The 57671-nt window shown below is 43.0% G+C and carries 45 protein-coding genes (2 of these 45 running past the window's edge); 26 read left to right on the forward strand and 19 right to left on the reverse strand.

From position 1 onward, the window contains the following. Both VIM89_RS18870 and VIM89_RS18875 read left to right on the forward strand, forming a co-directional pair. Positions 1 to 45, forward strand: the final stretch of a protein-coding gene (locus VIM89_RS18870) for a CPBP family intramembrane glutamic endopeptidase (RefSeq protein WP_488157736.1). Its footprint begins 648 nt before the window's first position; the window shows 45 of its 693 coding nt (coding positions 649–693); the start codon falls outside the window, past its left edge; it ends in the stop codon at positions 43 to 45. 126 nt (positions 46 to 171) lie between these two features. Then, on the forward strand, positions 172 to 750 hold the full coding sequence (locus VIM89_RS18875; RefSeq protein WP_488157737.1) for a CPBP family intramembrane glutamic endopeptidase: 579 nt from the start codon (positions 172 to 174) through the stop codon (positions 748 to 750). A gap of 11 nt (positions 751 to 761) precedes the next feature. On the opposite strand, the gene VIM89_RS18880 is transcribed toward VIM89_RS18875, so the two are convergent. Further along, positions 762 to 1247: a peptide deformylase gene (locus tag VIM89_RS18880; protein WP_488157738.1), complete on the reverse strand. Its 486-nt coding sequence runs from the start codon at positions 1245 to 1247 to the stop codon at positions 762 to 764. Positions 1248 to 1306: 59 nt separating this feature from the next. Here VIM89_RS18880 and VIM89_RS18885 point away from each other — a divergent pair, with 59 nt between their 5' ends. Beyond that, a complete protein-coding gene (locus VIM89_RS18885; protein ID WP_488157739.1) occupies positions 1307 to 1528 on the forward strand; it encodes a YodC family protein in 222 nt (73 codons plus the stop codon). A gap of 124 nt (positions 1529 to 1652) precedes the next feature. Here the strand turns inward: VIM89_RS18885 and VIM89_RS18890 are convergent, their stop codons facing one another. Further along, a complete protein-coding gene (locus VIM89_RS18890; protein WP_488157740.1) occupies positions 1653 to 3515 on the reverse strand; it encodes an ATP-binding protein in 1863 nt (620 codons plus the stop codon). Positions 3516 to 3872: 357 nt separating this feature from the next. Between VIM89_RS18890 and VIM89_RS18895 the strand changes: the two genes are divergently transcribed. Continuing rightward, positions 3873 to 4598, forward strand: coding sequence for a hypothetical protein (locus VIM89_RS18895; RefSeq protein ID WP_488157741.1), 726 nt, complete (start codon positions 3873 to 3875; stop codon positions 4596 to 4598). Positions 4599 to 4700: 102 nt separating this feature from the next. Then, positions 4701 to 5477 (forward strand): hypothetical protein, encoded by a 777-nt coding sequence (locus VIM89_RS18900; RefSeq protein ID WP_488157742.1) that lies wholly within the window; start codon positions 4701 to 4703, stop codon positions 5475 to 5477. A 132-nt stretch (positions 5478 to 5609) separates the two neighbouring features. Here VIM89_RS18900 and VIM89_RS18905 read toward each other — a convergent pair whose 3' ends face one another. Beyond that, complete coding sequence (locus VIM89_RS18905) at positions 5610 to 6953, reverse strand: sensor histidine kinase (RefSeq protein ID WP_488157743.1); 1344 nt, start codon at positions 6951 to 6953, stop codon at positions 5610 to 5612. A gap of 302 nt (positions 6954 to 7255) precedes the next feature. On the opposite strand from VIM89_RS18905, the gene murG reads away from it, so the two are divergent. The 8 genes from murG to VIM89_RS18945 all read left to right on the forward strand — a co-directional run bounded on the left by murG (position 7256) and on the right by VIM89_RS18945 (position 17207). Further along, positions 7256 to 8362, forward strand: coding sequence for an undecaprenyldiphospho-muramoylpentapeptide beta-N-acetylglucosaminyltransferase (gene murG / locus VIM89_RS18910; RefSeq protein ID WP_488157744.1), 1107 nt, complete (start codon positions 7256 to 7258; stop codon positions 8360 to 8362). A gap of 57 nt (positions 8363 to 8419) precedes the next feature. Further along, positions 8420 to 9778 carry a UDP-N-acetylmuramate--L-alanine ligase gene (gene murC / locus VIM89_RS18915; RefSeq protein WP_488157745.1) on the forward strand — a complete coding sequence of 453 codons (1359 nt, stop codon included), beginning with the start codon at positions 8420 to 8422 and terminating at the stop codon, positions 9776 to 9778. After that, the gene (locus VIM89_RS18920) at positions 9771 to 10628 is read left to right on the forward strand and encodes a cell division protein FtsQ/DivIB (RefSeq protein WP_488157746.1); all 858 of its coding nucleotides are present in this window, start codon (positions 9771 to 9773) and stop codon (positions 10626 to 10628) included. Before murC ends, VIM89_RS18920 begins: the two co-directional genes overlap by 8 nt. 6 nt (positions 10629 to 10634) lie before the next feature. After that, positions 10635 to 11975, forward strand: coding sequence for a cell division protein FtsA (ftsA, locus tag VIM89_RS18925; RefSeq protein ID WP_488157747.1), 1341 nt, complete (start codon positions 10635 to 10637; stop codon positions 11973 to 11975). Positions 11976 to 12104: 129 nt separating this feature from the next. Further along, the gene (gene ftsZ / locus VIM89_RS18930; protein WP_488157748.1) at positions 12105 to 13703 is read left to right on the forward strand and encodes a cell division protein FtsZ; all 1599 of its coding nucleotides are present in this window, start codon (positions 12105 to 12107) and stop codon (positions 13701 to 13703) included. 231 nt (positions 13704 to 13934) lie between these two features. Next, on the forward strand, positions 13935 to 15179 hold the full coding sequence (locus tag VIM89_RS18935; protein WP_488157749.1) for an aminotransferase class I/II-fold pyridoxal phosphate-dependent enzyme: 1245 nt from the start codon (positions 13935 to 13937) through the stop codon (positions 15177 to 15179). A 103-nt stretch (positions 15180 to 15282) separates the two neighbouring features. Further along, positions 15283 to 16713 carry a glycoside hydrolase family 125 protein gene (locus tag VIM89_RS18940; protein WP_488157750.1) on the forward strand — a complete coding sequence of 477 codons (1431 nt, stop codon included), beginning with the start codon at positions 15283 to 15285 and terminating at the stop codon, positions 16711 to 16713. A gap of 317 nt (positions 16714 to 17030) precedes the next feature. Then, entirely contained in the window at positions 17031 to 17207 is a 177-nt protein-coding gene (locus tag VIM89_RS18945; RefSeq protein ID WP_488157751.1) for a histone H1, read from the forward strand. 435 nt (positions 17208 to 17642) lie between these two features. Here the strand turns inward: VIM89_RS18945 and VIM89_RS18950 are convergent, their stop codons facing one another. Next, on the reverse strand, positions 17643 to 20066 hold the full coding sequence (locus tag VIM89_RS18950) for an outer membrane beta-barrel protein (protein WP_488157752.1): 2424 nt from the start codon (positions 20064 to 20066) through the stop codon (positions 17643 to 17645). A 298-nt stretch (positions 20067 to 20364) separates the two neighbouring features. On the opposite strand from VIM89_RS18950, the gene VIM89_RS18955 reads away from it, so the two are divergent. Continuing rightward, positions 20365 to 21318, forward strand: a complete 954-nt coding sequence (locus tag VIM89_RS18955; protein ID WP_488157753.1) for an alpha/beta hydrolase — start codon at positions 20365 to 20367, stop codon at positions 21316 to 21318. Between the two features lie 85 nt (positions 21319 to 21403). On the opposite strand, the gene VIM89_RS18960 is transcribed toward VIM89_RS18955, so the two are convergent. Next, positions 21404 to 21877 carry a DinB family protein gene (locus VIM89_RS18960; protein WP_488157754.1) on the reverse strand — a complete coding sequence of 158 codons (474 nt, stop codon included), beginning with the start codon at positions 21875 to 21877 and terminating at the stop codon, positions 21404 to 21406. A 64-nt stretch (positions 21878 to 21941) separates the two neighbouring features. On the opposite strand from VIM89_RS18960, the gene VIM89_RS18965 reads away from it, so the two are divergent. From VIM89_RS18965 to VIM89_RS18980, 4 genes are all read left to right on the forward strand, one after another. Next, entirely contained in the window at positions 21942 to 22646 is a 705-nt protein-coding gene (locus VIM89_RS18965) for an MBL fold metallo-hydrolase (RefSeq protein WP_488157755.1), read from the forward strand. A 53-nt stretch (positions 22647 to 22699) separates the two neighbouring features. Continuing rightward, the gene (locus VIM89_RS18970) at positions 22700 to 24496 is read left to right on the forward strand and encodes a DUF885 domain-containing protein (protein WP_488157756.1); all 1797 of its coding nucleotides are present in this window, start codon (positions 22700 to 22702) and stop codon (positions 24494 to 24496) included. 583 nt (positions 24497 to 25079) lie between these two features. Beyond that, on the forward strand, positions 25080 to 27092 hold the full coding sequence (ligA, locus tag VIM89_RS18975; RefSeq protein ID WP_488157757.1) for an NAD-dependent DNA ligase LigA: 2013 nt from the start codon (positions 25080 to 25082) through the stop codon (positions 27090 to 27092). A 234-nt stretch (positions 27093 to 27326) separates the two neighbouring features. After that, complete coding sequence (locus VIM89_RS18980) at positions 27327 to 29777, forward strand: DUF5686 and carboxypeptidase regulatory-like domain-containing protein (protein WP_488157758.1); 2451 nt, start codon at positions 27327 to 27329, stop codon at positions 29775 to 29777. A 161-nt stretch (positions 29778 to 29938) separates the two neighbouring features. Here the strand turns inward: VIM89_RS18980 and VIM89_RS18985 are convergent, their stop codons facing one another. Then, on the reverse strand, positions 29939 to 30790 hold the full coding sequence (locus tag VIM89_RS18985; RefSeq protein ID WP_488157759.1) for a sugar phosphate isomerase/epimerase family protein: 852 nt from the start codon (positions 30788 to 30790) through the stop codon (positions 29939 to 29941). A gap of 203 nt (positions 30791 to 30993) precedes the next feature. Continuing rightward, on the reverse strand, positions 30994 to 32595 hold the full coding sequence (locus VIM89_RS18990) for a Gfo/Idh/MocA family protein (protein ID WP_488157760.1): 1602 nt from the start codon (positions 32593 to 32595) through the stop codon (positions 30994 to 30996). 420 nt (positions 32596 to 33015) lie between these two features. Between VIM89_RS18990 and dapA the strand changes: the two genes are divergently transcribed. Further along, positions 33016 to 33912: a 4-hydroxy-tetrahydrodipicolinate synthase gene (gene dapA / locus VIM89_RS18995; RefSeq protein WP_488157784.1), complete on the forward strand. Its 897-nt coding sequence runs from the start codon at positions 33016 to 33018 to the stop codon at positions 33910 to 33912. A 211-nt stretch (positions 33913 to 34123) separates the two neighbouring features. Here dapA and VIM89_RS19000 read toward each other — a convergent pair whose 3' ends face one another. Together VIM89_RS19000 and VIM89_RS19005 are read right to left on the reverse strand one after the other, a co-directional pair. Then, a complete protein-coding gene (locus tag VIM89_RS19000; protein ID WP_488157761.1) occupies positions 34124 to 34567 on the reverse strand; it encodes a DUF1634 domain-containing protein in 444 nt (147 codons plus the stop codon). Next, positions 34545 to 35381: a sulfite exporter TauE/SafE family protein gene (locus VIM89_RS19005; protein ID WP_488157762.1), complete on the reverse strand. Its 837-nt coding sequence runs from the start codon at positions 35379 to 35381 to the stop codon at positions 34545 to 34547. The genes VIM89_RS19000 and VIM89_RS19005 overlap by 23 nt, the downstream gene beginning before the upstream one ends. Before the next feature lie 127 nt (positions 35382 to 35508). Between VIM89_RS19005 and VIM89_RS19010 the strand changes: the two genes are divergently transcribed. Both VIM89_RS19010 and VIM89_RS19015 read left to right on the forward strand, forming a co-directional pair. Beyond that, the gene (locus VIM89_RS19010; RefSeq protein ID WP_488157763.1) at positions 35509 to 36567 is read left to right on the forward strand and encodes a class I fructose-bisphosphate aldolase; all 1059 of its coding nucleotides are present in this window, start codon (positions 35509 to 35511) and stop codon (positions 36565 to 36567) included. A gap of 46 nt (positions 36568 to 36613) precedes the next feature. Then, positions 36614 to 38452, forward strand: coding sequence for a UbiD family decarboxylase (locus VIM89_RS19015; protein WP_488157764.1), 1839 nt, complete (start codon positions 36614 to 36616; stop codon positions 38450 to 38452). Between the two features lie 617 nt (positions 38453 to 39069). On the opposite strand, the gene dacB is transcribed toward VIM89_RS19015, so the two are convergent. Both dacB and VIM89_RS19025 read right to left on the reverse strand, forming a co-directional pair. After that, positions 39070 to 40482: a D-alanyl-D-alanine carboxypeptidase/D-alanyl-D-alanine endopeptidase gene (dacB, locus tag VIM89_RS19020; protein WP_488157765.1), complete on the reverse strand. Its 1413-nt coding sequence runs from the start codon at positions 40480 to 40482 to the stop codon at positions 39070 to 39072. Then, a complete protein-coding gene (locus VIM89_RS19025; RefSeq protein ID WP_488157766.1) occupies positions 40454 to 41887 on the reverse strand; it encodes an APC family permease in 1434 nt (477 codons plus the stop codon). The genes dacB and VIM89_RS19025 overlap by 29 nt, the downstream gene beginning before the upstream one ends. Before the next feature lie 154 nt (positions 41888 to 42041). Between VIM89_RS19025 and VIM89_RS19030 the strand changes: the two genes are divergently transcribed. Continuing rightward, on the forward strand, positions 42042 to 44291 hold the full coding sequence (locus VIM89_RS19030; RefSeq protein ID WP_488157767.1) for a sodium-translocating pyrophosphatase: 2250 nt from the start codon (positions 42042 to 42044) through the stop codon (positions 44289 to 44291). Positions 44292 to 44491: 200 nt separating this feature from the next. Here VIM89_RS19030 and VIM89_RS19035 read toward each other — a convergent pair whose 3' ends face one another. Together VIM89_RS19035 and VIM89_RS19040 are read right to left on the reverse strand one after the other, a co-directional pair. Continuing rightward, a complete protein-coding gene (locus VIM89_RS19035; protein ID WP_488157768.1) occupies positions 44492 to 44830 on the reverse strand; it encodes a GIY-YIG nuclease family protein in 339 nt (112 codons plus the stop codon). A 133-nt stretch (positions 44831 to 44963) separates the two neighbouring features. After that, on the reverse strand, positions 44964 to 45164 hold the full coding sequence (locus tag VIM89_RS19040) for a hypothetical protein (protein WP_488157769.1): 201 nt from the start codon (positions 45162 to 45164) through the stop codon (positions 44964 to 44966). A 215-nt stretch (positions 45165 to 45379) separates the two neighbouring features. Between VIM89_RS19040 and VIM89_RS19045 the strand changes: the two genes are divergently transcribed. Beyond that, positions 45380 to 46903 carry an amino acid permease gene (locus tag VIM89_RS19045; RefSeq protein ID WP_488157770.1) on the forward strand — a complete coding sequence of 508 codons (1524 nt, stop codon included), beginning with the start codon at positions 45380 to 45382 and terminating at the stop codon, positions 46901 to 46903. A 99-nt stretch (positions 46904 to 47002) separates the two neighbouring features. Here VIM89_RS19045 and VIM89_RS19050 read toward each other — a convergent pair whose 3' ends face one another. Together VIM89_RS19050 and VIM89_RS19055 are read right to left on the reverse strand one after the other, a co-directional pair. Next, positions 47003 to 48751 (reverse strand): PAS domain S-box protein, encoded by a 1749-nt coding sequence (locus VIM89_RS19050; protein WP_488157771.1) that lies wholly within the window; start codon positions 48749 to 48751, stop codon positions 47003 to 47005. Further along, a complete protein-coding gene (locus tag VIM89_RS19055; RefSeq protein WP_488157772.1) occupies positions 48751 to 50313 on the reverse strand; it encodes an ATP-binding protein in 1563 nt (520 codons plus the stop codon). Before VIM89_RS19055 ends, VIM89_RS19050 begins: the two co-directional genes overlap by 1 nt. Before the next feature lie 219 nt (positions 50314 to 50532). Between VIM89_RS19055 and VIM89_RS19060 the strand changes: the two genes are divergently transcribed. Next, a complete protein-coding gene (locus VIM89_RS19060; RefSeq protein ID WP_488157773.1) occupies positions 50533 to 51102 on the forward strand; it encodes a MarC family protein in 570 nt (189 codons plus the stop codon). A 133-nt stretch (positions 51103 to 51235) separates the two neighbouring features. Here the strand turns inward: VIM89_RS19060 and VIM89_RS19065 are convergent, their stop codons facing one another. The 4 genes from VIM89_RS19065 to guaA form a co-directional block, all read right to left on the reverse strand. Next, complete coding sequence (locus tag VIM89_RS19065; protein WP_488157774.1) at positions 51236 to 52480, reverse strand: DUF4249 domain-containing protein; 1245 nt, start codon at positions 52478 to 52480, stop codon at positions 51236 to 51238. 108 nt (positions 52481 to 52588) lie between these two features. Then, positions 52589 to 53752 carry an RsmB/NOP family class I SAM-dependent RNA methyltransferase gene (locus tag VIM89_RS19070; protein WP_488157775.1) on the reverse strand — a complete coding sequence of 388 codons (1164 nt, stop codon included), beginning with the start codon at positions 53750 to 53752 and terminating at the stop codon, positions 52589 to 52591. Next, positions 53749 to 55002 (reverse strand): ABC transporter substrate-binding protein, encoded by a 1254-nt coding sequence (locus VIM89_RS19075; RefSeq protein ID WP_488157776.1) that lies wholly within the window; start codon positions 55000 to 55002, stop codon positions 53749 to 53751. The genes VIM89_RS19070 and VIM89_RS19075 overlap by 4 nt, the downstream gene beginning before the upstream one ends. After that, entirely contained in the window at positions 54959 to 56488 is a 1530-nt protein-coding gene (gene guaA, locus VIM89_RS19080) for a glutamine-hydrolyzing GMP synthase (RefSeq protein ID WP_488157777.1), read from the reverse strand. Before guaA ends, VIM89_RS19075 begins: the two co-directional genes overlap by 44 nt. Before the next feature lie 136 nt (positions 56489 to 56624). Here guaA and VIM89_RS19085 point away from each other — a divergent pair, with 136 nt between their 5' ends. Both VIM89_RS19085 and VIM89_RS19090 read left to right on the forward strand, forming a co-directional pair. Beyond that, positions 56625 to 57392 (forward strand): hypothetical protein, encoded by a 768-nt coding sequence (locus VIM89_RS19085; protein ID WP_488157778.1) that lies wholly within the window; start codon positions 56625 to 56627, stop codon positions 57390 to 57392. Further along, positions 57393 to 57671, forward strand: the 5' portion of a protein-coding gene (locus VIM89_RS19090; RefSeq protein WP_488157779.1) for a hypothetical protein. The gene runs 192 nt beyond the window's last position; 279 of the gene's 471 nt are visible here — the first part of the coding sequence; it begins with the start codon at positions 57393 to 57395; its stop codon lies off the right edge, out of view. It begins immediately after the preceding gene.

Below are 57671 nucleotides of genomic sequence, written 5' to 3' on the forward strand. Positions count from 1 at the left end.
GATTATATCAACATGAATATTGCTACACATTTGAAATTGAAATAACCTAACCTTTATTTTATAATGCTCAGCCCAGACCTTAGTAACATTCATAAACCTCAAATTGTCATTCTTATCATCGGAATACTATTAGCTGTTTTAATGTCATTTGGCATTAATCTTATTATTGGGATGTTTAATATCAGCTATCATGACAAGATTGTTTACGCTCAATTTGCAAAGTGGATTGTTGTTGCTTTTTTATTTTTTTATGCGAACCGGATTGAAAAACAACCTCTGCTTGTATGGACAGGAAACGACTCAAGCGTAGGCTTTACATTACTTTCCGTACTGGTACTTTATGTGGCGTACATATTAGAAGCCATTGTTTCCTCTGTACCATATTGGTTCGGCTATCGCGATAGCTATCAGTTAATGCGTATAGAAATGCAGGTGCTCAGGGGGCATCCATTATTAATATTTTTTATTTCCATTACTGCAGGAGTCACCGAAGAGTTGATAATCAGGGCTTATGTTTTAACCAGATTGTCGACTTTTTTTAAAGAGCCTTATATCTCCATAGTTATATCATCTGTAATTTTTTCCGCATTGCATTATAAGTATCATAGTCTGAGTGAATTTATATTTACTTTTCTATTCGGAGTTGTAGGCAGCGTTTACTATATCAGGTACCGTAATATACATGCATTGATACTCGTACATTTCTTGGTAGACTTCATCGTGTTTACGACTGCGCAGCATTATTATTAAATTTGATTAATTCACTTTCGCCACTTAAACGACTTGTCATCTATAGCGCGCATAGTACACAAGATTCCTTCCAAATGATCGTATTCATGCTGAAGTAACTCTGAAAGATCATCTTTCAAATGCCATTGTTGCGACTGCCAGTTTTCGTCAAGGTAATCAATGGTGATCTCCCGGTGTCGCATTACTTTGACCAGCAGATTCGGAAAACTCATGCAATCATCCCATAACTCGAATTTTTCATCACTTAAATTGCTCAGGGCAGGATTGATAAACGCCACAGGCCGGTCAATATTCATATAGATCAGCCGTTTCATAATCCCCAACTGCGGTGCAGCAATTGCACGACCGAAATGGTAGCGCTCACGTATCTGCTGCATTACGTTATGCAGATCGGCCACCCAATCTTTTACTTTGGGAAGCTCTTCTGGCAGAACAGGTTCACATACCTGGTAAAGGCGCGGGTCGCCGAGCGGCAGGAGATCGTCAAGAGTTTTCATGATACATCAAAAATACCTGCTTTTATGAAATTTGTGGCAGGCTTAATATCTTTACCGTTATGGAAAAGAAATTCATTTTAGGCGATATTGTGGTAATGATTGCCGACGGTCCAAAGATGGCTGTTGAGGGTTATGTAGTAGAGGATGACAGTAAAGGCGGCTTTATTGAAAGCGATGAATATGTGAACGTGGTTTATTATACTCCTGATGGCTTTAAACGTGACACTTTCCACCAGGACCTGCTGATACATATTGATGAACTGGATGATGTTGAACCGTAAGGGATGTGAAGATGTGCAGATGTGCAGATGTGCAAATGTGTGGATGTGCAAATGATTAACTTATAAATAATCGTCAATACGTCATCCTGGTATTGCAAACTGCAAACTCAAAACTGCAAACTGATTACACCGGCAACGTAAACCAAAAAGTGCTGCCTTTTCCTATTTCGGTATCCACACCAATTTCACCATTGTGTTTTTTGATGATCTCTGAGCAGATATAAAGGCCGATTCCCAATCCCGAATTGCTATTGTTTCCGTTATTTTGTACCTGGAAATAACGGTCGAACAAAAAGGGGATCTTTGACGGCGGTATGCCCGGACCATGGTCAATAACAGAGACCTTGGCCTCTATATGCCTGTTTTCGATAAGGATATTAATTTCCTTGCTTTCTTCGGCATATTTTATGGCATTGCTTACCAGGTTGGTCAGCACCTGTTCTATTCGTTCAGCATCAGCAGTTACTTTCAATTCGTTTTCGCCAATTACATTTATGGTGTAGCCTTTGGGTATATTCATCTCGCTGCTGCAGTCGCGAATGAGCTTAACAAGGTCAAATGCCGACCGGCGCAGCGTGAACTGTCCCTGGCTGAATTTGCTTACGTTTAGCAAACCTTCAATAAGTGAGGTTACTTTATTCACACTTCTATTGGCACGACCGATCATATCATCCAGTTTATCACTGCTCAAATTGCTCTTTTGCATTTCGATAAGCTGTAATGATGCCTTCAGGGTAGTAACCGGCGTTTTTAGTTCGTGACTGGCTATGCTGATAAAGTCGTCTTTTTGTTGCTGCAATACTTTAAGCTCCTGTATATCGGTAGCGGTACCGGCCCATAAACGAATGCTGCCATCATCGTTCCGGATAGGTTGCATGCGCACCAGGTGCCAGCGGTATTCTCCGGTCCTGCTTTTTTCGCGTATTTCAAATTCACCGCCAATCCCTTTTCCTAAAATTAAGCTTAACTGATCCAGGTTGTATTGCAGATCATCAGGATGTACCACAGTTTTCCATCCCCATGCTTTCGATTCCTCAAAATTGAGACCGGTGTACTCAAACCAACGCTTATTATAGAAATTTATACTGCCATCTGGTGTGCTGGTCCATGCAATCTGCGGAATGGTATCCATTATATTCTGTAGCCGTTTCTCGCTCTCCTGTAGTTCATTGGTTCGCATACTCACACGTTCCTCCAATTCATTGTTCAGCGTTTGAAGGCTTTGTTTGGATTCGTTCAGACTTTCATTGCTTACAATATATTCTTCGTTCAGGTTCGTTAGCTCTTCTATTGCCGTAGCGAGTTCCCTGTTTACTTCGGCTGTTTCCTTTTCCTTAGATACCAGTAGCTTTTGCATCATCTCTTTTTCATCGATGCCTTTGCTGATGTTTAAGAAGAATAGCAGCGAAACGGTTACCGCCGCGATTGAAGTAATAATGATCATTACGGGGGCAAGATTGGTATACTTGTTCAATTCCTTAAGCTGTATATGCAATAGCTCTGTTTCCTGAATTTCCATTTTGCTGACGGCTTTACGCAGACTGTCCATCATCGATTTACCCAGTCGCAGGTCGTCAACATAAATAGTATCACGTACCTGCTCTTTTTGGATCATGCTGGCCAGCAGGTTATTTTCGTTATTCAACAGTCGCCTGGCCATTGTTAAATAATGCTGCTGATAAAGATTGCTGCTGGTTAATTGCTCAACCTGGTTTAAAAGGTTTGAGGCGCTTTGGTAGGCACCTTTGTAGGGTAATAAAAAGTCGTCCTGATCTGTAAGTATGTATCCGCGCTGGCTGGTTTCGGCATCCTTCATGACCGACATTACTTTTTCGAGCTTTAGAATAACGGAATTACTATGATCAACCAGGTTGTTGCTTTCGAGTAAATTGGTAATAAATGTATAGGAAACGGCAGATATAACGACCAGGATGAAAATAGAAATCCCAAACCAGTATTGTAAACTTCTATTTAGTCCATTTTTCATTAAGTGATGTAGTAAAGTAGTTATGCAAAAATAACCCGCTTAAGCAAAGAAACAAGACTGCTTTTAATTAAAGATTAAATGCCTTAACAAGATAAGCAATTTTTTGAGGAAATCAAAGCTTAATTATTGGCGATAGCAGGCGGGCAGACTAAAGCTCAATGTTTGCAATTATAAAATACTCAGATAGTTATAGTCGATTTTAAATATTAATATTTAAATTACATGACGGAACCATATGTGCAGCGGGCAGTGTGCTGTTTCCAGTACCACAAAACAATTATTACAATTCATAACTGGCAAATGCACCCAAAAAACAAAAGAAGTGCTAACTGCCAACTCAAAACTGCTAACTGAAACATGGAAGTTCACCACCACCCCGAAGTAGAAAAGAAGGGATTTAAAGAATATTTGCTTGAGGGCCTTATGATATTCCTGGCCGTTATGATGGGCTTTATTGCCGAAAACATCAGGGAAAACATATCCGAACATAAACGTGCCGCTGAGTTTGCCCGGTCGTACTATGGTGATATAAAAAAAGATACTGCGCTGTTACACCAGGCACTGCGTTTTTCGGCGCATAAAATAGCCGCAATTGATAGCATTGAAACCGATATGCGTCAACCGCCTGCCGCCTGGAACGATACAGTGATTTTTGCTAAGGGGATTGTTGCCAGCGCGGTTTTGCCTTTTGAACCTTCAACTGAGAATTATGAGCAGATGAAATCGTCGGGTATCATTCGTAGTTTTAAACAGAAGATGGTAGGCTTGATGAATGAATATGATCTGCAGGCAAAGCACGTTGAACGCCGTGAGGACATTACTCAAAAGTTTATCACCGAACAGATGGTTCCCCTGATTATAACCACGGGCGATTTGGGAGTTTCTTACGATATTATGACCAGGGCCAGGATCACACATAACGCGCATTTAGACTGGGACCCGGTTGTGGCAAGAAAATATCTTAATATGGTGATATTTATTAAAATTTTGACCTTACGGTCGATGCAGGAATACAGAAAACAATTGGCCGTAGCAGATAAGGTTTTGAAAGAGCTGGAGAAAGAGTATGAGTTGGAGGAGTAGTCAAAAGGCAGTTTGCAGTGGCCAGTTAGCAGACTTAAAAACAAGCAAGCTTATAAAAATAAATTTACTGCAAACCGCAAACTTAAAACTGCAAACTGAAACATGGAAGTGCACCACCACCCCGAGGTAGAAAAGAAAAGCTTTAAGGAATACCTGTTAGAAGGCCTGATGATATTTGTAGCCGTAACGATGGGCTTTTTTGCCGAGAGTTTACGTGAGCACATTAACGAGCGCGACCGGGCAAAGGAGTTTGCTGTAACACTTTATGCCGATTTGAAAGCCGACACCGCGGAGCTGCATGAATACCTGGCATATACAAAAAATGCTCAAGCCAATATAGATACGTTGATGCAACTATTGACTGATGTTGAACCCGGGCAGGTACCTACAGGTAAGTTGTATTGGTTTGGCTTATGGGGTGGTGCCTACAAGGTATTTATACCGCACGATGCGACGCTGCAGGAAATGAAAAATTCGGCTTCGTTACGTTATTTTGCCGATTTACCCTTTAACCGTGAACTGACACAGTATGAACAGTTGGGTCAAAACCTGAAAACTTTTGAAAACCTGACAGATGGTGTTTATACAGAAGTAAGAAAAATCAGGGCGCAGCTCTTTAGTTTTAAATATAATGCCATTATCAATGACGTTTCGCACATAAAAGACCTAAAATTGCGCAGGGAAAAAATTGACACCTTTATCAAAACCAATCCACCATTGCTGAATACTGATAAAGTGCTTTTTAATCAATATGTAGAATTGGTACGCTCCAGGTTTTTAGACCGTAAGATTGTTTTTGCATCTGAAATTTTAAACCATGCTGATACATTGATCGAAGAGCTGAAAAAGAAATATAAGTTGAAGGATGGGGAGGAGTGAAGCAGTAGGCAGTAGGCAGTAGGCAGTAGGCAGTAGGCAGTAGGCAGTAGGCAGTAGATAAAATTTAGCTAACAAAATACAAACAAAATCGAGTAGTTGCAAACTGCTAACTAAGAACTGCAAACTGAAAAATCACCCCATTGGCATAAAAATATAAAATGTAGAGCCCTTGCCGGGAGCGCTTTCAAAATCGATGTGGCCGCCTTGTTGTTCGGTAAATTCTTTACACAGAATCAATCCTAAACCAACGCCCTTCTCGTTGGCAGTACCGAAGGTAGACCTAGCCTTTAAGGTAAACATGTCCGCTTGCTGTTCGTAAGGTATGCCGCGACCGCTATCGGTAATGCTGATACGGCATTCGTTGTTGATGCGCTGAGTGTGCACTTCAATCCGGCCGCCTGCAGGTGTAAACTTTATAGCATTACTCACAATATTGCGAACCACCAGTTGCAGCATGTCGCTATCCGCTACTACACTAATGGTTGGATCGACCTCGTAAGTAAGATCGATATCCTTCTTTGTGGCCATTATGCGCTCCATTTCGAGCGTGTTTTTCAGTGTCTCGTTCAGGTTCATATCGCTCAACTTCACTACGACGCCATCCATTTGCGATTTGGACCATATGAGTAATTTCGAGAGCATATTCAGTGTGCTTTGTGTTACCCGCAGCAGGTCGCTCTCCACTACTTCACGCTCTTCTTTATCCAGGCCATATTCTCCCACCAGCTCAAGATAGTTCTGGATGTTGCTAAGTGGACCGCGCAAATCGTGCGCAATGATTGACATCAGCTTGTTCTTCTCAGAGTTGATATGTTCCAATTGCTCGTTTTGTGCCAGTATGTATTGATGCTGTTGCTCAATGTCCTTTCGTTTCTCTTCAACCTGCAATCGCTCAAAATCGTAGCTATGGCGTACATTTCTGATAGTGAAATACATGATGCACACCCCAACCAGGTAAGCTGCCGTAACGTCAATAAAACGATCTGAGCGGCTCAGATAAGTGTAGGGTACCAGTTTGGGATAATAATATTCGATGCCGTGCATTGCAAGCAATAAGACCATATTTACCGCAAACCAATATTTATGTTGCTTTTGAGGCGTAACGAATATGATGAGATATAACGCAAGGGCGAAAACCACATCATTTGGCCCGCTGATGCCCGAATTGTAAAAATAATTGATGAAGAATAACGCATTGCAAATGACAGCGGTAATGAAGATACTGCCCCGTACTTTGCCAATAAACCGCGACCGGTAAAAGAAAAACGCAAATACAAGCCCGGCTACTACGCACAGGCCAGCTGCTACCCATTCACTGATGATCAGGTTGACAGGCGTGGTAATAATCATGGCGATGACCATAATGATGCAAAGCGCGTGAAATATCCTGTATTCGAGAGGGAAGACGGAAGGATCGCCGGTGAGGTTTGCCCAGCGCGAACTTATTTTATCACGAAAAGGTAATTCGGTATTCACTTTAGATCCCTCAAATCTACTAAAAAAACGAGACAGCCCAGTGTAAATTTCTTTAATGTTAAAATAATGTCGTATTAGTCAGCGGGCTGATCGAAATGATTTTTGGGACTTTATACGGATAGATAAGCTATTGGTTGAGTGAAGTTTTTTGATAGTCGGAAGTCGGAAGTCGGAAGTCGGAAGTCGGAAGTCGGAAGTCGGAAGTCGGAAGTCGGAAGTCGGAAGTCGGAAGTAAATTGAATCGGCAAATATACGCCATTCACCAATGAACTAATGAACCAGTGAACAAATGAGCTAAAAGGATGAAAAAACACAGGCATAAGCGAATCATCATTAGCGGAGGCGGCACCGGGGGGCATATCTTTCCGGCGATTGCTATTGCCAATGCTTTGAGAAAGCTTGATCCTGAAGTAAAAATACTTTTTGTAGGTGCCAAGGGGCGCATGGAGATGGAAAGGGTGCCTGCGGCTGGTTATGAAATTGTTGGGCTGAATATACAAGGCATCCAGCGTAAATCGATACTGAAAAACCTGATGCTGCCTTTTAAACTGATTGGTAGTATCCTGAAATCACTGCGTATCATTCGTGATTTCAGGCCTAATGCAGCGGTGGGTGTTGGAGGATACGCGTCGGGTCCCTTACTCTATGCAGCATCGCTAAAGAAAGTGCCTTACCTTATACAGGAGCAAAACTCTTATGCAGGCGTCACCAATAAACGTTTAGGCAAAAAGGCTAAGAAGATTTGTGTGGCTTATGACGGAATGGATAAGTTTTTTCCGGAGGACAAGATCGTCATCACGGGCAATCCTATACGCAGGGAGTCGGTTGATATTGCGGGGAAACGTGAGCAGGGATTAGAATGGGCTAAGCTGTCTGGCGATAAGAAGACCATTTTTATAACAGGTGGAAGCTTGGGTGCACGCACATTAAACAAAAGCGTGCTGGCCAATATCGATAAGATCATTGAAGCTGATGTGCAACTGATATGGCAAACAGGTAAATACTACTATCCGGATATCATGGAGTCATTTAGAGGCAAGGTTCATCCGAATATCCGCATAATGGAGTTTGTGGACCGTATGGATTTGGCCTATGCTGCTGCCGATATAATAATATCCAGGGCAGGTGGTACTATATCGGAACTTTGTGTGGTTGGTAAGCCTGCTATCCTGGTGCCTTCGCCGAATGTAGCAGAAGACCATCAGACTACCAACGCAATGTCGCTGGTGGCAAAAGACGCTGCAATTTTTGTGGCCGATAAGGATGCCCAGGCTCAACTGATGGATGTGGCCCTGGAGCTTTTAAATGATAAGAAGAAACAAAAAGAATTAAGCGATAACATCAGCAAACTGGCCCTGCCGGATGCTGATGAAACGATCGCGAAAGAGGTTATACAAATAACAGGTTAATTTAAATTTCAGCCTGCCCTCCGTGCGGTTGCGGAGGGAGGCTTTTTTGAGAACAAGATGGAACTGCAAAACATAAAGCGGGTATACTTAATAGGCATAGGCGGCATCGGCATGAGCGGATTGGCCCGTTACTTTGCCCATTTGGGCTGTATTGTTTGCGGTTACGACAAAACCTCAACCGACCTAACCGACCAGCTGCATAACGAAGGCATCCAGGTAATATTTGAGGACAGAGCCGACTGGATACCTTATGCTTTCCAAACACCCAACGAATGCACGCTGATCATTTATACTCCCGCAGTACCAAGAGACTCAGAAATATTGAACTTTTTCAAGAACAATGGTTTTGAGTTATTCAAGCGTTCCCAAGTACTAGGATTGATCAGCCGAAGCATGTTTACTATTGCGGTTGCCGGCACGCATGGCAAAACCACCACCTCGTGTATGATTGCACATATTTTGAAAGATTCAGGCAAGGATTGTTCTGCGTTTTTGGGTGGTATTGCATCTAACTACAACAGCAACGTGTTGTATGGTAAGAATGACATTGTAGTAGTTGAGGCTGACGAGTTTGATCGTTCGTTTTTGACCCTACATCCTGATATAGCGGTTATTACCTCGATGGATGCCGATCACCTGGATATCTACGGCAGCCATGATCAGTTAACAGAATCATTTCGGCAGTTTGCATCGCAGCTGAAAGAAAACGGTACGCTCATCTACCATGAAGATTTGCCTTTAACAACCGAAGGAATCACTTATAGCGGTAAAGGTCCGGCAGATGTAAAAGCATTTGATATCAGGGTTAAGGATGGCGATTTCTATTTCGACTTTAAGAACAGCAGCACGCAGATAGATAATATCAAACTGGGTATAGCCGGTATTCATAACATCGAGAACGCGACTGCAGCAATCGAAGTTGCTCTAAAGGTAGATATAGAACCAGCGCTAATTAAACGTGCACTGGAATCATTCAGGGGAGTAAAGCGTCGCTTTGAGTACATAGTAAAAACAGACAAACACATTTACATAGATGACTATGCGCACCACCCGGAAGAGTTGCGTGCGGCTATTTCATCCATCAAAACATTATATCCAAATAAAAAACTCACAACAATTTTTCAACCGCATTTATATACCCGCACCCGTGATTTTGCCGATGGCTTTGCCGAAGTGCTGGATATGAGTGATGAGTTGATTATGCTGGATATATATCCCGCGAGGGAATTGCCGATTGAGGGAGTCACATCTGATATGATTCTCAGCAAGATGCAAATGTTAAATAAACGGAAATGTGGAAAACAAGAGGCGGTCGATCTTGTGAGGATTGAAAAACCTGAGCTACTTTTAACGGTAGGGGCAGGCGATATAGACCAATTGGTTCAACCTTTAAAAAAGGCTTTGGAAAATGTTTAAGAGACTCATCTGGAAACGCATTTTAATCGGATCGGCCTGGGCGGTTTGCCTGGGTGGGCTGGTGGTGCTCATGAGTTTTATCGGCTTCAAAGAGTCAGGTGTGTTCTGCAAAGCGGTGAAGATTTATATTCCGGGTAACCAGTATTTCATCGACAAAGAAGAAGTAGATCATATCCTGAAAGTACACAAACACGAGTTGGTTGGCCGCAATATGGAAAGCATCAACCTGCACGATCTGGAGAATAAGTTAAAAGCTAATCCATTCATCGAATCGGCAAAAGTGTATGCCGATATGGACGGCGTGATCAAAGTGGAGATCAGTCAGCGCCAGCCGGTGATGCGGGTAATGAACCAGGCGGGACAGGATTTTTATATCGATCAGAACGGGTTGAAGATACCGATGTCATCAAACTTCACGGCAAAGGTGCTGGTGGCAAACGGATATATTGATGAAGCTTATGGCGGCAAACTGGATACGCTGCATACAGATATCGCCAAACAGCTTTATAAAACGGTTCAGTTCATCAACAAGGATTCGCTTTGGACAGCACAGATTGCACAACTGTATGTCAACACGAATCACGAGATCGAATTGATACCACGGGTAGGCACTAACCGCATTTTGCTGGGTAATGCCGATTCGCTGGAGAACAAGTTCCATAATCTGCTGGTGTTTTATAAGCAGGCACTGCCGCAGGTGGGGTGGGACAGGTATAAGATCATTAACATCAAATTTGCCAACCAGGTAGTGGGGGTAAAAAGCGATAATTTCAAAAAGGATTCGCTAAAGGCAGTAACCGCCAAAGCAGATTCAATAAAAATGGGTAAAGATACATTCACAAACAATTAATTAAGTATGGACAAGAGTTCGACACACGAAAAAAGTTCGCCAATCGTAGTAGGATTGGACATCGGGACTACCAAAATATGTGCTATCGTCGGTCGCCGGAGTAAAAACGGTAAGATCGAAGTATTGGGTATTGGCAAAGCTGAATCGGCCGGTGTTACCCGTGGCATGGTATCGAACATAGATAAAACAGTTAACGGCATCACTATCGCGGTTGATGTGGCCGGAACGCAATCAAACGTTGAGATTCGTGTGGTGAACGTTGGTATTGCCGGTCAGCATATCAAAAGCCTGCAGCACCGTGGATTGATAACCCGTAAGGACCTGCAAAGCGAGATCAGCCGTAAGGACATCGATAAGCTGGTAGAAGATATGTATAACCTGGTGATGCCTCCGGGCGAGGAGATCATCCACGTATTGCCGCAGGAATTTACCGTGGACAACGAGCCGGGAATTAAAGACCCGATCGGTATGGCAGGCGTACGTTTGGAAGCTAACTTCCACATCATCTCAGGCCAGGTTACGGCTATCAAAAACATTGTGAAGTGTGTCAATAAAGCGAGCCTGGAAAGCCAGGAACTGATCCTGGAGCCTTTGGCTTCATCTGAGTCGGTATTAAGTGACGAAGAAAAAGAGGCAGGTGTGGTATTGGTGGATATAGGCGGCGGTACTACTGACGTAGCCATCTTCCACGAAGGTATCATCCGTCACACTGCGGTTATTCCATTTGGCGGTAACAGCGTAACTGAGGATATCCGCGAAGGCTGCTCGGTAATGCGCAACATCGCTGAGCAACTGAAAGTGCGTTTCGGATCGGCATTAGCTGAAGAGAATAAAGAGAACGAGATTGTATGCGTTCCGGGATTACGCGGTCGTGAACCAAAAGAAATATCAGTAAAGAACCTGGCTTATGTAATTCAGGCCCGTATGGAAGAGATCGTGGAGCATGTGTATTACGAGATCAAGTCATCAGGTTACGAGAAAAAACTGATCGCGGGTATTGTGATCACCGGCGGTGGCGCGCAGTTAAAGCATTTGCCGCAGCTGGTAGAATACGTTACCGGTTTAGATTGCCGCGTGGGTTATCCTAACGAGCACTTGGCCAAGAACGAAACGCTGCCAAAAAATGTGTATGAAGAATTACAGAGCCCGACTTTCGCAACTGGCATTGGTTTGCTGATAAAAGGTATCCAGAAGATGGAATACAATGATATCCCGCAAAAAGTGGAAGCCAAAACAGACAAAACCAAATATACCGATGACAGAAAGTTTGGCTTATTGGGCAAGCTATTGGAGACAGGGAAGAAATTTATAAAAGATGATATTAAAGACGAAGATTTCCTTAAGTAATATTTTATTAACAATGGCTGACTTTTCCACATTATCGACAATTGTGGAAAAACATTGTTGAAAATGGTGTAATATTACAATGAGTTAATAAACTAATTCGTCATTCACATTTAACTGAAAATAAGGATTATGCAGTTTGAGATGTTAAAAGAAAAGTCGTCCATCATCAAAGTTATTGGTGTTGGCGGCGGCGGCGGCAATGCGGTAAACCACATGTACAAGCAAGGGATTACCGGTGTTGATTTCATAATTTGCAATACCGATGCACAGGCTTTGGAATTAAGCCCTGTCCCCAATAAAGTTCAATTAGGTGCCAGTTTAACCGAAGGTATGGGCGCAGGCTCAATCCCCGAAGTTGGTAAAAACTCGGCTATCGAAAATATCGACGATATAAAACAGATGCTGGGTACCAATACCAAGATGCTGTTTATTACCGCTGGTATGGGTGGTGGTACCGGTACAGGCGCAAGCCCTATCATTGCAAAAGCTGCCCGTGAGCTTGACATCCTGACTGTAGGTATTATTACCACGCCATTCTCTTTTGAAGGCAAGCGCCGTAAGATGCAGGCCGAAGAAGGTTTGGAAGAACTGAAGAAATATGTCGACTCATTCCTGGTGATCTCTAACGACAGGCTGCGCCAGATATTTGGCAACCTGACTTTAGGTTCAGCATTTGCGCAGGCAGATAACATCCTGACCACTGCTGCCAAGGGTATCGCCGAGATCATTACTTTACCAGGCTATATCAACGTTGACTTTAAAGATGTGCGCACGGTGATGAAGGACAGCGGTGTATCTATCATGGGTAGCTCAACTGCTGAAGGTGAGAACCGTGCATTGAAAGCTGTTGAAGGCGCTTTATTATCACCGTTGTTAAAAGATAACGAGATTGAAGGTGCAAGATATATCCTGTTGAACATTAGCTCAGGTGATAAAGAAGTTACTATGGATGAAGTATCAGTTATTACTGACTTTATCCAGGAAGAGGCTGGTTTAGCCGCCGACCTGATCTGGGGCAATTGTCGTGATGAGGCTTTGGGAGAGAAGCTTTCGGTAACGATCATTGCGACCGGTTTCCAAACCAGGGATGAGCGTGAAAAAGAGCAAAGCAGCAAAAAGGTAGTATCGATGCTGATGCCTGAACCAGAGTTGGTAAAACCTGTGGTAAACGAGTTTATCAACCAGGTAAAACCTCCTGTTGAGCCAGTTGAATCTGAGCCTTACATCAAAGCTGTAAAAGAAGAAAAACAAGCCGGCTTATTCGATCTGTTTGCAAAAGCAGAAGAACAGCCTGCCGTTATAAAATATGATCTGACTCCGGAAGAACCTGCTGCGGCAGAGCCTGAAGTGCGCGAGGAGTTTACCTTTAAGATCGCAGATTCGGTAATGAACTTTGAGCCGGTTAAACCGGAACCAATTCCTGAGCCGGAACCAGAACCAGAGCCTGTTGTTGGCGCTGACGATCATAAAACGGACGAAAGCATTGAAGAACAATTGCGTAAATCACGCGAGCGTATCATGCGCCTGAAAGACCTGAGCATGAAACTGCGTGCAGGTAACATCCAAGAATTGGAAAATGTACCAGCCTACAAACGCAAGGAGATCGCTTTACAGCAAACGCCTCCTTCGGATGAAAGCCAGGTATCAAGGTTCTCATTATTGTCGGATGAGGATGGGAAGACGGAGATAAGGAATAACAATTCGTTTCTGCATGATAATGTAGACTAACCATGTCAACCTTCCACCATAATATATAATATTAAAAGGGGCACATTTATTTGTGCCTCTTTTATTTTAGGTGGATTTGTAAATGAATTGGTACAAACTGCGGATAACTTAATCGGCAGTTTGAGCGTTATAAGCTATAGTAAAGTTATAACCTATTATAAAAAGTTATAAGCTTTGGTTAAAGGGCGTTTAAAGCCTATATTTGTGTTTTATTAATAAAAAAGCAGCACTTTGGATTTATTTGATAAGATTTCGAAAACCATGGGTGGGCCGATAGGGCAGCATCAGGAATGGTCGCACGGGTATTTCTCATTTCCTCGTTTGGAAGGCGAGATTGCCCCTCACATGCTATTCAACGGGAAAGAGCATTTGGTTTGGAGTTTGAATAATTACTTAGGTTTAGCTAATCATCCTGAAGTTCGCGAAGCGGATGCACAGGCCGCTGCAGATTTCGGTATGGCATACCCAATGGGTGCGCGTATGATGTCGGGTAACTCAAGGCACCATGAAGAGTTGGAAAATGACCTGGCTCATTTTGTAGGTAAAGAAGCTGCGTTTTTATTGAACTACGGTTACCAGGGTATGGTATCGATCATCGATGCTTTGGTTGACCGTAATGATGTGATCGTGTATGACGCTGAGTCTCATGCTTGTATCATCGACGGTGTTCGCCTGCATATGGGCAAGCGCTTTGTATACCAGCATAATGATGTAGAAAGCTGTGCAAAACAACTGGAACGTGCTACAAGATTAGCTGAACAAACCGGCGGCGGTATCCTGGTGATCACCGAAGGCGTATTCGGAATGTCAGGTGCACAAGGCAAGCTGAAAGAGATCATCAAATTAAAAGATAAATATAAGTTCCGCCTGCTGATAGATGACGCTCATGGCTTTGGTACCATGGGCAAAACCGGTGCAGGAACACACGAAGAGCAAGACTGTATTGATGGGGTGGACGTGTACTTCGGAACCTTCGCCAAATCAATGGCGGGTATTGGTGCGTTTGTAGCATCTAACAAGGACATAATCAGCTACCTGCGTTACAATATGCGTTCGCAAACCTTTGCCAAGGCATTACCAATGCCAATGGTTTTAGGTTTGAAGAAACGCTTCGAACTGTTAAAATCAAAACCAGAGTTGAGAGAAAAACTATGGAAAATTGCCAAAGCCCTGCAAAAAGGTTTGGTAGAGCATGGTTTTGATATTGGTATCACAGATACCATGGTTACCCCGGTTTTCCTGAAAGGTGAACTGAACGAGGCTACCAGTTTAACAATGGATCTGCGCGAAAATTACGGCATATTCTGCTCCATAGTAGTTTACCCTGTAATACCAAAAGGATTGATTGAACTGCGACTGATCCCAACCGCAGTACACACCTTAGAAGACGTAAACCGCACGCTGGATGCTTTCAGCGAAGTTGCTGAGAAGCTAAAGAGCGGAACCTATAAAGAAAAGAAAATGGCGGTTGCTTAGCCCCTCTGAATCTCCCCCAATAGGAGACTTTAAAACATTTTTAAAAGCCTTTCAGTTATATGAAAGGCTTTTTTATTTTTACACCCACATCAATAACCTGATTATGCTTACACGCCGCAATTTTATCAAGATAAATGGCATCACTACTGCCGGAATTGGAATGGGTTTAAAACCCGCCTGGTTTACTGATCTGGATCAATATCAAACCAAACGCATCAGTCCTAACCTGCGCCGGTTTAACAGCTCTGCGGTTGAAGATAAAATTGTAAAGGTAAAAGCCACCATAGCTGATCCTGAAATAGCATGGCTTTTTGAAAATTGCTATCCGAACACACTGGATACCACAGTGAAGTTCAATGATAAAGATGGCAAGGTTGATACCTTTGTCATCACCGGTGATATCGATGCCATGTGGCTGAGAGATTCATCAGCACAGGTTTGGCCTTATCTGCCATTGATCAAGAATGATCCACAGTTAAAGAACCTGATATTAGGTGTGCTCAACCGACAGGCGAAATGTGTACTGATAGATCCTTATGCCAATGCCTTTAACGAGCGTGCTACCGGCAGCGAATGGAATACCGATCGCACCGATATGAAACCTGAGCTGCATGAACGTAAATGGGAGATAGACTCGCTATGCTACCCCATCCGTTTAGCCTATAACTACTGGAAGATCAGCGGTGATAGCAGCTTCTTCGATCACGAGTGGCAAAAGGCAGGTAAACTGATCGTTGATACCTTTAAAACCCAGCAGCGCAAAAAAGGACATGGGCCATACCATTTCCAGCGTAAAACGGAAGTATCTACCGATACCGCGCCATTGAGCGGATACGGTAACCCAATAAAACCTGTGGGACTGATCTGCTCTGCGTTCAGGCCTTCCGATGATGCCACTATTTATTCGTTCCTGATACCATCTAATTTCTTTGCAGTAACCAGTCTGAGGCAATTGGCTGAGATGTATGAGAGTATCGCCAAAGACCATGCTACCGGCTTAAACTGCCGTGCGTTAGCCAACGAGATAGAGACCGCTTTACATAAGTATGCTGTAGTTAATCGCCCCGGATTTGGTAATATCCTGGCTTATGAGGTAGATGGTTTTGGTAACCAACTATGCATGGACGATGCTAACGTACCTAGCTTGTTAGCATTACCCTACCTTGGTGCAATGAAGGCAACCGATCCGCTTTATATAGCTACACGTAAATTTGTATTGAGTACTTCAAACCCATATTTCTTCAGAGGTAAGGCTGCTGAAGGTATCGGAGGACCGCATGTAGGTTTGGGTTATATCTGGCCGATGAGCATTATTATCCGTGCGATCACTTCAACCAATCCTGCAGAGGTAACTACCTGCTTAAAATGGCTGAAACACACCCATGCCGGAACCGGATTTATGCACGAATCCTTCAATAAAGACAATCCGGCCGACTTTACACGCAAATGGTTTGCGTGGGCGAACACACTTTTCGGCGAATTGATCATTAAAACGCAACAATCGCACCCCGAAATATTAAAGAAAGTGATATAGTTTATTTTATAACGATCATATTATTCAATAAGGTCAATTAATATGCCTCTAAATTGATTTAGTGTAAAATCTATGTTATAATTAATCTTGGAGTAAATAATTTACCGATACTGAAAGTATAAAATAAGTATTATTTTATCTTATGAAATATCAATAATCATAATATTTATTTAATGCCCCTGTCATACTCAAAATGTGGAAAAAAACCACTTTAAAGCCATTATTTTTTATGCGTAAAAGTTTTTTTTTTAATAAAAACAGTTTAGCTTAGCTTTAATTAAAACAATAAACCTCAATATTTAAAAGGAGTAACTCAAATGAAAAAATTTACTGATGTAAAAAACCTTGTTGCATCATTGGAAGCAGATGCAGACAAATTCTACAACAAAGGCAACAGCGCTGCTGGTACCCGCGTTCGTAAAGGCATGCAAGAGCTTAAGAATTTAGCACAAGCAATTCGTCTGGAAATTCAGGAATCAAAGAACAAAGCATAAAGTATAGGCTTACTTTATCACCAAAAAACCCGCTTCCTAATAAGAAGCGGGTTTCTGTTTTTATAATCGTATACCAAATTATAATTAAACACTCTGCAAGCTAATGTGCCATCAGCACAAAATGTTGGTAGAATCCAATAAATAATCAGCCGTTAGCATGCCGTAGGTATGCAATGTTACTTTCGTACCTACGGCACGGATTCTGGTATATGATTTTTTTGCTACCAATATTTGACCCGATGGGGAATATTGTTAGGGTAAGCATATTGTCTATTTGACTCACCCGGTCATTGCTTCGCTCGACCGCCCTCCTCCGCAAGCGGTAAAGAGGGGATTTTTTCGTTTTTTTACCCTCTTTCCGCGTAGCGGAGAGAGGGTCGAACAGCGTAGCGCATTCGGGATGAGTCAACACGGTGCTTTGTATAAACCCACCTATTAATTCTCCGCACTTCCATTAAGCCGTTTCTGCTCTTCGGTAGTTTTGGTTTTGTTTCTCATAGGGCTCGACCCAAAATGGTAAGTAAACGTAGCCGTAACAAACCTTGATCCGACCTTATCCCTCGAGAAGATGTCCAGCCCGTTAAAAGTCGTGGTGTATTTATTGAAATTACTATTGAAAACATCGCTTACTGCAAGTCGGATAGCGCCTTTATTATTCAGGATCGCGTACCGCAAGCCCACGTTGGTCCATGCCAGGTATTGATACTGGCTGATGACATAATAAGTAGGCGATTGATATTCATTGATCAATTGAGCGCTTAATTTTGGAGTTATTTTAAAATTTTGGGTTAAGTTAATATTCGCATTATTAGTACTCTTGTCCGGAACATTATAAAGCTTGTAAACATACCGCTCGTGCGATGCATCGATCTGTGCATCAACATGCCACCAGGAAGTCAGATCGAAAGGAAGACTAAACTCGATCATATATTGATAACGCGTACCTAAGTTTGCCTTGGTAGTAACGTAATTGCCCGATGAGTACTGATCAAAAATGGTTTGATAGTAATTGTTGGTAATGATGGTGCTCAAACTTACCCGGTATTTATCAGCAATAAAATCTGATAAACGGTAGGTGTTGATAAAGTCCGGACGCAGAAAAGGGTTACCGGTGCTGGAATAGAAATTATCTACATAGCTTACAAAAGGATTTAAGTCCTGGTAATTCGGACGGCCTATTGTACGGGAATAAGACAAAGTGAACAAATTGTTCTTATCTATCTGCTGACTTATCTGCACATTCGGGAACAGGCTGAAGTAACTGCTATCAGCATGACGGCTCGGATTCACAGATTCAGCTGTAAAATGGGTGCGCTCGCCGCGCACGCTTGCTGTAATGTTTGTCTTGTTGAATTTACCTTCAAATTCAAGGTAACCGGCGTCAATGTTCTCCGTGTAAACAAAATGGTCAGTCAGTTGAGGTACATTGATGGATGAGTCGTTCCTTAATTGAGAAAAAACGATCTGGTTATCACTGTTCACCTGGCTGCTTTTCCAGCCAAAGTTTAGCCTGGTCCCTTTTGCTATCTGCTGGCTAAAATCAATATTGGCTGATTTAATAGTGATATGTGAGGGAGAATTATCGCCGTAAAAAATCGGATCATTCTCGTTTATGCCGGTCGCATTAAAAAAATCATTCCGCAGGTCTTCCTGAGATTTACGGTGGTAATCGGAATAATCCGCATCAGCTGATAAAACGCTCTTGCCCTCTTTGTCCAGGTCGATCTTATAATTCAGGTTATAGTTCACATTATAAAGATTCCTGTCGATTACCGATGATGACCTGATACTTGAATCACGCAAACCGTTTGTATAAACATAGGTGGTATTTCTTTTGTCGATATCGGCATTGTTATAAAAACCGTTTACCAGGAAACCCAGCGTTTGGCGAGAGGTAATATCATAATCAGCACCTACACTAAAATTATGATTACTTGTTTTCACATCAGCATCGTAATTCAGCGAGAAATAGTTATACCCCGCGCTGTTATCGACATACCTGTTTGTTCTGATGGTATGCGGAATGCTGTTGTTGGAATAATTATAGGATGCAAAAAGGTTCAGCTTTTCGGTACGCAGGTTATAATTGATTCCAGAATTGAATTTGTATTTATCGCCGTAAGCAGCGCTCTCAGTAAACGAAAAATTTGAGCCAAGCGATTTCTTTTCCTTTAATATCACGTTGATCATCCCCCCAGAGCCTGTAGCTCCGTATTTAGCGCCTGCATTATCGATCAGCTCGATCTGGCTGATGCTGCTTCCCTGGTAGTTTTTCAGGAAATTGGTAAGCTCTTCGCCACTCAACAAAACCGGTTTGCCATTTATAGCGATCAGCGCCTTCTGGCCTCCATGGTACAGTACTTCATCGTTAACTATTTTCACGCCAGGAGAAGTATTCAGAATATCATAAAGTGATGCCCCTGCTGCAGTGATATTTTGCTCTACGTTCAGCACGCTTTTATCTTTCTTTACCTCAACAAAATCTTTCCTTCCGGCTATAACTACTTCGCCTAATTGGGTTGGGGATTGTTTGACCGAAATAAAACCAATATCCCTGCTTTTGCCTTCTTCAACCTCATAGGGGCCGGAATATGATTTAATATAATTGAGCTTTGTAATAAAGATGAGGTACTTTCCCTTGCTGATATTACTGAAAAGAAATATGCCGGATTTATTGCTCAGAGTAGATTTCACTACTGATGAATCCGGATAATGCAACAATACCACTGTGGCTTCATCAACAAGTCCTTTATCCGAATAAACTTTGCCTACCAGCGCCGAGGAGGGCGTTTGTGCATATGATAAGGTACATGCACACACAAATAATACGGCAAAAAGACATCCGGAAAGAATTCTCATCAATTGGGGGCGTGTAAAGGTTTATTCGATATTCAGTGGTTTAAATCAGGGCACAATATAGCAACTAAAAATCGCATTCTGCCAAAATTGCGACCCCGTTTTTTAACGGTAAATTAATAATACGGTTACGCCAAAAACTATTTTTAAACAAAAATTAATTGGGCAGAAAAATATGGCCTTTAATAAAACTGTATCTATAATATTTTCTGACTAAATAACTACTTCAGTCCAAATTAAATATCCATGTTTGATTTTATTTCGCGCCAGACATTATATTTGTTTCCCCGATAACCATAAAATGAAGAAAGTTCTACTTCTGTCCATAGCTCTTCTGCTTAACATAAGCGTATTTGCGCAAAGCTACGCATCAGATGAAAGTCCAATAAACTTAAAGATCCCTTCTGGCAATGTGAGCGGTACGCTTAGCATGCCAAAGAATGTTTCAGGCAAAGTTCCGGTTGTGATCATCGTTGCCGATTCAGGCCCTACCGATCGCAACGGTAATAATGAACAAACCGGGCTGAATGGCAATATGTACAAAATGCTGGCCGAAGGACTGGCAAAAAGCGGCATTGCATCGGTGCGCTATGATAAAAGAATGGTGGGTCAAAGCAAAACAGCCAATAAACTGGAAGAGCTGCGCTTTGACGATTATGTGGATGATGCTGTAGGTTTGATCGAAATGCTGAATGAGGATCAGCGTTTTTCAAAAGTGGTTATACTGGGGCATGGTGAAGGTGCATTGGCCGCTATGCTTGCCGCACGCGACCAACCGGTTAAAGACATCATTTCAATCAATGCTACCAGCGAGCAAGGCGATAAACTGATGACTGAAATATTTAAGTCCAGGCCGCAATACCAACAGGACGAGTTTAAAACCTGGCTGGATAGTTTGAAAAAAGGAAAAACATTTGACAATGTCGATCTGGCCCTGTATCCGCTGGTGAGCACAGCTAAACAAAAATACCTGATGTCATATTTCAGGTATCCTCCTCAGCGCGTAATAAAAGTGATGAAAGTACCTACGCTTATTATACAAGGTACAACCGACGTGCAGGTAAAAGTTGCTGATGCCGAAAAGCTGAAGAAAGCCAAATCAGATGCTACACTGATCACCATAAAAGGCATGAGCCATATTATGAAGGACGGCCCTGCAGATAAAGATGCGAATATGGAAACCTATACCAATCCCACTTTACCGCTGAAAGCCGAACTGGTGCCTGATATTGTGGATTTTATAAAGAAGAACTGATTTTTTAAGTCTAAAGTCCTGAGTCGAAAGTCTTAAGTCTTTTGCATTAGTTTTTGGACTTCTGACTTGAGATTTCGACTTAAGGCTATTTCCAGGCTCCTAACAATCTCCTGATCACAATGATCTCGGCTGTATGATAAGCATTGTGGTCAGCTATCTGCAATGCCTCGCGCAGTATGTTTTGCCCCTCGCCATGAGGGATCGCTTTGTAAATATCCCCGGTTTTTAACAGATCGATAAATTCCTTAAGATCGTCATTTATCTGCTTTAATGAACTTTCCCATTCGGCATCGTCTTTTGGGGCAACATCTTTAACCCAATACTTATCAGGCCATTTTGGCGACTCGTGCTTTTCGCTTTCACTAAACTTAAGCATATCCCATTGCGCTATACGGATGTGTTCCACCAGTTGCCAGATGGAATAGGGCAGGTTATCAGGTTTTGCACCTCTTAATTTGACGGGCAGACCATCCAAAGCATCGTCTAAACTGGCATGAGCGCTGCCGCCGTTCAGGAGTTTTATCAATTCATTTATCAGGATTTCATCATGATTAGCCATAATATTTTAATTTAGATAAGAAACAAGCCAGGCAGTAAGTTTTAGTAAAGTAACAAATTTAGTTATGCATGTGGCATTGGTCAGTCCGAATATTTACCAAATAACGCTGAAAATTGTCAACGTGTTTTTGGTGCGTATTCCGGCAGGTTTAATTTTGGTAGATACCGGCCCTAAGGGTAGCAAGCAACTCATCTTTGCCGCTATTAAAGAAATTGGCAGGCATCCTGATGATATTAAGCATATTATAGTAACCCATGCTCATCATGATCATTCGGGCAGCCTTGCCGATATAGTGAATGAAGTAAACGCGCCTGTATATATGCACCCTCAAGACGCTGCATTGGTACGCCGGGGAGTGGCGTATCACTTTAAGTCGGATATCAAAAATCAAATACTCGGTATTGCCACTATCGGTTCGCGTGTCCGGCTGCCTTATATAAATATAAAGCCGGTTAAACAAATAATCGAAGTCAATGATGGCGATTGGATTCCCGATAAGGGTTTTTTGCAAGTCATTTACTCCCCCGGACATTGGGCGGGGCAGATCACTTTATTCTATCCCGGTGATGAGGGAGTGATCATAGCAGCGGATGCAGCCGAAAATCATTCCCGTTTGCGGTTACCACGAGAATATCAAAATGAAGACGAATGCCTGGCAACAATTAAAAAGATAGCATCTTTTGATTTCAATACAGCAGTATTCAGCCACGGAAAACCAATTTCAAACCGGGCTTCGGAGATTTTTAAAATAGTGTTTGGGCTTCATTAGGCATTTTCCCCTAAAAAGTTTTAAGTTTATCCGAACGATTAAAAACTTCTCCGGTGATTAAAAAAACTTTTGCTTTTGTACTGTGCGTCGCTCTTTTTGCCGCATGTAAAAAAGATGCCTCTGTAGGCCCCATACAAGGCAGCATGGATGACATCGCTTTTAATAAATATGAAACCTTTTTCCTGGATGAACTATGGAAACAATTTCCTGACTGGGGCACCAGCGTAGGCTATCATAAATACGACTCCATTTTACTGGTTCCGGATAAAAAAACACGCGATAAGCAGCTGAAATTTGTTAAGGTACAATTGGATTCGCTGGGCAAATATCAGCCAGCCGCCTTCCTTGAAACCAACAAGATGGATTATGCCATGATGCAAAATCAACTGCAGTACATGCAATGGCAGATGGAGCAACTGAAAGCTTATGAGTGGGATCCTTCATCGTACAACGTTATCGGCACTTTTGCTTATATACTAAATGAACATTATGCCCCGCTGGATAAGCGCCTGACCAACTTTTACCAAAAGATGCTCAACGTTCCGGCTTATTATAAAGAGGCTGAAAAGGATATCAAAAACCCGGTTGTAGAGCTCACCAACCTGGCCATTGAGCAGCATGAGGGCGGCTTAAGTGTTTTCGGGACTGATTTTGCCGATTCCCTTAAAAAAACCAAGATACCAGAAGCGGCCCAAAAGCAAATGCTGGACAGGGCAAAACTATGTACCGATGCTATAAATAGCTTCACCAGCTTCCTTAAAAATCTTAAAAATGATAAGCCCCGCAGTTTCAGACTGGGTAAGGATTTGTATGAGGATAAGTTTAAATACGAAATACAGGCATCTGAAACGGCGCAACAGATTTACAATGCCGCTGTTGAGCGCAAGAAGCTCGTCCATCATGAAATGGCGAAGATCACCCTGAAACTGTGGCCAAAATATTTCGGGAACCAACCCAAGCCAACTGATACTTTGGATATGATTGCCAAAATGATCGATACGCTATCGGTTAAACATACCAGACCGGACGAGTTCCAGGCAACCATTACTCAGTTGTTGCCAAAGCTGACGGCCTTTGTGACTCAAAAGGATCTGTTAACTATGGATCCGACCAAGCCATTAGTGGTTCGCAAAGAGCCGGGGTATATGGCCGGTGTTGCAGGTGCGTCCATGAGTTCGCCCGGACCGTATGATAATGCGCAAAATTCTTATTTCAACGTTGGCAGCTTAGCCGGATGGGCACCTGAAAAGGCAGAAAGTTACCTGCGCGAATACAATCAATACATTATCCAGATACTATGTATCCACGAAGCTATACCGGGACATTACGTACAGCTCGTTTATTCAAACAAGGCGCCAAGCATGATCAAATCGATCTTTGGCAATGGGGCCATGGTTGAAGGCTGGGCAGTTTACAGCGAACAAATGATGCTGGACAACGGCTTTGGCAACGGTGACCCTGAAATGTGGCTGATGTGGTATAAATGGCACCTGCGCTCGGTATGCAACACCATTCTGGATTATGGCGTACATTGCCAGAACATGCCTAAACAAACAGCTATGGCATTATTAACCCACGAGGCATTTCAGCAGCAAGCCGAGGCCGAAGGCAAATGGAAACGCGTAAGTGTGACCAGCGTGCAGTTAGACAGCTATTTCACCGGCTATAAAGAAATAATGGACCTGCGCGACGATTGGAAAAGCAAACAAGGTGATAAATATACCCTGAAGGAATTCAACGAAAAGTTCCTGAGCTATGGCAGCGCGCCGGTAAAATTAATTAAGGAAGCTATGCTGGCGAAGGAAAATCCACAGGGACAGGGCCAAAGTCCGGATGCTGGGAAACATTGATTGCTAGTAACCAGTTAACCGGTTATCAGTTATCAGGAAATATTTGCCATTGGTAACTGAGTAATCACTGGTTAACTAATTACTGGTTAACCGATCACTGGTTAACTAACCCATGTGCATGCATTTACACAATTGTGGAAGCTGTTTATACATTTCGGGTAAAAGCAACCTCTGTTACCCACTCAACAAGATCAGGCATAGATAAACTTACACTGTTAATGATTTTCTTTTAGGTAAAAAATAAAGTTTTTACAGGTATTTTGAACTTAAAACAGGTTGCATAAAAAGAAAATTTAAAACTTGGCACACTTGTTGCCTTACATATAACAGTTAAATTAATTAGTAAAGGTGGCTGGGCGCGAGGCTCAGCTATTTTTATTTTATAACGTTCTGTTTCAGTATACTTAAATATAAACGGGGAAATTATTCCCCAGGTGAGTAGTTTTCCATCCCCGTTTTCCACAATTGTGGATTCACATTTCCCCAACTTACCCTATCTCCTTTGTAGAAATTTAAAAAGATTAACATTTTTTAACTATTCAACTTAAGGCTTTGCAAAATCACTTATTTGTTATCTTCGCTTATGACTTTCGAAGAAGCAAAAAAACGGATAGCAGCCCTTTCGGCCGAGCTCAGACAGCATAATTACAACTATTATGTGCTGGCAATGCCGACCATCACCGATCTTGAATTTGATAAAAAACTGGAAGAACTGATTGCCCTGGAAACGCAATTCCCCGAGCTGATCGATCCGGATTCACCGACGCAAAATGTGGGTGGATTTATCACCAAAGAATTCAAAACGGTGAGGCACCGCTGGCCGATGCTGTCGCTGGGAAATACTTACAACGAGCAGGAACTGCTTGATTTTGATGAGCGCATTAAGAAAGCCATAGGAAATAACTTTGAATACGTGTGCGAGCTTAAATTCGACGGTCTGTCGATGAGCCTCACCTATAAAGGAGGTAAACTGGAGCAAGCTGTTACACGCGGTGATGGTACACAGGGTGATGAAGTAACCACTAACGTAAAAACCATCCGCAGTATACCGAAGAAACTTAATGGAGGTGATTACCCCGATGACTTCGAGATACGCGGTGAGGTATTCATGCATTTAAAAGCCTTCGAACGATTGAATGATGAGCGTATTGAAAACGGCGAGCCGCCCTATGCTAATCCAAGAAACTTTGCATCGGGGACTATCAAACTGCAGGACTCTGCTGAAGTAGCCAAACGCCCGCTGGATAGTTTTATGTATTTTCTATATACCGAAAGGCAATTATTTAAAACCCATTGGGAAAGTTTACAAGCGGTGAAAAGCTGGGGCTTCCCGGTAAATAATGAAAGCCGCCTATGTGCGAATATTCAGGAAGTATTGAACTTTATCAGCGAATGGGAGAACAAGCGTTTTCACCTGAGCTATGATATTGATGGCATTGTGATCAAGGTGAACAACTACTCGCAACAACAGGAACTTGGCTTTACCGCAAAATCACCACGCTGGGCTATCGCTTATAAATACAAAGCCGAGCGTGTTGAGACGGAACTATTGAGTGTTAGCTACCAGGTGGGCCGCACAGGCGCTGTTACTCCTGTAGCGAACCTTCAACCGATATTTTTGGCGGGAACAACCGTTAAGCGTGCTACGTTGCATAATGCAAACGAAATTGTGCGCCTTGACCTGCATGAGGGTGATTCAGTTTATGTCGAAAAAGGTGGTGAGATCATCCCGAAGATCATCAGCGTAAATCTGGAAAAGCGTAAACCTAATGCAAAACCAATTCAATACATTACCAATTGCCCGGTATGTGGCACAACGCTGGAGCGCAAGGAAGGCGAGGCAGCTTTTTACTGCCCGAATGATGAGGGCTGTGCACCGCAGATCGTTGGGAAAATGCAGCATTTTACCGGTCGTAAAGTAATGGATATTGATGGCTTGGGCGACGAGACTATTGAGACACTATATCAGAAGGGTTTTATCAGCCACATCAGTGATATATACGAATTACATAATAAAGCCGACCAATTAAAAACGATGGAACGCTTCGGCGAGAAATCCATTAATAACATGCTGGACGGTATCGAAAAATCAAAGCAAATGCCGTTCGACCGGGTATTGTTTGGTTTGGGCATTCGTTATGTTGGAGCTACGGTTGCCAAAAAACTGACCACACATTTTAAAACCATCGATAACCTGATGTCGGCATCCTTCGATGAGCTCAATGGTGTAGAGGAAATCGGCGAACGCATAGCACATAGCATCATCGAATATTTTGCAGATGAAAAGCACCGCGAAGAAATCGAAAAGTTGAAAACCCATGGTTTGCAGTTTGTATCCGAGGAAAAAGAAGTTACCCTGCAAAGCGAAAAGCTGGTGGGTAAAACGTTCATCATCTCCGGCACTTTTGAAAAATACTCCCGAGACGAGCTCAAAGATATTATCGAAGGAAATGGGGGTAAGATATTAGGCTCTATTTCAGCCAAACTCAGCTACCTGGTTGCTGGTGATAATATGGGGCCATCAAAACTGGAGAAAGCTACTAAATTGAATATTCCTATTATTAGTGATGAGGAATTGATGGGAATGATAGTGTAAGCCTACCACCAATGTCATTTCGATGAGCGGCCGGTGCGGGCGAAGAGAAATCTTCTACAACATTGCATCTTCTTTTTGCATGACGCAGAAGATTTCTCACCTGCCCCAATACCATGCCCCGCTCGGCAGGTTCGAAATGACATAATTGTATAAGCTTGGCTTTAACAATCTTTAACAAACGGCGTCTAATTACTTTATTAATTTAGGAACGTATTAGCGTTAAGCCGCTTGTCTATGAAATCTGCCTTACTATTCTTTTTATTCTGGGGGATTTGTTTTGCTTCCTTTGCGCAAAGGGTAACCGTTAATGGCAAGGTCACCGACCAAAGCGGGAAGCCTGTATCCTTTGCCAATGTGTATGTAAAAAACACCACCAACGGCGCATCAGCTAATAGTGAAGGCGATTATTCATTGGCGTTGCAGCCGGGTCAATACGATTTGCAATTCAGGGCGGTTGGTTATAAGCAGGAAACGCGCCATATCGATCTTCAATCCAACGCCACGCTTAATATTACGCTCTCTGCCGAGCTTTATGAATTAAAGGTTGTAACCATTAACGGCAATGGCGAGGATCCGGCTTATGCCATTATCCGCAAGGCTATTAGAAAGCGAAAAGCGCACCTGAACGAAATAAAAGCTTATACCTGCGAAGTTTATATCAAGGGTTTGCAAAAGTTGTTATCCGCACCAAAAAAATTCATGGGCTTTGATATCCAGAAAGCTGGAAAAGAGATTGGCCTCGACTCAAACCGTAGAGGCATTGTTTATTTATCGGAGTCCGAATCAAAACTAAGCTATCAATATCCGGGGCAATTGCACGAAGAGATGATCTCGTCCAAATTCTCCGGCAGTAACCAGATGTTCAGCTTTAACCGGGCCAGCGATACAAAGGTGAATTTCTATGAAAACTTTCAAAATTGGGGTGGACTGAGTAACCGGCCATTGGTATCGCCGGTCTCAGATAATGCACTATTCTATTATCGATATAAACTGCTTGGCACTTCGGTTGAAAACGGTGTCACCATCAACAAAATAAAAGTTACCCCAAGAAGAGCGCATGATCCTTGCTTTGACGGCGTCATTTACATCATCGACGATAGCTGGCGCATTTATGCACTCGATCTGCAAATTACCAGTCGTGCTAATATCAACTTTGTTGATACACTGCGCGTCAATCAGCAGTTTATGCCGGTGGGTGATACCTGGCTGCAATCGTCCAATAAATTTGAGTTTGGCGGGGCATTGTTTGGCTTTAGGCTGAAGGGGTATTTTGTATCCGTCTATAAAGATTACGACTTGCGCCCTGTTTTCAAGAAACATGAGTTTAATGAGCTACTGCATATCCCGCAAAAAGTAAATAAAAGCGATACTGATTATTGGAATAGAGAACGGCCGCTACCGCTGACCAACGAGGAACGAACCGATTATCAAAAAAAGGAAATACTAGCCCAAAAACGTGAATCAAAGCCTTACCTGGATTCGCTGGATAAAGAAACCAATAAAATCACCCCAGTTGGCTTAATGCTGACCGGCGTAAACGTCATCAAAAGATATAAACGCGAATTTTTTCACCTCGATCCGTTGTTACCGTCTTTTCAGTTTAATACTGTAGAAGGCCCTGTGCTCAATTATGGATTTACACTTCGCAAACAGCTGGACACCAACACCAATAAAGTGATCGGCTTTGGAGGCAAAGTCCGTTACGGCTTTTCTGATCACCTTTTCAATGCTAATGCCAACGCAATAATACCTGTCGGTGAATTTTACCTAAACATTTCAGGCGGTACAGAAATGGCTGATCTGAATAATCTTTCTCCTATCTCATCACTTTTCAATTCGGTTTATACCCTGTTTGAACGCGAGAATTACCTGAAACTTTATCAAAAGCAATTTGCATCAGCGACTTTATCCGGCAGAATAACCGGTGGATGGCAGGCCAGCGCGACTGTTGAATATGCCAACCGGAAATGGCTGCCCAATACCAACAATTACAGCTTTTTTCATCCTGATCATCATGAGTTTACTTCGAACAACCCTTTGACACCAGATCAGGATACACCTCTGTTCCCGGAGAACCAATCATTCAAAGTTACCTTAAGAACAACTTATGATTTCAGCAATAAGTATGAGACCTATCCTTTTGGTCGGAGATATTTGCCATCTGATTATCCAACTATCGGTTTAACTTTTACCAAGGGCTTTAAAAATATCTTTGGTTCTGATGTCGATTATGATCTGCTAAGTGCCGACATCAGCAAAAAGGATATTAGCGTTGGCGTTTATGGACGGACTTCATTTTTCGTTGGAGCAGGCAAATTCTTAAAGGCCAATGTCTTATACTATCCCGACTATAAGCAATTCAGCGGCAACCAGATATTATTTTATCAGAATAATATAAATAGTTTCTTATTACTTGATTATTATCGTTTTAGCACCTACAAAGAATATATTGAGGGACATATTGAGCACAATTTTTCAGGTTTTATCACAAATAAGATACCGCTGGTCCGCAAGTTGAAATTGCAGGAAATCGTTGATTTCAATTATCTCGCTACGCCTGAATTGCACAATTACTATGAACTTGGTTTTGGCTTGCAATACCTTACTTTCAGGGTAATGTATGGGACATCATTCAATAGTGGTGGCAATATAAAGAATGGGGTGAGAATTGGGGTGAGTTTTTAGTAGCAGTAATAATCCGTTATGTCATTGCGATGAACGGCCTGTGAGGTGAAGAAGCAATCGCGAACTATGCATGTCCGCCCTGTATAGTATGCGATTGCTTCGTTGCGTAGCCCGCACCACCCGCCTTGCGCCTCGCAATGACAGAATGGGAATCCATTTATTCAACCCAACAATCCATGAATATATCCCGCGCTATCCTTATAATTCTCCTGGTTCATTTCGACAAAGAAATTCTTGATGCCACCAATTTTAATAGCATCTTCAAAAAACTCCTTCCAGTCGATAATACCCTTACCTACCGGAACCTGCTTTTTATCAGCAGTCCAATCAGATAAATGGGCAGAGATAAATCTTCCAGGGTATTTTTTAAAATAAGTTGATCCTTTATATCCTAAGGTGATCACTTCAGTCTGGAATTGCATCTTTACCAGGTTGCCATCCAAAGCCTCCATAATGCCATCATAGATCAACTGACCGTCCAGCATCTTAAACTCACCGCTATGGTTATGCAGACCGGTGGCCATTCCCTCAGCTTTGATCTTTTCGGCGATCTTATTCAACTCGCCGGCCGCTTCTTTAAAATCTGATATCGACTTACCCGGCGTTTCCAAACCGGGTGTTATTATTTGTGTTAATCCCAATCCATGTGCAAACTCCATACACTCGCCAAAATGATTTTTCAGGTCGCCCATCCCAATGTGGCAGCTCGGGCAAGAAAGACCAGCATCTTCGATCATCTTTTTCAGATCGGTAGCCTTTACGTCTACCAAAGGCGCAAACCCAGCTCCTGCATAGCCTTTCGGGTAGCACATTTCAGTATACTGATAACCCATACCGGCCATCGTTTTCATCGTCCCCGAAAAATCTTTGGACACCTGGTCCCTTATCGGATAGGTTTGAAAGCCAACGGGATGTTTATATTTTTTGAGTTCGTCAGCCTGCAGTAAATGAGGCATCATTACCATTGCTCCCATTCCTACCGCGCTCTGACCAATAAATTTTCTTCTGTTCATTTTGTTATAAGTTTTTAAGAACATATTTAAACTTTTTATAAATCATGTCATTTCGACGAACCGGGTGGCAAGTGAAGAAGGGTGAGGAGAAATCTTATACGATATACCAAGTCCGCCATGCTTAATCGTATAAGTTTTCTCACCCGCGCCCCCTAGCACTCGTCCATTCTGCGGGTTCGAAATAACATAGTTTTAATCAGTAGCTATATGGTTTTCGGATCCCAACCGGTTCTATAGTCCCGGGTCAGGTATTTATTTGCATCGGGCAGGTTGGTTATCTGTCGACTTGCTGCATCATATTTTAACGAGTGTCCTGAACGCAGAGCTGCAGCATATAAGTTGACGGCTTCAGTCAATGCCTCAGCTTCGATAAAACTGCCGGGATATTGTTTACCAGCCTTGCAGGAGTCAGCAAATAACTGCAATGCGTTTATCATTTTATCATGCCCGTAAGCCTGTCCGCCCGGAATTGCTGCTTTCACTTCTTTCTTTTTCTTTGAGAAAAGTCGAGGGTTATTCACATAAAACCCGGTCAGTATTTTGCCTTTTTCTCCCACGAACATAAAACCTTCGTTAGGCAGTTCTTCATTTATTGCTCTCAGTTCCTCAGGCAGCGGGGGTTTCATGCCGCCATCATACCAGCAAAGATCAACCTGCGGACGGTCGCCATTTGCAGGGTACCTGAAGCGCACTGTAGAAGCTAATGGGAACGAAAAATCATTTTTTACACTTGAAGGAGTAACGCCATTCATTACTACAAAGTGGTTTAAATTCGGTTCTATGATCTCCGGTGAGGTCAGCTGTAAGGCGTTATATACAGTCCACAAACTGTAGTGCCCCATATCAGCCATAGAGCCGCCACCGAAATCATACCATCCCCTGAAAAACATATTGGTGTACTCAGGTGAGTATGCACGATCTGCTTCCGGTCCAAGCCACAGATCCCAGTTCAAACCATCAGGTACAGGCACGGTTTCCGTTGGCATTGTAGGGAACTGCGGCCATACCGGGCGGTTGGTCCAGTTATGTATTTCCTTTAACTTTCCTATCTTACCTCCATTTATCCACTCCATTACCTGGTCCATTTTGCCATTTGAATCCCAGGGGATAAGGTGGGTTACGATATTAGGTTTTTCCTTCGCCAGGTCTATCACCGCTTTTCCTTCCAGCAGGCGATTAGAAACAGGCTTTTGCATCAAAACGTGCTTATTTCTCTTTAATGCCGCTATGGCAAACAAACCATGCAAATGATCGGGGGTGATAATCTTAATGGCGTCTACATCCTTTTCTTTTTCCAGTAGTTCGCGGTAGTCGGCATAGGCATTGCAGCCTTTAAAGTTATCCGCCCCCCTGATTGTACTATAATAAGTATCAACAATATCCTTGGCGTTATCACGTCCGCCAACCACTGTATTGTCACCACCAGGGCTCCAATCAGGTTTGTTGAGGGTCTTTCTTACCTCATCCCTTATTCCAAATTTCGACCAGTCCCTGTAGCCCACAGCATACTGATTAGGGTCGCATACGGCAACAATTTGTATTGAAGGCACAGCCAACAAAGGCTGTATCTCCCGCATGCCCTGCGTACCACAGCCCACATAGGCCAGGGTTAGCTTATCGCTGGGCGCAATATAGCCCTGACCGCCCAGCACATGCCGCGGAACAATGGTTAGCGCTAAAGCTCCCGTGGCGGCTGTTTTAATAAAATGACGGCGATCGATGATAGAATTGGTTCCGGAAGCAGCAGGCGCTTCTTTTTCTTCCGGACCCGGTTTGTCAGTGACATTCAAGGTCTCTTTTTTCATAATAGACGCGTTTGTAATTGGTTATTACAAATTAGTACAATTAACTATTAAATAAAAGGGACAGAGGATTTCAACGGAATTGTTACAAAAAAATGTGTCATTGCGAGGCGCAAGGCGGGTGGTGTGTGCCGCGCAACGAAGCAATCGCATACTGTACAGGGCGGAAATATCAGGCTGAATATCGTCTGAACCATGATTCGTAGGATTTAAGGATTAGCATGACTTGTTTTCTGATTTGTCATGCTGCAACTTGTTTCAGCACCCGACTTGCAAGGTGTACAGCATGGCGTCGACCTGTCCTGTGGGTTCCCGAAACAAGTTCGGGATGACGTGGTAAGTGTCGTAAACCACAAAAAACTAACCTCTAATCTCCCATCTCTAATCACTAATCACTATCTTTACACTCTTTTTATTACGACAATGGAAAAATTTTATGGCACAGGCGTGGCTATGGTAACCCCTTTCGATGAGAACGGACAGGTGGATTATGCAGGCCTCAGGAATCTGATCAATTATTTGATCGACGGCGGGGTGGAATACCTCGTATCATTAGGTACAACCGGCGAATCTGTCACATTGAGTAAGGAAGAAAAGAAGAAGGTTTTTGAATTTACTGTACAGGTTGCTGCTGGCCGTGTTAACCTGGTTGCCGGCATAGGTGGCAACAACACCCATGAGATTGTTAATGAAGTAAAATCTTTTAATATTGCCGGTTACGATGCTATACTATCAGCAAGTCCGGCTTATAACAAGCCCACTCAGGAAGGTATTTATCAGCATTATAAAGCGATTGCTGAAGTGTCTGCGTTGCCAATCATATTGTACAACGTACCGGGACGTACAGGCAGTAATGTAAGTGCTGAAACTACGGTAAGATTGGCTAAAGATTTTAAAAATATCATCGGCATCAAAGAAGCATCAGGCAACTTTGACCAGCTGAACCAGATCATGCGCGACAAACCAGAAGACTTCTTATTGATCTCCGGCGATGATCCTATTTCGCTGCCAATGATTGCTTTAGGTGGAGTTGGTGTGATATCAGTAGTTGGGAATGCGTTGCCAAGACTGTTTTCAGACATGATCCGCCTTTGCTTAAAAGGCGACTTCAAAGCTGCACAGCCTGCTCATTCATCGGTTATAGAATTTACCCGGATGATATTTGCCGAAGGGAACCCGGCCGGTGTAAAAACTGCATTGAAAGCATTAGGTGTTTGCGACGATAAAGTAAGATTGCCGTTGGTGCAGGTTAGCGCTAAGCTGGCTGAGAAGATCGTTGAAGAAACCAGGCAATTGGCTTCTGCGGTAGCAGTTCATTAAAAGCAAAGTATTGGTTCAATTGCAGCCGCATGGACTCACCCTCCCAACGAAAGTCGGGACTACGCTGTTCCACCCTCTCTATGGCTTGCCATAAGGAGGGTCGAAAAAAATCCCCTCTTTACCGCTTGCGGAAGAGAGGAGGGTTGCGCGAAGCAATGACCGGGTGAGTAATCTGCAAGCGACATTAACATCAACGCAGTACCGCAAATGCTTACCCTGCATGCCCGCTGATCATACTTGCCAGGATGATCAGCAATACAATCAATGTTATAAAAGTATACAGGTAGTCTTTCTCCAATAAAAATCCTACTGCCGAAAATGCAACCCGTATAACCGGCGTAGCAATTAGTAAAATAATTCCCAGCTGAATAATTGCTTGCCCTTTCATACTAACGACGCCATTAATGATTCCGCCGAAGCTATGAATGAAATCAGGAACGCCTTTAAATGTCTTGTAATCCGGGATACTATAGCCATGCCTGTATACAAAGAATACACCGCCAATAACTACAAGAACCATAGAAACAGCAACTCCACCCCTTAAGATCCAACCGATGATCAGCTGCATGTCCTTATCTTTAAGACCGCCGGGTTTGCCTTTTTGCTGATTTGTTTCCAGGGGAACAGGCGAATTATATGTTTCCTTTGATTCCATTATAGATCATTTGGATGGACAATACGGTAACTACAATAGCAAAGGTCCAGCGCAGCCATTTGGATGATGAGCTATGCACCAATATTTTCGATCCGCTGATAGCTCCTAACAAAACACCAATTACTACCGGCATGGCGATGCCCGGATGGATATATCCCCGTTGAAGGTAAACCACCGCGCTGGCAGCTGCGGTAACGCCTATCATGAAATTACTGGTTGTGGTAGAAACTTTAAAAGGGATGCGCATAATACCATCCATTGCAACTACTTTCAATGCACCCGAACCGACACCGAGCAAACCTGAAATGATACCTGCAAAAACCATCATAAAGAAGCCACCGGCAATATTGGTTACGCTATAGCCGATCACCTCATCATTCATTGGGTAATTACCGCTAAGCCTGAGTCTTTTGGAAAGAAATGTTTCTTTATGAATGATCTGTTCAACCTTATTACGTAGTGACATGATCGCTGAAAAAATAAGGATCAGGCCAAATATAATTGCGATTGCATTAGTTGGAACATAAATAGCCAGCACAGCACCTGTAAATGCGCCTGCAGTAGTAGCGATCTCCAAAAACATGCCTATCCTGATATTAGTGATACCTTCCTTAACATATGCCGCCGCCGATCCGGAGGAAGTAGCTATCACAGACACCAGTGATGCGCCGATAGCATAATGCATATCAACCTTAAGCAGGAGTGTAAGCAGGGGAATGATAATAAAGCCACCGCCCAGACCCGTTAACGAGCCAAGAAGGCCTGCAAAGTAAGAACCAAGCAATAGAATAACAGTAAATACTATTACCGACATAGGTGGGCAGAATTAGTGAGAGCCCAAATGTAGCAATTGTTTTTCGGGGGCAGATATTTAGTAAAAAAATATCCGTTGTAAACAGAACATGCCGTAATTTGTATTCACAATTACAAATACCTACGTCATGGCATCAAAGAAAATTACCGATCTGTTGGGAGATCAGGCCAAGGACCTGCTTACCCATAAATGCAACACCTTTCCAAAAGATCAGCTGAACCTGCCTTCACCCGATTTTGTAGACAAGATTTTTGGTCAAAGCAACCGCAATCCGCAGGTTTTGCGCAATCTGCAGGCGATGTATGGGCATGGCCGCTTGGCAAATACGGGTTATCTGTCGATCCTTCCTGTAGACCAGGGGATAGAGCATACTGCAGGCGCATCCTTTGCAAAGAACCCGATGTATTTTGATCCGGAGAACATTATCAAGCTCGCTATTGAAGCGGATTGCAGTGCGGTGGCTACCACCTTTGGCAACCTGGCTTTGATGTCGAGAAAATATGCGCACAAGATTCCGTTTTTAGTTAAGATGAACCATAATGAACTGCTCACTTATCCCACCAAATACAAGCAAGTGATGTTCGGCACAGTAGAGGATGCCTGGAATCTGGGTGCCGCCGCAGTAGGCGCTACCATCTATTTTGGATCAGAGGATTCGGACCGGGAGATTGTGGAAGTAGCACAAGCGTTTGAAGAGGCGCACTCCATGGGTATGGCTACGGTATTGTGGTGCTATGCACGTAATAATGGTTTTAAGAAAGACGGAGTAAATTACGAGACTTCAGCCGATATTACAGGCCAGGCTAATCATATCGGGTCGACCATACAGGCTGATATCATCAAGCAAAAATTGCCCAATGTGAATGGCGGCTTTACTGCAATCAATTTTTCAAAAAGCGACCCGCTGATGTATTCCAAATTAACTACAAAGCACCCTATAGATATGTGCCGTTACCAGGTGGCAAACTGTTATATGGGCAGGGCGGGACTGATCAACTCCGGTGGTGAATCGGAAGGTGCATCAGACCTGGCAGATACTGTAAAACATGCTGTAATAAATAAGCGTGCAGGTGGTGCGGGGCTAATCGTTGGCAGACGGTCATTCCAGCGCCCGTTTAAAGAAGGCGTTGAATTGCTGCATACCATACAGGATGTTTATTTGGATAAGGAGATCGATATAGCTTAAAACTTCATTTTTTGGTTACTTTTGGCAATAACTATTTCACCTGCCAATGGGTTACCCGAGTTTACAGGCCTGCATTGCCGATCTTGAAAAAAACGATCATTTAATAAGGATTAAAGAAGAGGTGAACCCATACCTGCAGATGGCAGCAATCCATTTGCGGGTATTTGAGCACCAGGGCCCGGCAATCCTGTTTGAAAATGTAAAAGGCAGTAAATTTCCTGCAGTCTCCAACCTGTTCGGGACGCTTGAGCGCTCCCGTTTTATTTTCAGGGATACACTGGAGCAGGTGAAGACACTAATCGAGTTGAAGAATAATCCGATCAAAGCGATTAAGCATCCTTTTCAGTATGCTAATGTAGGGCTGACCGCATGGTCTGCTTTGCCGATGAAAGTTAGCGGTAATTCACCGGTTAGTTTTGGGAAGGCAAAAATCAGCGACTTGCCGCAGATCGTGAATTGGCCCAAAGATGGCGGTCCGTTTATAACTATGCCTCAAGTGTACACTGAGGATGCCGATAAGCCCGGAATTATGGATGCCAACCTGGGTATGTATCGTATTCAACTGGCGGGAAACGATTATATCACTGATAAAGAAATTGGCCTCCACTACCAGATACATCGCGGAATAGGTGTACATCAAACCAAAGCCAACGCAAAAGGACAGCCATTAAAAGTGAGCATCTTTGTGGGGGGGCCGCCTTCACATCCGGTAGCTGCGGTGATGCCATTGCCTGAAGGATTATCAGAAATTACTTTTGCAGGGGCATTGGGCAAACGCCGCTTCCGTTATTTTTATGATGACGAAGGTTTTTGCATTTCAGCAGATGCCGATTTTGTGATTACCGGGACTGTAATGCCGCATGACAATAAACCCGAAGGCCCGTTTGGCGATCACTTGGGTTATTATAGTCTAAAGCATCCTTTTCCGCTGATGAAGGTGCATAATGTATACCATCGTCGGGATGCTATTTGGTCATTTACTGTTGTAGGTAGGCCACCGCAGGAGGATACCAGCTTCGGTGCTCTTATCCACGAGATAACAGGCGCGGCTATTCCTAAAGAAATACCGGGACTGCATGCTGTTAATGCCGTTGATGCTGCCGGTGTGCACCCGCTTTTGTTTGCTATAGGCAGTGAGCGTTATACACCCTATTTAGATGAACGCAAGCCACAGGAAATACTTACCATCGCCAACCAAATATTAGGAAAGGGACAATTGAGCCTGGCAAAATACCTGTTCATCGTTGCTAAAGAGGATGATCCAAATCTTAGTGTGAATGATATTGGCGGTTTCCTGAAACACGTACTGCAACGCATCGACCTTACACGCGACTTGCATTTTTACACCAAGACTACCATTGATACCCTTGACTATAGCGGCAGCGGATTGAACTCGGGAAGTAAAGTGGCAGTGACAGTGGCAGGAGCGGTAAGGAGAGAGCTTTGGAGCGAATTACCTGCCGGATTTGTTTTGCCACGACCATTTGAGAAATTTAAAATGGTGATGCCAGGTGTACTCGCTATTGAAGTTCCCAAAAATATAAAAAATAGCGATCTGCCAATCGTATTTGAAATACTGGATGAACATTTACGTGATCAGGATTTAGATAACCTGCCACTGCTGGTATTATGTGATGATGCTGATTTCACTGCTCAAAGCATCAACAATTTTGTATGGGTGACCTTTACCCGCAGCAACCCTTCTCATGACATTTATGGCATCGATAGTTTTACTGAGCACAAACATTGGGGCTGTAATGGTCCGCTGATCATCGATGCGAGGATTAAACCACATCATGCGCCGGTGTTGGAAAAGGATCCTGCAGTTGAAAGGACGGTAGATAGAATGGGGGAGAAGGGTGGTGCGTTGTATGGGGTTATTTAAGGTGGTTGTAACATCTGAGATGTTTCAGGTAAATAAAATAAGCCGTTCGGCTCATAGCCGCTGGGGCCTAGTTACTTTTCTCTTGATAGAAAAGTAACCAAGACCGAGCGATAGCGAGCTCATGAGCACCTTTGAAAAACAAACAACTGCGAATAACTCAAGACAGAAAAAAGCTTCATCCCCCTCTGCCGGTTCTTAACGCTTTCTCCGTGCTGCGCACATTGCGAAAGCTAAACCGTCATTCACGCCATACACCCGGCCCGCTTTTCTGTCAGCCCCGCACTCTTTTCGTATGGGGCATTTATAGAACCCATGGTATCAAATGGACCCGGTCAACAGACCAGCTTCGGGCGAAATCAATCAAAACAATGGTGGCCTGCGTAGTGGAAAGGGCATTAGCAAACTTTGCTGAAGCGAGGGCTTTGCGGGAACGATAGTAGGGCAAAGTATTGCAGCCCGTGGTTTTGGTTGATTGCAGGGCAAAGGCTTGTTGCGCAAAGAAGCAAGTGTCTGTTGACTTGATTTTTTGTTACTTTTTTATCAAGAAAAAAGTAAAAGAGCCTCCGCGGCAATTGAGCGGCCAGAACATCAATTGAACCGGTAACCTATAATCAAACCTACTTCAATTCATCCAATACCCTAAACATCTTCTCCTTAATCGCCCTGCTAGAACCATTAAAGTTATTCACCATAATAGAAAAGCAAAGCTCGCGACCGTTGTGCGTTTGATAGCCCGCATAGGTGAGTACATTCAGAATACTGCCGCTTTTCATCTTCATGTTATTATACACCGGCAAACTTTCATAAAAATCCGGGTACCAATCCGTGCCTTTAGCTGATTTGAGGACGGTTGCCATGGTCATGGTAGTTACGCGGTCGCCGGGAGAAAGACCGCTGCCATCAACTACATTTAATGAGTGCGGATCAATACCACGCGCTTTCCAGAAATCCTGTTCTACTTGCACACCGTTATCGGTTGATGGCTGTTTGCCCGATTTCCACGCGATGGTTTTGAGCAACTGCTCTGCATAGAGGTTAATACTTTTCTGATTGAGCCAATAAACGATCTTACTTAATTGCGGGGAAGTTATAGTAGTCAGGTTGGTAGCGATTGTTGGTACAAGTTGGCTCGCAGCATTCAGCGATAATACAGATTCAGGATCACCTGTTACGGCAAATCCTAATCTTTTCAACGTATCGGTCAGCCGGTAAGCCGCATCATACGCAGGGTCGGGGATGGCAACAGATATGCTTTTCTTTTCCTGGTCCTGTGCATAAGTGCCGCGGAGGTACATTAGTTTGGTGCCAACGGGCAGGTAGCCATAGGCATCATCTCCGGTACCTGAAGGTGCGTTTAGTAATTCGCTTTTATAGTTCAGGTAAGGCGTGCTCGGGACAGTCCGAAGTACGCTGATCGGTGTATTTACCGCCCCTGTTTTTAATTTGATATCGAATTGGTTTTCGCGCCAGCAAAGGCCTGAAGTTCCTGCGCCGTAGTAGTTGCCTACATCCATCCAAATCCAGCCGTTGGGCACTGATTGCGTCCCGAAGATGGAATCATCGCCTACCACATGCCCATTGATCTTCTTGATGCCCGCTTTTTGTATCGCAGCTACCAATTGCATTAAAATATCATTCTCGTGATGGCCGCTATATCGCCAGCTTCCTAAGGTCGGGTCACCTGCACCTTTAATGATGAGGTCGCCATTTAAAGTACCATCTGCAGAAATAATACCGCTATATCCGAACTGGGTTTGGTATTGAAAATCCTTACCCAGTATATTAAAAGCGGTGATTGAAGTAATCGTCTTAAGCGTTGATGCTGTAGCCAATCCCATATTCGGGTTAGCAGTGAAAACAGTCTCGCCGGTTTTGGCGTCGAGCACCGTTAACGATACCGAAGCATATTTGCATTGACTGTCGGCCTGCAAACGGTTAAAGGCAATTTGTAAGCGCGATTGCAGAGTTTGTGCACCCACAATTCCGCCTATCAGTATAAAATTAGTCAGTATTAAGGCTTTGATCCTCATTAGTTGAATTACGTTGTGAAAAATAATAAATAGGAATACCGATCAATACAATGATCAATCCCGGCCAGGTAAAGTTAGGCTTATAAATAATGAGCAGGATGCAAAATGCAATACCCATCAGGATATACAAGGCTGGCAACACAGGATATCCAAAAGCTTTGTAAGGTCTTTCAATATCGGGACGACTTATCCTTAGTCTGTAAATGCCAAAAATAGTCAGCACATAGAACAATACAACGACGAATGAGATCATATCCAATAGATCACCATATTTCCCGCTAAGGCAAAGGAGCGATGCTACCAAAGCCTGTATCCACAATCCAAAACCCGGAACGGCATATTTGTTCAGCGTGCCTGTTTTTTTGAAGAATAAGCCATCCTTCGCCATGGTATAATAGACCCTCGCCCCGGCAAATATCAGCCCGTTGTTACATCCGAATGTAGATACCATGATCATTAACGCGATAACGATGGTGCCGGCATTGCCAAAGATTACGTGCGACGCAGCCACTGCTACGCGATCTTTTTCGGCTGTAGCTATTTCATGTAAAGGCAAAACGGCAGTATAAACTACATTCGCCGAAACATAGATCAGTGTAACGATGAGTGTGCCGAAAAATAAGCTTAGTGCTACGTCGCGTTTTGGATTACGCATTTCCCCAGCAATAAAAGTCACGCTATTCCATGCATCACTGCTGAAAATAGAGCCAACCATGGATGCCGCGATAGCACCAAAAGCTGCTGCAGTGGTGTATTCAGCAAAGCTGCCATCCATATTCAATTTATGCAAAGTCCATGCATCGCTCCAGTTAAGATGCCATGTGCCGCTGTTTAATGCTATGAATCCGAAGATGATCAACCCGAATAAACTCAGCAGTTTGGCTAAGGTGAATGTGGTTTGAATGATCTTACCACTTTTTACTCCTCGTGTATTGATAAATGTGAGGAATACAATCACAACGATAGATACGATTTGTGCCGCACTGATCTTTACAAAACACAAATTGAAAAGAATATTATCCTCACTAACTGCAGGAATAAGATATGCTGTAAACTTCGAGAAAGCCACTCCAACAGCTGCGATAGTACCTGTCTGTATAACAGCAAAAAAGCTCCATCCATATAAAAAGCCTATCAACTTATTGTAGGCTTCTTTCAAATAAACATATTGTCCGCCTGCTTTCGGGAACATACCGCTTAGCTCACCGTAACTTAAGGCAGCGGTTAAAGTCATAAACCCGGTGATGAGCCAAACAACGATAAGCCATCCTGCGGAGCCAACGTTTCGTGTGATATCGGCGCTTACAATAAATATCCCCGAGCCGATCATCGACCCGGCGACAAGCATGGTGCCGTCAAGCAATCCAAGCTCATGTTTCATTTGTGATGGTTGAGATTCCTTCATGAAGTCCAGTTAAGTTGAAAACCCTAAGCTATTCAAAAAATTTATAATCGGGCTATGCGTGGTTAAGAAATTAAATTTGCTATTTTGCCTACCGCAATTATTTTTGCGTTCAATCACTCTAAAATACAATCAATTATAAACCAAATTTTTTAACATGGATTTTTTGTACAATAACCTAATTTACTTTATTCCAATTATGGGATTTATCGGCATCCTGTTTATGCTTGGTAAGTCTTCATGGGTTACCAAACAAGACGCGGGCGATGGTGATATGACCGAACTTTCGGGCCACATAGCCGACGGTGCGATGGCCTTTCTGAAAGCAGAATGGAAAATTCTGAGCTACTTCGTGATCATTGCAGCAGTTTTGTTGGCCTGGTCTGGTACCACTGTGCCTAACTCAAGCTGGGTGATCGCCATTTCGTTTGTTACCGGCGCGTTCTTATCTGCTTTTGCAGGTTTTATCGGTATGCGTATCGCAACTAAAGCGAATGTTCGTACCACGCAGGCTGCGCGCACAAGCTTAGCTCAGGCGCTGCGTGTATCATTTACAGGTGGTACAGTAATGGGCCTTGGTGTTGCCGGTTTGGCCATCATCGGTCTGGGCTCATTGTTTATTGTATTCTATTCCATGTATGTAAAAAGTGTAGGCGGCAACGTGAATGGGGAAGCAATGGCGAAAGCTTTAGAGGTTCTTGCAGGCTTCTCATTAGGTGCTGAATCTATCGCACTATTTGCCCGTGTAGGCGGTGGTATTTACACCAAAGCTGCCGACGTAGGTGCCGACCTGGTAGGTAAAGTAGAGGCCGGTATCCCTGAAGACGATGTACGTAACCCCGCTACCATTGCTGATAACGTAGGCGACAATGTAGGTGACGTTGCCGGTATGGGCGCCGACTTGTTTGGCTCGTACGTAGCAACTATGCTGGCTACCATGGTGCTTGGCCGCGAGATCGAGTCACACGATAGCTTTGGTGGGATTGCCCCGGTGCTATTGCCAATGGTGATTGCAGGATTGGGATTGATCTTTTCTATTATAGGTGCCGCTTTTGTTAAAATAAAAAAAGAGACTGACAGCGTTCAAAACGCATTGAATATAGGGAATTGGGCATCAATTGTTCTGACAGCTATCGCAACTTACTTCGTGGTACAATGGATGTTGCCGGAAGGCGAATTTCATATGACCCGCGACTTTGTTAACGGCTCATTAAAAGAAGGCGCCTCTCACTTCACCCGTAGTGGCGTTTATGGCGCTATCATAGTTGGTTTGGTGGTAGGTACTTTAATGTCGATGATCACCGAGTATTATACCGCGATGGGCAAACGCCCCGTATTGGGTATTATCCGCCAGTCGTCAACAGGCCACGCTACTAATATCATTGGCGGTTTGGCTGTTGGGATGGAATCAACCGTGTTGCCAATTTTGGTATTAGCAGCCGGTATTTATGGATCATATTACTGTGCAGGTCTCTATGGTGTGTCCATCGCGGCAGCAGGCATGATGGCTACTACAGCAATGCAATTGTCTATTGATGCCTTCGGACCAATTGCTGATAACGCCGGTGGTATTGCTGAAATGAGCCGCTTACCAGAAGAAGTTCGTCACCGCACAGATAATCTCGATGCAGTTGGTAACACTACTGCCGCAACTGGTAAAGGTTTCGCTATTGCATCAGCAGCATTAACTTCATTAGCGCTATTTGCCGCCTTTGTTGGAGTAGCAGGTATAGATCATATCGATATTTATCATGCTAACGTGTTGGCTGGTTTATTTGTGGGCGGTATGATCCCATTCATCTTCTCCTCACTGGCTATTTCGGCAGTAGGTCGTGCAGCAATGGCGATGGTGGAAGAAGTTCGCCGCCAGTTCCGCGAAATACCAGGCATCATGGAATACAAAGCAAAACCAGAATATGAAAAATGTGTGGCGATTTCAACCAAAGCTTCTATCCGCGAAATGGTGGCTCCGGGTCTGGTTGCATTAATCACTCCGGTTATCGTAGGTTTTGTATTCGGTCCTGAAGTATTGGGCGGTTTATTAGCAGGTGTTACGGTATCAGGCGTGTTGATGGGTATATTCCAAAGCAACGCCGGTGGTGCATGGGACAACGCTAAAAAATCATTCGAAAAAGGTGTTGAGATCAACGGCGAAATGCACTACAAGAAATCTGATCCGCATAAAGCATCAGTGACCGGTGATACCGTGGGTGATCCGTTCAAAGATACCTCTGGTCCGTCAATGAATATTCTGATAAAATTGATGTCAATCGTATCGCTGGTTATTGCGCCTCACTTGAACCCGGCAAATAGCGCGAAGTCAGCAAGTATCGATCACCAGGTCAAAAAAGAGATCAAGGTGCAATCGATGCATGTGCAGGCTGCTAAGATTGATAAGAAAGCATAAGCAGAAATAATCTTAAATGAAAGGAGCTCAGGAATGAGCTCCTTTTTTGTTGGGTGAAATGATGGAAACATAAAATCACGTCATTGAAGAACGAACTAATCTCCACAATACTTGTCATGCTGAACGATAGTGAAGCATCTGTTGCGAATCCTATCTTGGTTACCGCGCATCTGTATGGTTGATTTTCGCTATTGCTCAGGTTATAATGGAGTTGAGCCATCTACTTTCTTAGGTGGCCATTCCATGATATCATAATTCAAAAACCGCCATTCTGGATTCTCCACCTCTATTAATTTATTCTTCTTGCTTCTTGTCCAGCCTTTTATCTCCTTTTCTCTTTCGATAGCATGGTTGACGTATTGATATCTTTCAAACCATACCAAGAAAAAGCATTTGTATTTACTCGTAAAGCTTTCTTTTTGATCGATGCCAAAATAGTGTTCATATAGTCGTCGCTCTAAATCATTAGTGACGCCGGTGTACAATACTGTTTTATTGAAATTGGTGAGAATATAAGTGTAGAAGTTATATTGACGCATATTTGGTTCAGGTTCAATTATAAGATTAAGGTAGCAACAAAGCTACGTAATAGATTCTTCGCTATCGCTCAGAATGACAACCTGTATAAAATTGATATATGAGGGCGCTGAAGAGTAGTGCCGCACATTTGCATTACTTCGAACGTCTTTGCTTTACATAATCGTCAAATGACATAGATGGCTCCTGGTCATTTTTTTTAGATTCATCGTAAAGCTTTATATCTTCGAGCTCCTCCAGTTCTTCCAATAACTGTTCATACTCACTTAACGGGAGTATTACGGATACCTTTTTACCTTGTTCGTCGGTAATATATTGAGGATGTATGGTGTTCACTGCTTAATCGTTGTTAATGTAAATTTAGTAAATATATTCCGCTATCAAAAAACCGGGATATAAAATCAAACTAGTCCTTCGAGCCCTTTCCTTCAATATTTTTTCAAAAAATATGCCGATCTCCCTCAGTTTTATGGCTACTTTAGATTTTGAATAAAATTAATTACGTTTGGAAAAAACTGATTTTATCTCAATAAAACAAAACTGATCTTATAATGAGTGTATTCGTAAAAAAATCAATTTCATCATTGCTTGCGTCGTCGGAAGAGGGCGGACACACCTTAAAGCGTACGCTTGGTGTGTGGAGCCTTATTGCCCTCGGTATTGGAGCGATTATCGGCGCAGGCCTTTTCGTAAGGACAGCGGCAGCAGCAGGCGGTTTCGCAGGCCCTGCAGTTACCATTTCGTTTATTATTGCTGCTGTGGGCTGCGCTTTTGCAGGTTTGTGTTATGCAGAATTCGCCTCCATTATACCCATCGCCGGCAGTGCCTATACTTACGCTTATGCAACGATGGGCGAAATAGTGGCCTGGATTATCGGCTGGGCACTCATTCTTGAATATGCACTCGGTGCCGCAACAGTCTCTATCAGTTGGAGCGAGTACGCAAATAAGCTGGTCGGCGGAAAAATACCCTATGAATGGTGTCATTCGCCGATGGAATCAGCTATAATGAATGGTGTTCATCATCATGGAATTATTAATATCCCTGCGTTGGTGATATTGCTTTTACTTTCATTGTTACTGGTGAAAGGTACGCAGGAATCAGCAATCGTAAATGGCATCATCGTGTTTTTAAAAGTGGCCATCGTACTAGTGTTTATCGCTATCGGCTGGGGCTTTATCAAAGCTGCCAATCATACCCCATATATTATTCCTGCTAACGCTCCTCCGGCAACATTGCCTGATGGTACTCAATACTCTTATCTCGACTTTTTCCATCACGGCTGGGGCGGGATACTCCGTGGAGCAGGTATTGTGTTTTTTGCCTTCATAGGATTTGACGCGGTATCAACAGCTGCACAGGAAGCTAAAAATCCAAAGAAAGATATGCCTATTGGTATTTTGGGCTCATTGGCTATTTGCACCGTTCTGTATATCCTGTTTTCATGGGTATTAACTGGTGTAGCACCTTACCAGGATTTTATGCACGCTGGTAAAGAAGCTTCTGTGGCTTATGCAATTAGTACTTATATGACAGGGTATGGATGGTTATCCACATTGGTAACCATTGCTATTTTACTGGGCTTTTCGTCTGTAATATTAGTGATGCTGCTTGGCCAGTCACGCGTATTCTATACAATGTCAACCGATGGCTTATTGCCAAGAGTATTTTCCGATCTGCATCCCAAATTCAAAACTCCCTATAAGAGCAACCTGATATTATTTGTGTTCGTGGGTCTGTTCGCTGCTTTTCTTCCCGAAAGTGTTGCAGGCGACCTGACTTCAGTAGGTACTTTGTTTGCATTTGTGCTGGTTTGCATTGGTGTCACGATTCTCCGGTATAAAGACCCTAACCTGGTGAGGCCATTCAGAACACCACTGGTGCCTATAGTGCCGTTCCTGGGTGGTGCTATCTGTTTACTTATGATAATTAGTTTGCCTTTACCTACTTTGGCGAGTGCTTTTGGCTGGATGGTAATAGGGCTGCTCATCTATTTAGGCTATAGCAAAAACAACAGTAAGCTGGGTAAAATGGGTGATGCTTTACCCCGGGCTTCGGATTTTGAAGAGAAGTAAACTCTGATTTACTACAAAATAGTAAGGCCTCCCTTTCTGTGGAGGCCTTTTTGCGTTTAAAGAACTTGTGCTGAACCATCAGCAGCCTGGTGATAAAGTTTAGGCGTCCTGAAAAGCAAATTTTATAGTGGTCACAGCCCCTAATCCCGGCCCGTCACTGTTGATATCAAATGTTCCGGCGTGGCTTTCTACTATCGAACGGCAATTGTATAAACCAAGTCCTGTACCTTTTTTCTTAGTAGTAAACCCACGCTCAAAGAAATGCTTACTGGTCTTCGTATCAAAGCCTTGCCCATTATCTGCGATCTTCAATAAAATATATTCATTGGTTGATTCCATTGAAACGGAGATAAACTTGCCCTCACTTTCCATGTCGATAGCCTCTAGACTATTTTTGATCACATTCAGCATCACCTGCATCAGCTTGGTATGATCGCCTTTGATCACATAATTGCCCGGCTTTACATTCACGTTGAACTTTACCCCCTTCTTATCAAACGAAGCAAAAAGCATCGAACGGCAATCATCAATAATGCCGCCCAGGTTCACGGGTTTTCGCTCCTGAGAGGCGCCGTGGCTACGAACGGATTGGCGTTGTATATTAAGTATCTCCTGTATGTGCGAAACGATGTTTAACAGCTCAGCAATGGCCGTACTCATTTCTTTCTGGTTATCACCCTGACTTTTGGCAATACCTTCGGTGATGGATACTAATGCAGCAGCCTTATCAGCGCCAATAGCATTTCCGATAGCTGTTTGCTGAGATTTCAGAAATGTACCCAGGTTGCGGATGCTTTCTAAATTATTACTCTCTGCTACACGATTTATTCTTGTTAGATACGAGCCGAATCCTACCAGCGCATTTCCGATATCATGCAAAACTTCTGATGCGATCTCGAACTTACCTTGTGCAATCGCTTTTTCAAGTTCCTGTTCCTGCTGCAGCAGAAGCTGGCTATTTAATATTTTTAACTCCTCTGATTGTGCTGCTAACTCTTTATTCAGTTTGTTTAGGGCTTCTTCAGCGCGTTTTCGTTCAGTAATGTTATGGCCCAACCCAAGTATACGGCTGATCTTACCATGCTCATCGTAAACCGGAACCTTTGAAGTCGACAACCAAAACCGTTCGCCTTTATCGTTATATAGAAATTCTTCCCTGTTTAATAGTGGTTCGCCTGTGCGCAACACTTCCATATCGTCTTTATAGGCACGTAAACCGATACTGTTTGGAAAGAGCTCCAGATCAGTTTTACCAATCACATCAGCCTCACATTTGGCGCCTATGGCAGCTACGTCGGCCCGGTTGGCTATGATCTTTCGGCCTTCGGCGTCTTTTACATAAATTGTATCTGGGAGATTGTCTATCAGGGTGCGCAGCAATATTCGCTCGCGCTGAATTTCTTCCTGCGCCTGCTTTTGATCTGTAATATCTACGTGAGTCCCTATAATACTTGCTATACCTTTATTATCATCTGCTTTTAGTAACCCACCCCTTGAATATATCCAGATCCATTTGCCATCAGCATGCAGCATGCGGAATTCGCATTCATACAGTCCTTCAGGATTCTCCAGGTATTCTAAAAACTTGCGCATTGCTTCCGGACGGTCCTCTGGATGAAGCAGGCACGTCCATACTTCATTTAAATTCAGCCTGTAATCGTTAATATCCCGCCCCAGCATAGAAAAATAGATATCATTACAGTCCATCTCTCCATTAGACGGAAAATACTCCCAGGCACCGGTTTTCGACATGGTGAGTAACTGCCGGTATTGCCTGGTGGTTTCTTTTCGGACTGATTGTTGCTGACGGTCTTTTGTCGCCTTTTTATTTAAAACAGAACCTGACATTATAAAGGTAACGCAATGGTGAAGATGGCGCCATTATTATTGCTGACGCCTATTTTGCCGCCGTGCGCGTTGATGTATTGCTTCACAATAGCCAGACCCAGGCCTGTGCCACAGCGTTTATTTTTCGTTACAAATGGTTCGAATAAGGTGCTCATGATATCTTTCGGGATACCCGGACCATTATCACAGATCACCAGCATCAGGTGTTTATTTTCAACCCAGCCTGAGATGTGGATAGTAGGATCAGTAATTTTATGATCATGCAAAACGTCGGCTGCATTATTCACCAGGTTGCTGATCACCCTTCTCAATTTACTTTCATCACCCGGAACAACTTGTCCATCCGGCAAATACGAATGGATGGTGATGTTTGACCAACCTTCGTGGATTTTAGCCAGTTCAATGGCGTCGCTAACAACTTTATTCAAATCAACCGGTACTTTTTGTACAGGTATTTCTTTCAGGAAGTCGAGAAAATCTTCAAATATATTAGACGCCTGTTCTGCTGATTGGTCGATCATATCGATCAGCTCGTTACCTTTGCTTTCCTGGCGCATCATATCCGTCATGAACTTGATGTTCTTAATAGGTGTGCGCAGATCATGCATCACCATACCAATCACCTGACCAACGGCGGATAATTTTTCCTTTCGGATCAGTTTTTCATTTAACTCAGCATTGCGAATAGCCTGGGCTGCGTTTTGAACGAACAACTTCAGCAGGTACATCTTTTCCGTTTTGAGCTTCTCCTGTTTTTGCAATAAGGCAAACACATAGTAGTTTTCAAGACGTGCTAATACCAATTCGTCCAGTTGAATGACCTCATCTTTTGCAATGTCCGCATTTCTTACCCTGTCGGTAAGCTGATCCACATCCACACGTCCTTCAATAGCGCCTATAGAAAGGATTTTTTCATAATGAAGGTCTTTATCCAGCTTGCCTATCAGCGCCATATCGGTATCCAGCGAGCCTGCAAGCTGTTCAAGTATATTTTTTAGTAATGAATTAAGCTGATTTCTACTTAAACCTATTGACGATATCGACTCAATCAGTTTCTCCAGGTTACGAAGTTTATTATAATCGGTAACTGCCTTTGTTGCTATTTGGATGATCTCTTCGGGCGCGTAAGGCTTGCAATGATAACCAACATTCTGGCCGGCCTGCTCAACTATCTCGTCGATAGAGCGATCACTGTAAGCGGTAACAAAAATGATCTCGGCCTTTGCATCGTATTTCCTGATCTCAACGGCTGTTTCTAAACCACTCCACCCAGGCATACGCATGTCGAGGAAGATCACGGCATAAGGATGACCATTTTCAATAGCTTGTTTTACTTTTTTAACGCCTTCCATCCCGTTCGAGGCTTTATCAACGGTAAAGGCGGGAATACATTTTGTACGGGTGAGCAACAAGGGTTTAGGGCTGCCGAACAGGATATCAAAAGCACTGTCGATATTGTGTTGTTCTTCCGACTTGCCGTGCGGCATCAGAATGTCCTCGATATTATCCCGCACCATCTCCTCATCGTCAATCACCAGGACAGATGTATTAACTTCGTTCATAGAGTTGTAAAAGGTTTCAATTCAGAGCTTTTACGATTTTGGCAATATTTAGTTGCGGGATTTGGTTATATTATAATAATATTATTTGAATATTAGAAGTGTCAAAACAACACATAAAATAATATCGGAGCCGATAGTTTCCATGTCAGTCTTTTTTATCAGATTTATATATTTGATAGTTTTGTTTGTGTGTTCGTTCACATCTTAAACCAGAGGCCTATGCACCCTTTTGTAATGAAAGAAATCCTGTCGGTAACGACTATCCTGTTTGCTATCATCGATATACTTGGTGCTATACCGGTGATCATTGAATTGCGGCAAAAGGCAGGGCACATACAGTCGGAAAAAGCTTCAATTGCGGTGTTGGTACTGATGATCGGTTTCCTATTTGCAGGAAATGAGCTACTCGATCTCATCGGGCTGGACATACAATCTTTTGCCATTGCCGGATCGCTGGTGATATTTTTTATAGCGATGGAGATGATCCTCGGTATACGTTTTTTTAATGAAGAAATGCCCGAGACGATATCCATTGTTCCGCTGGCCTTTCCTTTAATAGCCGGTGCAGGAACTATGACCACTTTGCTCTCGCTTAAATCACAATATCAAACACAAAATATTGTGGTAGGCATTATATTAAACACGCTGTTTGTATACCTGGTGCTCAAAAATGTAAAATGGCTCGAACGCCTGCTGGGTAAAACCGGGTTAAGCATTCTCCGTAAAGCTTTTGGTGTAATACTGTTAGCTATCGCGATTAAATTGTTTAGAAGCAATACGCATTTGTAGGAAGTTGATGTGCAGATGCTAGAATGTGCAGATGTGCAAATGAAATTCAATATGAGTTAATGACAACGACGGCGTAACCGAAAGTATAATCTCATGCTGTTGATGATAAGAACGGGATCTCATCTCCCTATAGTTATTGCGGCCAAAAAGCCGGCTTTATATCAGAGCCACGCAGGGTGCAATCGGCACATTCGGGTATGGTAGCCGTGTAACCGACAATTCCCTGTCCGGGTTGCGATATTGGTTCAAGTGGCAATAACGGCGCAGTGTTCCCGCCGTCTTTATTATAGTTGATATATTCGTCTACCTGGTTAATTGTAATACCGCCCGCAACAGCTGAAAAGTAACAGCACGGAATTCTATAATGATCATCAAAAAATATCTTACAATCCGCATAATACGGCGTGAACTTCCAATTATAGATCAATTGTCCTTTTTTGATAAATATGCGCTGACTTGTACTGGTCCCGGCGCTTATGTATCCCAAAACGGGTTCGGACGGATCTGAGACATTATGAATATTCCCCGCTATCTCAGAAGGTTGGGCATCAAAAATGCTCCCTAATTGCTCGGTGTTTTTCTTAAGGTTAGTATAAAAACTATAAGCTTCGGGGGTTAACGCATATTGATTTACCAGGATGCTGTACTGATCACCCAATTTCTCAGATGTGGAAGGTATCGTGACTAAAAGACTATTTGAGATAACGTTTTGTGTCAATTTAGCCGATGATCCTAAAATGATAACACTTGATTTATTGCTTTGCCAGCAGTTATAAATATTATCGTGTACCATATCACGCGGCAGAACAGTATCACCGTTCGACTTATAGTAAGATTCAAGAGCCGGGTGTATTTCCCAGGTCTCCTGGTATTCCCAGCGATAATAACGGGCCTTGTTGTTGGCATCGTGGGTGTTAGCATAAATATTTAAACCCGGACCTGATGTAGTGCCATTCTGATCAAAGCTTACGCTATCAATAGGGGGCGAAGTAACTACCGGGACATAATCAGAAAGATACTGTTTATTGTTCGTGGTTTTAATATTCAGCCGATATTTGTGTGAAGCATCAAGATTTAATCCTGCACACGCATAAACGCCGTCCGAAATTTCTGTTAAAGGGTAAGAAACATTTTGGTCGCCTTCTATTTCCACTAAAGCATTCAACTCGGGATTAACCGAGGTTTTGCTTGATATTTTTACTGTCCGGCTAAGTTTAATAATGGTTGAGTCGCCACCGCTATTGATCAATCCCTCCACAACCAGGTAGCTACCTGAACCGTTTGTTAATGGCGGATCATAAGGTTTTCGGCAACTAAATGTTACGATTAGCAAAAGGAATAATAATAAAACCTTACCCGGATATTTTTTAGTCGGCATTGATTTATAGCTGGTTGAATTTCAACTATAAATTTAGTAAACGTTCACTAATGTTTTAGTTTATTTATTGAAAAATTTCTGATACAGTAATATCTGTGCATGATTAGATTAGGTTTTCACTAACCTGGCCACAAACATAGTGTCAGCCTTATTCTCATAACCCTTTAATATGGTTTGTTGCTCCAACTTTAAACCTGCTTCTTTTACCAGGAAATCCACATTCGCTTCATTTTCGGCTTTAAATGCTGAGCAGGTGATATAAATAAGCGGCTTACCGGGTTTAAGGTACTTCACCACGTTGCGGACAATGCTTTGTTGCAACTTTTGAAAGAAGCTGATCTTTTGTGGTTCAAACTGGCTGATCATTTCAGGCGTTCGTCCCCAGGTGCCTGAGCCGCTGCATGGGGCGTCAAGTATGATACCATCAAACTCATAATTATGCAGCTCCGGGTCGACGTTTTGGGTTAGATCTAATATCTTCCTTTGGTACTTGATCAATCCTGCCTGCTGGAAACGCTCATCCAGGTTGGCGAGGATCGATTCGCGAATATCGGATACAACAAGTTTCAGATTAGGTTCAAGTTCGTGGAGCAGCAGACTTTTGCCACCAGAGGCCGCACAAGCGTCCCACCAGGCATCCCATTTTTCGGGTTTAAAGTAATTGGCTGTTTGCTGCGAGGATAAGTCCTGCACCTCGAAAAAGTTTTGCTGCGGGAAAAGTGTTTCTAACCGGGTGCCATTGGGCAACGAGAAACAGCCGTTGCCTTCATCTTTAAAAGTGATCGTCTCTTTGGTGAGTACCGACTTTACATTTTGCTCAAAGCCTTTGCGAACACGAATAAACAGATCAGGCTGAACAAAAAAGGATTTTAAGAAAGCTTGTTTATCAATCCCCTCTGAAAGCTCATTCGACCAGGGAAAAACGTCCGTCAGCTTAAAATCTGGATAGGCAGTTTTAACCAGCTTAAGTTTCTCATCAATATCAAAACCAATGCAAAGCGCCCATTCCGGTTTAAAATGCTGAAGGAACGAGTTGGTTTGCGAATTGCATAGAAACTCAGCTACGATGAGGCGGTCTTCTGTGGGCGTATTATAAAGTGCCTTACCTAAACGAAAATAGTTATACATCAAACGGTTGGCTACGCGCCGGTCGTTTGATCCCATCTGTTTATTCTGACGATAGAAACCTGGCAAAAACTTACTTAGGGGCGTTTCGGCCGGGTAGCTACCCAATATTCGCTGAAACGTTTTAAGCTGGTTTAATGCCTTCATTCTACCTTTTTTAACTCAAAATTATCGTATTGGAGCACATTTACATGGGTGTTGATCCACCCGAGCCCCGGTTTTTTGATAAATCTATATTTATTCAGCAATCCGGAAAAATCTTTTTTGTCCAATTTTTTCAGGTCATCCGGATTTTCGCCCAATAAAGCGCCAAAATACATGCCTTCATCAAAGCCCATCATGGCATAATGAGTAGGTTCGCTGTGGTAAGTTTTGCGATAATTGCGGATAAAGGCGTTTATCTGGGGCGACTTATAATCCACCCGGTCCGTATTGGTGATATGCGTTTTCAGTCGTTGCAGCAAATCAGGTTTAAGATAACTGAACTTTGCCCAGCTTGGGTGGCCAAACAAAGTAACTGGGTATTTTTTTGCAAGTGAATCCAGCGAACGCAGCGTTACTACCAGGAACTGTTGATTAGTAGATGGTATCACGAATACATTCTCTTCGGTTGCTGATAGCTGAGGCACCAGTTCATCCAATCTGCCGCGGACAATAGTAGGGGCGATGATTTTGGTTTTGCGTTTGCTCAAACTATCTATCCCTTTTTTGAAAGGAGTGATGTACCTGTTATCATCACTGTAGCCTGATTTCAGTATAAAAACTTTCTTAGGCTTGTAATGCTCATTGATATATTCAGCTGTCCCCCATGCATGATATTCCAACGGCGTGGCTACTGTGACTAAAAATTGATCTTTTACTGTCGCCGGTGCAGCAGGTGAAAGAGGGGACACCGTAGGAATTACTTTTCCCGAGCCAGCCAGCACGTTGGTAAACGCCTGCAGATCGTCAGGGAATACAGGGCCAACAACCAGATCACTCGTACGGATAGCAGGAGTTACCGCCAGATTGCTTGACGCCGCAGGTGCATCTTTGGTATCAAACACCTGCAGCTTATAGTTGTAACCTTTACCGGTAAGCGAATCCAAAGCCAGTTTAAAACCCTGGTAATAATCTAATGAAAGATTAGCCCGGCTTAAAGTAGCTGGTGTGTATTGTGCACCTGCGTTTAGATCGTCCAAAGTAAACGGCAACAGCATGGATATGGTGGATACCCTTGAGACTGCCGGTTTTTCAGCTGCTTTTTCAGCTTCCTTTTTTGCTTCAGGCGTTTTTGGATGTGGCGGAGCGGATACAGTTCGCACTTTTGGCGAACATGCCGCCAATGCCATAATACCTGCAAAAACTAACCACTTACTCCCACTCAATAGTAGCCGGTGGTTTGGAACTGATGTCATATACTACCCGGTTGATACCTTTTACGTTGTTAATGATCTCGTTTGAGATTTTGGCCAGCAAATCGTACGGAAGGTGGCACCAGTCGGCGGTCATGCCGTCTAATGATTCCACCGCGCGAAGGCAAACTACGTTTTCGTAAGTACGCTCATCGCCCATAACACCTACCGATTGCACCGGTAAAAATATGGTACCGGCCTGCCAAACTTTATCGTAAACACCGGCCGACCGCAAATTGTTGATATAAATTGCATCAGCCTCCTGTAATATGTGTACTTTCTCTGGGGTAACCTCGCCTAATATCCTGATAGCCAGTCCCGGACCAGGGAATGGATGACGGCCTAAAATATTCTGATCAATGCCTAAAGCCTTACCTACTTTGCGAACCTCGTCTTTAAATAAGGTATTCAAAGGCTCAACCACTTTCAGCTTCATAAAATCAGGCAAGCCGCCCACGTTATGGTGTGATTTAATAGTAGCAGACGGCCCTTTTACAGATACCGACTCGATCACGTCAGGATAAATAGTGCCCTGCCCAAGCCATTTTACATCCTGCACCTGGTGTGCCTCATCATCAAATACCTCGATAAACACACGGCCTATGGCTTTGCGTTTTTTTTCAGGATCGGTCAGTCCTGCAAGGGCGTCGTAGAAACGTTGTTTGGCATCAACGCCTTTAACATTCAGGCCCATGTGTTTGTAGGAGTCCAATACGGATTCAAACTCATCTTTCCTCAGCAGCCCATTATCTACAAAAATGCAATACAGGTTTTTGCCGATTGCATGGTGTAATAACACAGCAGCTACCGATGAATCCACGCCACCGGAAAGACCAAGCACCACTTTATCGTTCCCTAATTTTTCTTTCAAAGAAGCTACAGTCGTTTCAACAAACGAATCCGGTGTCCAATCTTGCTTGCAGTGGCAAATGTCAACCAAAAAGTTTTGCAGCAATTGCTTGCCGTCAATACTGTGTGTTACCTCCGGGTGGAACTGGATACCATAGGTTTCAGTATCTTTAATATGATATGCAGCTACCTTTACAGTTTCGGTGCTGGCAATAATTTCAAAATCATCTGCAATACGGGCGATAGTGTCTGCATGCGACATCCAAACCTGCGAACCTTCCGGAACCTGCTTGAATAGCGGATGACCTTTCTCGATATATTGAAGATTCGCCCGCCCATATTCACGCGTGCTTGATGGGAGTACTTCCCCGCCATTGAAATGAGCAATATATTGCGCACCATAGCAAACGCCTAATATCGGCATTGTTTTGTGGTGCTTTGAAAACTCAAAATGTGGTGCATCTTCCTGGCGAACTGAATATGGACTGCCTGATAGGATGATGCCTTTTACTGAACTGTCGATTTCGGGAATGTGGTTGAACGGGTGGATCTCACAATAGATATTGAGCTCCCTGACACGGCGCGCTATTAATTGGGTAAACTGAGAGCCGAAGTCAAGAATGAGGATTTTTTCTTGCATGGGCAAAGATAGGCTTTAGATGTGATATTTGAGATAGGAGATTTGAGATTCTCAATGAATGGATTAATTGAAAATTAAAATCTAATGATTAGAATTGTATAAGTCTAAAAATATTAAATATTCTATTTTTGTAATAATGGAAGAAAAGGGATATATCGAAATAAAAATAGAAGGTAAAATTGGCAGTCAACCCCTTAAGCCAGCCGACGTTGATATTTCTGATATCAAGGAGATAATTAATGATATTGAAACATTCTTATATCCGACCCGGAATGAAAAACTAGATAGACCACACATATCCTACAAAATAGAAGAAGGTTCAGCAAAACATTTATTTTTTTTACCAATTTCCGGCGTGCTTCTATTTAACGGATTGACAGGCGAGATTGCCAATAGAGGGACTGTGGATTTTCTGGACTATAAGAGAGCAGAAATTATTGAAAAATTTCAACGAAAAGCTAAAGAAAAGGATTTTGAAATAACATTTACCAATTCTTTATCTGACTCAAGAATACTTAAAATAACGAAGGATACTAAATATTTTAATGGTTTAGCTGAATATATAGATACAGAGCTAATACTGTATGGCAAAATAAATAGTGAAGGAGGGAATAATCCTAATTTTCATATTGTAACTAAAGAATATGGACGCCTTACAGTGGAGGCTACTGAGCAACAATTGGTAGAAGGTGAAAAACGTTTGTATAAAGTTTATGGTATCAGGGTTCGCGGGAAGCAAAATATTGCAGATGGTAAACCTTTTGATTTGAAATTGATAGATTACATCGAATATAACCCGGTATTTGATAAATCAGAATTAAGTGTATTGATTGATAGAGCGGCTAAAAACTGGAACACTGTTCCGGATGTTGATGCCTGGCTCGCAGAAATTAGAGGAGTTTAAATGAATAGTATTTTAATTGACACTTCTTTCTGTATTCGTTTAGTTAAAAAGGATGACCCCTTGCATCAAAATGCTATAGATTATTTTGAACACTTTCTTGAAAATAAAATTGAAATCTATTTATCGACTATCGCGATTGCGGAATACTCTGTAAAGGATGATATAAAAAATCTTCCTTTAAGAACAATGAAAATAACACCATTTGATTTCTTTGATGGTGTTATAGCAGGTGAATTTTATTCAATTCTTTTGAATAGAAGAGACGAAATGAGAGATATT

Origin of the sequence: Mucilaginibacter sp. (genome assembly GCF_036568825.1) — a bacterium.
Taxonomy (GTDB): Bacteria; Bacteroidota; Bacteroidia; order Sphingobacteriales; family Sphingobacteriaceae; genus Mucilaginibacter.

Bases quoted from the DNA above. Each gene is read 5' to 3' on its own strand.
- VIM89_RS18950 (WP_488157752.1), bottom strand. From the start codon at position 20,066: ATGAGAATTCTTTCCGGATGTCTTTTTGCCGTATTATTTGTGTGTGCA.
- VIM89_RS18875 (WP_488157737.1), top strand. From the start codon at position 172: ATGTTTAATATCAGCTATCATGACAAGATTGTTTACGCTCAATTTGCA.
- VIM89_RS18960 (WP_488157754.1), bottom strand. From the start codon at position 21,877: ATGGCTAATCATGATGAAATCCTGATAAATGAATTGATAAAACTCCTG.
- VIM89_RS19030 (WP_488157767.1), top strand. From the start codon at position 42,042: ATGGATTTTTTGTACAATAACCTAATTTACTTTATTCCAATTATGGGA.
- VIM89_RS19010 (WP_488157763.1), top strand. From the start codon at position 35,509: ATGGCATCAAAGAAAATTACCGATCTGTTGGGAGATCAGGCCAAGGAC.
- dacB (WP_488157765.1), bottom strand. From the start codon at position 40,482: ATGAGGATCAAAGCCTTAATACTGACTAATTTTATACTGATAGGCGGA.
- murC (WP_488157745.1), top strand. From the start codon at position 8,420: ATGGAACTGCAAAACATAAAGCGGGTATACTTAATAGGCATAGGCGGC.
- VIM89_RS18900 (WP_488157742.1), top strand. From the start codon at position 4,701: ATGGAAGTGCACCACCACCCCGAGGTAGAAAAGAAAAGCTTTAAGGAA.
- ftsZ (WP_488157748.1), top strand. From the start codon at position 12,105: ATGCAGTTTGAGATGTTAAAAGAAAAGTCGTCCATCATCAAAGTTATT.
- dapA (WP_488157784.1), top strand. From the start codon at position 33,016: ATGGAAAAATTTTATGGCACAGGCGTGGCTATGGTAACCCCTTTCGAT.
- VIM89_RS19000 (WP_488157761.1), bottom strand. From the start codon at position 34,567: ATGGAATCAAAGGAAACATATAATTCGCCTGTTCCCCTGGAAACAAAT.
- murG (WP_488157744.1), top strand. From the start codon at position 7,256: ATGAAAAAACACAGGCATAAGCGAATCATCATTAGCGGAGGCGGCACC.
- VIM89_RS18945 (WP_488157751.1), top strand. From the start codon at position 17,031: ATGAAAAAATTTACTGATGTAAAAAACCTTGTTGCATCATTGGAAGCA.
- ligA (WP_488157757.1), top strand. From the start codon at position 25,080: ATGACTTTCGAAGAAGCAAAAAAACGGATAGCAGCCCTTTCGGCCGAG.
- VIM89_RS18955 (WP_488157753.1), top strand. From the start codon at position 20,365: ATGAAGAAAGTTCTACTTCTGTCCATAGCTCTTCTGCTTAACATAAGC.
- VIM89_RS19025 (WP_488157766.1), bottom strand. From the start codon at position 41,887: ATGAAGGAATCTCAACCATCACAAATGAAACATGAGCTTGGATTGCTT.
- VIM89_RS19035 (WP_488157768.1), bottom strand. From the start codon at position 44,830: ATGCGTCAATATAACTTCTACACTTATATTCTCACCAATTTCAATAAA.
- VIM89_RS19070 (WP_488157775.1), bottom strand. From the start codon at position 53,752: ATGAAGGCATTAAACCAGCTTAAAACGTTTCAGCGAATATTGGGTAGC.
- VIM89_RS18890 (WP_488157740.1), bottom strand. From the start codon at position 3,515: ATGAAAAATGGACTAAATAGAAGTTTACAATACTGGTTTGGGATTTCT.
- VIM89_RS18990 (WP_488157760.1), bottom strand. From the start codon at position 32,595: ATGAAAAAAGAGACCTTGAATGTCACTGACAAACCGGGTCCGGAAGAA.
- VIM89_RS19065 (WP_488157774.1), bottom strand. From the start codon at position 52,480: ATGCCGACTAAAAAATATCCGGGTAAGGTTTTATTATTATTCCTTTTG.
- guaA (WP_488157777.1), bottom strand. From the start codon at position 56,488: ATGCAAGAAAAAATCCTCATTCTTGACTTCGGCTCTCAGTTTACCCAA.
- VIM89_RS19045 (WP_488157770.1), top strand. From the start codon at position 45,380: ATGAGTGTATTCGTAAAAAAATCAATTTCATCATTGCTTGCGTCGTCG.
- VIM89_RS18985 (WP_488157759.1), bottom strand. From the start codon at position 30,790: ATGAACAGAAGAAAATTTATTGGTCAGAGCGCGGTAGGAATGGGAGCA.
- VIM89_RS18920 (WP_488157746.1), top strand. From the start codon at position 9,771: ATGTTTAAGAGACTCATCTGGAAACGCATTTTAATCGGATCGGCCTGG.
- VIM89_RS18880 (WP_488157738.1), bottom strand. From the start codon at position 1,247: ATGAAAACTCTTGACGATCTCCTGCCGCTCGGCGACCCGCGCCTTTAC.
- VIM89_RS19060 (WP_488157773.1), top strand. From the start codon at position 50,533: ATGCACCCTTTTGTAATGAAAGAAATCCTGTCGGTAACGACTATCCTG.
- VIM89_RS18895 (WP_488157741.1), top strand. From the start codon at position 3,873: ATGGAAGTTCACCACCACCCCGAAGTAGAAAAGAAGGGATTTAAAGAA.
- VIM89_RS18965 (WP_488157755.1), top strand. From the start codon at position 21,942: ATGCATGTGGCATTGGTCAGTCCGAATATTTACCAAATAACGCTGAAA.
- VIM89_RS19005 (WP_488157762.1), bottom strand. From the start codon at position 35,381: ATGTCGGTAATAGTATTTACTGTTATTCTATTGCTTGGTTCTTACTTT.
- VIM89_RS18940 (WP_488157750.1), top strand. From the start codon at position 15,283: ATGCTTACACGCCGCAATTTTATCAAGATAAATGGCATCACTACTGCC.
- VIM89_RS19050 (WP_488157771.1), bottom strand. From the start codon at position 48,751: ATGTCAGGTTCTGTTTTAAATAAAAAGGCGACAAAAGACCGTCAGCAA.
- VIM89_RS19055 (WP_488157772.1), bottom strand. From the start codon at position 50,313: ATGAACGAAGTTAATACATCTGTCCTGGTGATTGACGATGAGGAGATG.
- VIM89_RS19075 (WP_488157776.1), bottom strand. From the start codon at position 55,002: ATGACATCAGTTCCAAACCACCGGCTACTATTGAGTGGGAGTAAGTGG.
- VIM89_RS18885 (WP_488157739.1), top strand. From the start codon at position 1,307: ATGGAAAAGAAATTCATTTTAGGCGATATTGTGGTAATGATTGCCGAC.
- VIM89_RS19085 (WP_488157778.1), top strand. From the start codon at position 56,625: ATGGAAGAAAAGGGATATATCGAAATAAAAATAGAAGGTAAAATTGGC.
- VIM89_RS19015 (WP_488157764.1), top strand. From the start codon at position 36,614: ATGGGTTACCCGAGTTTACAGGCCTGCATTGCCGATCTTGAAAAAAAC.
- ftsA (WP_488157747.1), top strand. From the start codon at position 10,635: ATGGACAAGAGTTCGACACACGAAAAAAGTTCGCCAATCGTAGTAGGA.
- VIM89_RS18980 (WP_488157758.1), top strand. From the start codon at position 27,327: ATGAAATCTGCCTTACTATTCTTTTTATTCTGGGGGATTTGTTTTGCT.